Origin of the sequence: Planomonospora parontospora (genome assembly GCA_014647935.1) — a bacterium.
Taxonomy (GTDB): Bacteria; Actinomycetota; Actinomycetes; order Streptosporangiales; family Streptosporangiaceae; genus Planomonospora; species Planomonospora parontospora.
This window is the reverse complement of sequence record BMQD01000005.1, coordinates 56,534-109,993: the sequence shown is the minus strand read 5'-3', so window position 1 is coordinate 109,993 and position 53,460 is coordinate 56,534. Positions and strand designations below refer to the sequence as shown.

The 53,460-nt window shown below is 71.9% G+C and carries 64 protein-coding genes, 2 tRNA genes and 1 other RNA gene (2 of these 67 only partly in view); 34 read left to right on the top strand and 33 right to left on the bottom strand.

Annotation, left to right across the window (positions count from 1 at the left end; genetic code table 11):
• The 3 genes from IEZ07_RS09800 to dnaN all read left to right on the top strand — a co-directional run.
• A protein-coding gene (locus tag IEZ07_RS09800; RefSeq protein ID WP_239319940.1) for a sensor histidine kinase crosses the window boundary here: on the top strand, positions 1–427 show its final stretch. Its footprint begins 1,115 nt before the window's first position; only the last 427 of its 1,542 coding nucleotides appear in the window; its start codon lies off the left edge, out of view; it ends in the stop codon at positions 425–427.
• A 120-nt stretch (positions 428–547) separates the two neighbouring features.
• Complete coding sequence (locus tag IEZ07_RS09795) at positions 548–1,201, top strand: response regulator transcription factor (RefSeq protein WP_191894649.1); 654 nt, start codon at positions 548–550, stop codon at positions 1,199–1,201.
• A 177-nt stretch (positions 1,202–1,378) separates the two neighbouring features.
• Positions 1,379–2,485, top strand: coding sequence for a DNA polymerase III subunit beta (gene dnaN, locus IEZ07_RS09790; RefSeq protein ID WP_191894448.1), 1,107 nt, complete (start codon positions 1,379–1,381; stop codon positions 2,483–2,485).
• A 155-nt stretch (positions 2,486–2,640) separates the two neighbouring features.
• Here the strand turns inward: dnaN and IEZ07_RS09785 are convergent, their stop codons facing one another.
• From IEZ07_RS09785 to upp, 6 genes are all read right to left on the bottom strand, one after another.
• A complete protein-coding gene (locus IEZ07_RS09785; RefSeq protein WP_191894447.1) occupies positions 2,641–3,330 on the bottom strand; it encodes a FadR/GntR family transcriptional regulator in 690 nt (229 codons plus the stop codon).
• Positions 3,331–3,438: 108 nt separating this feature from the next.
• Entirely contained in the window at positions 3,439–4,797 is a 1,359-nt protein-coding gene (locus IEZ07_RS09780) for a helix-turn-helix domain-containing protein (protein WP_191894446.1), read from the bottom strand.
• 133 nt (positions 4,798–4,930) lie between these two features.
• Complete coding sequence (locus IEZ07_RS09775; protein ID WP_068900378.1) at positions 4,931–5,461, bottom strand: PH domain-containing protein; 531 nt, start codon at positions 5,459–5,461, stop codon at positions 4,931–4,933.
• Positions 5,458–5,616 carry a hypothetical protein gene (locus tag IEZ07_RS09770; protein WP_189238786.1) on the bottom strand — a complete coding sequence of 53 codons (159 nt, stop codon included), beginning with the start codon at positions 5,614–5,616 and terminating at the stop codon, positions 5,458–5,460. Before IEZ07_RS09770 ends, IEZ07_RS09775 begins: the two co-directional genes overlap by 4 nt.
• 127 nt (positions 5,617–5,743) lie before the next feature.
• Complete coding sequence (locus IEZ07_RS09765; protein WP_068900379.1) at positions 5,744–5,977, bottom strand: hypothetical protein; 234 nt, start codon at positions 5,975–5,977, stop codon at positions 5,744–5,746.
• A gap of 170 nt (positions 5,978–6,147) precedes the next feature.
• Entirely contained in the window at positions 6,148–6,786 is a 639-nt protein-coding gene (upp, locus tag IEZ07_RS09760; protein WP_191894445.1) for a uracil phosphoribosyltransferase, read from the bottom strand.
• Positions 6,787–6,948: 162 nt separating this feature from the next.
• Between upp and IEZ07_RS09755 the strand changes: the two genes are divergently transcribed.
• The 4 genes from IEZ07_RS09755 (at position 6,949) to IEZ07_RS09740 (ending at position 8,567) form a co-directional block, all read left to right on the top strand.
• Complete coding sequence (locus tag IEZ07_RS09755; protein ID WP_373868848.1) at positions 6,949–7,458, top strand: tRNA adenosine deaminase-associated protein; 510 nt, start codon at positions 6,949–6,951, stop codon at positions 7,456–7,458.
• A gap of 15 nt (positions 7,459–7,473) precedes the next feature.
• Positions 7,474–7,965, top strand: a complete 492-nt coding sequence (locus IEZ07_RS09750; RefSeq protein WP_068900383.1) for a tRNA adenosine deaminase-associated protein — start codon at positions 7,474–7,476, stop codon at positions 7,963–7,965.
• A 44-nt stretch (positions 7,966–8,009) separates the two neighbouring features.
• Complete coding sequence (gene tadA / locus IEZ07_RS09745) at positions 8,010–8,456, top strand: tRNA adenosine(34) deaminase TadA (protein WP_191894648.1); 447 nt, start codon at positions 8,010–8,012, stop codon at positions 8,454–8,456.
• A 21-nt stretch (positions 8,457–8,477) separates the two neighbouring features.
• A tRNA-Ser gene (locus tag IEZ07_RS09740) sits at positions 8,478–8,567 on the top strand.
• A 167-nt stretch (positions 8,568–8,734) separates the two neighbouring features.
• Here IEZ07_RS09740 and IEZ07_RS09735 read toward each other — a convergent pair.
• The 3 genes from IEZ07_RS09735 to IEZ07_RS09725 all read right to left on the bottom strand — a co-directional run bounded on the left by IEZ07_RS09735 (position 8,735) and on the right by IEZ07_RS09725 (position 10,252).
• Complete coding sequence (locus IEZ07_RS09735) at positions 8,735–9,037, bottom strand: type II toxin-antitoxin system VapB family antitoxin (protein WP_068900387.1); 303 nt, start codon at positions 9,035–9,037, stop codon at positions 8,735–8,737.
• Positions 9,038–9,138: 101 nt separating this feature from the next.
• Positions 9,139–9,996 (bottom strand): KPN_02809 family neutral zinc metallopeptidase, encoded by an 858-nt coding sequence (gene ypfJ / locus IEZ07_RS09730; protein ID WP_191894443.1) that lies wholly within the window; start codon positions 9,994–9,996, stop codon positions 9,139–9,141.
• Positions 9,997–10,166: 170 nt separating this feature from the next.
• Positions 10,167–10,252: transfer RNA gene (locus IEZ07_RS09725), tRNA-Ser, on the bottom strand.
• A 93-nt stretch (positions 10,253–10,345) separates the two neighbouring features.
• On the opposite strand from IEZ07_RS09725, the gene ffs reads away from it, so the two are divergent.
• The 7 genes from ffs to IEZ07_RS09690 all read left to right on the top strand — a co-directional run bounded on the left by ffs (position 10,346) and on the right by IEZ07_RS09690 (position 16,952).
• An RNA gene (ffs, locus tag IEZ07_RS09720) (signal recognition particle sRNA small type) lies at positions 10,346–10,444 on the top strand.
• Between the two features lie 30 nt (positions 10,445–10,474).
• Positions 10,475–12,850, top strand: coding sequence for a DNA polymerase III subunit gamma and tau (locus tag IEZ07_RS09715; protein WP_191894442.1), 2,376 nt, complete (start codon positions 10,475–10,477; stop codon positions 12,848–12,850).
• 183 nt (positions 12,851–13,033) lie between these two features.
• A complete protein-coding gene (locus IEZ07_RS09710) occupies positions 13,034–13,384 on the top strand; it encodes a YbaB/EbfC family nucleoid-associated protein (RefSeq protein WP_068900554.1) in 351 nt (116 codons plus the stop codon).
• Positions 13,385–13,387: 3 nt separating this feature from the next.
• Complete coding sequence (gene recR, locus IEZ07_RS09705; RefSeq protein ID WP_068900394.1) at positions 13,388–13,987, top strand: recombination mediator RecR; 600 nt, start codon at positions 13,388–13,390, stop codon at positions 13,985–13,987.
• Positions 13,980–14,519 carry a DUF5063 domain-containing protein gene (locus IEZ07_RS09700; RefSeq protein WP_068900396.1) on the top strand — a complete coding sequence of 180 codons (540 nt, stop codon included), beginning with the start codon at positions 13,980–13,982 and terminating at the stop codon, positions 14,517–14,519. The genes recR and IEZ07_RS09700 overlap by 8 nt, the downstream gene beginning before the upstream one ends.
• A gap of 91 nt (positions 14,520–14,610) precedes the next feature.
• A complete protein-coding gene (locus IEZ07_RS09695) occupies positions 14,611–15,885 on the top strand; it encodes an aspartate kinase (RefSeq protein ID WP_068900398.1) in 1,275 nt (424 codons plus the stop codon).
• Positions 15,882–16,952: an aspartate-semialdehyde dehydrogenase gene (locus IEZ07_RS09690; RefSeq protein WP_191894441.1), complete on the top strand. Its 1,071-nt coding sequence runs from the start codon at positions 15,882–15,884 to the stop codon at positions 16,950–16,952. The genes IEZ07_RS09695 and IEZ07_RS09690 overlap by 4 nt, the downstream gene beginning before the upstream one ends.
• Positions 16,953–17,064: 112 nt before the next feature.
• On the opposite strand, the gene IEZ07_RS09685 is transcribed toward IEZ07_RS09690, so the two are convergent.
• Entirely contained in the window at positions 17,065–17,499 is a 435-nt protein-coding gene (locus tag IEZ07_RS09685; protein WP_191894440.1) for a hypothetical protein, read from the bottom strand.
• 445 nt (positions 17,500–17,944) lie between these two features.
• Between IEZ07_RS09685 and IEZ07_RS09680 the strand changes: the two genes are divergently transcribed.
• From IEZ07_RS09680 to IEZ07_RS09660, 5 genes are all read left to right on the top strand, one after another.
• On the top strand, positions 17,945–18,364 hold the full coding sequence (locus IEZ07_RS09680; RefSeq protein WP_191894439.1) for a DUF6907 domain-containing protein: 420 nt from the start codon (positions 17,945–17,947) through the stop codon (positions 18,362–18,364).
• Between the two features lie 80 nt (positions 18,365–18,444).
• Positions 18,445–18,831 carry a hypothetical protein gene (locus IEZ07_RS09675; protein ID WP_191894438.1) on the top strand — a complete coding sequence of 129 codons (387 nt, stop codon included), beginning with the start codon at positions 18,445–18,447 and terminating at the stop codon, positions 18,829–18,831.
• On the top strand, positions 18,828–19,148 hold the full coding sequence (locus IEZ07_RS09670; protein WP_191894437.1) for a hypothetical protein: 321 nt from the start codon (positions 18,828–18,830) through the stop codon (positions 19,146–19,148). Before IEZ07_RS09675 ends, IEZ07_RS09670 begins: the two co-directional genes overlap by 4 nt.
• Entirely contained in the window at positions 19,145–20,107 is a 963-nt protein-coding gene (locus IEZ07_RS09665) for a DUF2637 domain-containing protein (protein ID WP_239319942.1), read from the top strand. The genes IEZ07_RS09670 and IEZ07_RS09665 overlap by 4 nt, the downstream gene beginning before the upstream one ends.
• Positions 20,108–20,169: 62 nt before the next feature.
• On the top strand, positions 20,170–20,475 hold the full coding sequence (locus IEZ07_RS09660; RefSeq protein WP_191894436.1) for an HNH endonuclease: 306 nt from the start codon (positions 20,170–20,172) through the stop codon (positions 20,473–20,475).
• Positions 20,476–20,982: 507 nt separating this feature from the next.
• Here IEZ07_RS09660 and IEZ07_RS09655 read toward each other — a convergent pair.
• On the bottom strand, positions 20,983–21,234 hold the full coding sequence (locus IEZ07_RS09655; RefSeq protein WP_191894435.1) for a GntR family transcriptional regulator: 252 nt from the start codon (positions 21,232–21,234) through the stop codon (positions 20,983–20,985).
• A gap of 174 nt (positions 21,235–21,408) precedes the next feature.
• Here IEZ07_RS09655 and IEZ07_RS09650 point away from each other — a divergent pair, with 174 nt between their 5' ends.
• The 4 genes from IEZ07_RS09650 (at position 21,409) to IEZ07_RS09640 (ending at position 23,268) form a co-directional block, all read left to right on the top strand.
• Entirely contained in the window at positions 21,409–21,600 is a 192-nt protein-coding gene (locus IEZ07_RS09650; protein ID WP_191894434.1) for a hypothetical protein, read from the top strand.
• Positions 21,601–21,727: 127 nt separating this feature from the next.
• Positions 21,728–21,853 carry a hypothetical protein gene (locus IEZ07_RS35555; RefSeq protein ID WP_275413814.1) on the top strand — a complete coding sequence of 42 codons (126 nt, stop codon included), beginning with the start codon at positions 21,728–21,730 and terminating at the stop codon, positions 21,851–21,853.
• Between the two features lie 328 nt (positions 21,854–22,181).
• Entirely contained in the window at positions 22,182–22,643 is a 462-nt protein-coding gene (locus IEZ07_RS09645; RefSeq protein WP_191894433.1) for a hypothetical protein, read from the top strand.
• Between the two features lie 316 nt (positions 22,644–22,959).
• Positions 22,960–23,268 carry a hypothetical protein gene (locus tag IEZ07_RS09640; RefSeq protein WP_191894432.1) on the top strand — a complete coding sequence of 103 codons (309 nt, stop codon included), beginning with the start codon at positions 22,960–22,962 and terminating at the stop codon, positions 23,266–23,268.
• A gap of 45 nt (positions 23,269–23,313) precedes the next feature.
• Here IEZ07_RS09640 and IEZ07_RS09635 read toward each other — a convergent pair whose 3' ends face one another.
• From IEZ07_RS09635 to IEZ07_RS09575, 14 genes are all read right to left on the bottom strand, one after another.
• Positions 23,314–24,030 (bottom strand): DUF8453 domain-containing protein, encoded by a 717-nt coding sequence (locus tag IEZ07_RS09635; protein WP_191894431.1) that lies wholly within the window; start codon positions 24,028–24,030, stop codon positions 23,314–23,316.
• 363 nt (positions 24,031–24,393) lie between these two features.
• Complete coding sequence (locus IEZ07_RS09630; RefSeq protein ID WP_191894430.1) at positions 24,394–24,657, bottom strand: hypothetical protein; 264 nt, start codon at positions 24,655–24,657, stop codon at positions 24,394–24,396.
• Entirely contained in the window at positions 24,654–25,445 is a 792-nt protein-coding gene (locus IEZ07_RS09625) for a hypothetical protein (protein ID WP_191894429.1), read from the bottom strand. Before IEZ07_RS09625 ends, IEZ07_RS09630 begins: the two co-directional genes overlap by 4 nt.
• 2 nt (positions 25,446–25,447) lie before the next feature.
• Complete coding sequence (locus tag IEZ07_RS09620) at positions 25,448–25,801, bottom strand: hypothetical protein (RefSeq protein WP_191894428.1); 354 nt, start codon at positions 25,799–25,801, stop codon at positions 25,448–25,450.
• Between the two features lie 18 nt (positions 25,802–25,819).
• On the bottom strand, positions 25,820–26,068 hold the full coding sequence (locus IEZ07_RS09615) for a hypothetical protein (RefSeq protein WP_191894427.1): 249 nt from the start codon (positions 26,066–26,068) through the stop codon (positions 25,820–25,822).
• Positions 26,065–26,895 (bottom strand): hypothetical protein, encoded by an 831-nt coding sequence (locus IEZ07_RS09610; RefSeq protein WP_191894426.1) that lies wholly within the window; start codon positions 26,893–26,895, stop codon positions 26,065–26,067. The genes IEZ07_RS09615 and IEZ07_RS09610 overlap by 4 nt, the downstream gene beginning before the upstream one ends.
• Positions 26,892–27,278, bottom strand: a complete 387-nt coding sequence (locus tag IEZ07_RS09605; RefSeq protein ID WP_191894425.1) for a helix-turn-helix domain-containing protein — start codon at positions 27,276–27,278, stop codon at positions 26,892–26,894. Before IEZ07_RS09605 ends, IEZ07_RS09610 begins: the two co-directional genes overlap by 4 nt.
• 170 nt (positions 27,279–27,448) lie before the next feature.
• The gene (locus IEZ07_RS09600) at positions 27,449–27,679 is read right to left on the bottom strand and encodes a hypothetical protein (protein WP_191894424.1); all 231 of its coding nucleotides are present in this window, start codon (positions 27,677–27,679) and stop codon (positions 27,449–27,451) included.
• Positions 27,657–28,391, bottom strand: a complete 735-nt coding sequence (locus tag IEZ07_RS09595; RefSeq protein ID WP_191894423.1) for a helix-turn-helix domain-containing protein — start codon at positions 28,389–28,391, stop codon at positions 27,657–27,659. The genes IEZ07_RS09600 and IEZ07_RS09595 overlap by 23 nt, the downstream gene beginning before the upstream one ends.
• A complete protein-coding gene (locus IEZ07_RS09590; protein ID WP_191894422.1) occupies positions 28,388–28,549 on the bottom strand; it encodes a hypothetical protein in 162 nt (53 codons plus the stop codon). Before IEZ07_RS09590 ends, IEZ07_RS09595 begins: the two co-directional genes overlap by 4 nt.
• A 182-nt stretch (positions 28,550–28,731) precedes the next feature.
• Positions 28,732–31,203 (bottom strand): phage/plasmid primase, P4 family, encoded by a 2,472-nt coding sequence (locus IEZ07_RS09585; protein ID WP_191894421.1) that lies wholly within the window; start codon positions 31,201–31,203, stop codon positions 28,732–28,734.
• Positions 31,200–31,496, bottom strand: a complete 297-nt coding sequence (locus tag IEZ07_RS09580; RefSeq protein ID WP_191894420.1) for a hypothetical protein — start codon at positions 31,494–31,496, stop codon at positions 31,200–31,202. Before IEZ07_RS09580 ends, IEZ07_RS09585 begins: the two co-directional genes overlap by 4 nt.
• Positions 31,486–31,611 carry a hypothetical protein gene (locus IEZ07_RS35550; protein WP_275413815.1) on the bottom strand — a complete coding sequence of 42 codons (126 nt, stop codon included), beginning with the start codon at positions 31,609–31,611 and terminating at the stop codon, positions 31,486–31,488. The genes IEZ07_RS09580 and IEZ07_RS35550 overlap by 11 nt, the downstream gene beginning before the upstream one ends.
• Before the next feature lie 26 nt (positions 31,612–31,637).
• Positions 31,638–31,874 carry a helix-turn-helix domain-containing protein gene (locus IEZ07_RS09575; RefSeq protein ID WP_191894419.1) on the bottom strand — a complete coding sequence of 79 codons (237 nt, stop codon included), beginning with the start codon at positions 31,872–31,874 and terminating at the stop codon, positions 31,638–31,640.
• Positions 31,875–31,974: 100 nt separating this feature from the next.
• Between IEZ07_RS09575 and IEZ07_RS09570 the strand changes: the two genes are divergently transcribed.
• The gene (locus IEZ07_RS09570; protein WP_191894418.1) at positions 31,975–32,622 is read left to right on the top strand and encodes a hypothetical protein; all 648 of its coding nucleotides are present in this window, start codon (positions 31,975–31,977) and stop codon (positions 32,620–32,622) included.
• Here the strand turns inward: IEZ07_RS09570 and IEZ07_RS09565 are convergent.
• Positions 32,613–34,043: a recombinase family protein gene (locus IEZ07_RS09565; RefSeq protein WP_191894417.1), complete on the bottom strand. Its 1,431-nt coding sequence runs from the start codon at positions 34,041–34,043 to the stop codon at positions 32,613–32,615. The genes IEZ07_RS09570 and IEZ07_RS09565 overlap by 10 nt on opposite strands.
• A gap of 23 nt (positions 34,044–34,066) precedes the next feature.
• Between IEZ07_RS09565 and IEZ07_RS09560 the strand changes: the two genes are divergently transcribed.
• The 3 genes from IEZ07_RS09560 to IEZ07_RS09550 all read left to right on the top strand — a co-directional run bounded on the left by IEZ07_RS09560 (position 34,067) and on the right by IEZ07_RS09550 (position 36,536).
• Positions 34,067–34,741: a TetR/AcrR family transcriptional regulator gene (locus tag IEZ07_RS09560; RefSeq protein WP_231647501.1), complete on the top strand. Its 675-nt coding sequence runs from the start codon at positions 34,067–34,069 to the stop codon at positions 34,739–34,741.
• Between the two features lie 208 nt (positions 34,742–34,949).
• Positions 34,950–35,918, top strand: coding sequence for an LLM class F420-dependent oxidoreductase (locus IEZ07_RS09555; protein WP_191894416.1), 969 nt, complete (start codon positions 34,950–34,952; stop codon positions 35,916–35,918).
• A 255-nt stretch (positions 35,919–36,173) separates the two neighbouring features.
• Positions 36,174–36,536 carry a YkvA family protein gene (locus IEZ07_RS09550; RefSeq protein WP_191894415.1) on the top strand — a complete coding sequence of 121 codons (363 nt, stop codon included), beginning with the start codon at positions 36,174–36,176 and terminating at the stop codon, positions 36,534–36,536.
• On the opposite strand, the gene IEZ07_RS09545 is transcribed toward IEZ07_RS09550, so the two are convergent.
• The 3 genes from IEZ07_RS09545 to IEZ07_RS09535 form a co-directional block, all read right to left on the bottom strand.
• Complete coding sequence (locus IEZ07_RS09545) at positions 36,533–37,729, bottom strand: amidohydrolase family protein (protein ID WP_191894414.1); 1,197 nt, start codon at positions 37,727–37,729, stop codon at positions 36,533–36,535. The genes IEZ07_RS09550 and IEZ07_RS09545 overlap by 4 nt on opposite strands.
• 66 nt (positions 37,730–37,795) lie before the next feature.
• Positions 37,796–38,581, bottom strand: a complete 786-nt coding sequence (locus IEZ07_RS09540; protein ID WP_239319945.1) for an SURF1 family cytochrome oxidase biogenesis protein — start codon at positions 38,579–38,581, stop codon at positions 37,796–37,798.
• A gap of 49 nt (positions 38,582–38,630) precedes the next feature.
• Positions 38,631–39,311: a winged helix-turn-helix transcriptional regulator gene (locus IEZ07_RS09535; protein ID WP_239319947.1), complete on the bottom strand. Its 681-nt coding sequence runs from the start codon at positions 39,309–39,311 to the stop codon at positions 38,631–38,633.
• Between the two features lie 271 nt (positions 39,312–39,582).
• On the opposite strand from IEZ07_RS09535, the gene IEZ07_RS09530 reads away from it, so the two are divergent.
• Both IEZ07_RS09530 and IEZ07_RS09525 read left to right on the top strand, forming a co-directional pair.
• Positions 39,583–40,137, top strand: coding sequence for a GNAT family N-acetyltransferase (locus tag IEZ07_RS09530; protein WP_191894412.1), 555 nt, complete (start codon positions 39,583–39,585; stop codon positions 40,135–40,137).
• A gap of 181 nt (positions 40,138–40,318) precedes the next feature.
• On the top strand, positions 40,319–40,915 hold the full coding sequence (locus tag IEZ07_RS09525; protein WP_068900409.1) for a TetR/AcrR family transcriptional regulator: 597 nt from the start codon (positions 40,319–40,321) through the stop codon (positions 40,913–40,915).
• Positions 40,916–41,008: 93 nt separating this feature from the next.
• Here the strand turns inward: IEZ07_RS09525 and IEZ07_RS09520 are convergent, their stop codons facing one another.
• Entirely contained in the window at positions 41,009–41,323 is a 315-nt protein-coding gene (locus IEZ07_RS09520) for a hypothetical protein (protein WP_239319948.1), read from the bottom strand.
• 139 nt (positions 41,324–41,462) lie between these two features.
• Here IEZ07_RS09520 and IEZ07_RS09515 point away from each other — a divergent pair, with 139 nt between their 5' ends.
• Positions 41,463–42,914, top strand: a complete 1,452-nt coding sequence (locus tag IEZ07_RS09515; protein ID WP_191894411.1) for a DUF7059 domain-containing protein — start codon at positions 41,463–41,465, stop codon at positions 42,912–42,914.
• A gap of 490 nt (positions 42,915–43,404) precedes the next feature.
• Here the strand turns inward: IEZ07_RS09515 and IEZ07_RS09510 are convergent, their stop codons facing one another.
• From IEZ07_RS09510 to IEZ07_RS09500, 3 genes are all read right to left on the bottom strand, one after another.
• Positions 43,405–46,488 carry an AfsR/SARP family transcriptional regulator gene (locus IEZ07_RS09510; protein WP_191894410.1) on the bottom strand — a complete coding sequence of 1,028 codons (3,084 nt, stop codon included), beginning with the start codon at positions 46,486–46,488 and terminating at the stop codon, positions 43,405–43,407.
• A gap of 438 nt (positions 46,489–46,926) precedes the next feature.
• The gene (locus tag IEZ07_RS09505; RefSeq protein ID WP_191894409.1) at positions 46,927–47,571 is read right to left on the bottom strand and encodes a GNAT family N-acetyltransferase; all 645 of its coding nucleotides are present in this window, start codon (positions 47,569–47,571) and stop codon (positions 46,927–46,929) included.
• Positions 47,572–47,767: 196 nt separating this feature from the next.
• Positions 47,768–49,027, bottom strand: coding sequence for a pyridoxal phosphate-dependent aminotransferase (locus IEZ07_RS09500; RefSeq protein WP_191894408.1), 1,260 nt, complete (start codon positions 49,025–49,027; stop codon positions 47,768–47,770).
• A gap of 96 nt (positions 49,028–49,123) precedes the next feature.
• On the opposite strand from IEZ07_RS09500, the gene IEZ07_RS09495 reads away from it, so the two are divergent.
• The 4 genes from IEZ07_RS09495 to IEZ07_RS09480 all read left to right on the top strand — a co-directional run.
• Entirely contained in the window at positions 49,124–50,059 is a 936-nt protein-coding gene (locus IEZ07_RS09495; RefSeq protein WP_191894407.1) for a LysR family transcriptional regulator, read from the top strand.
• 109 nt (positions 50,060–50,168) lie between these two features.
• Entirely contained in the window at positions 50,169–51,497 is a 1,329-nt protein-coding gene (locus tag IEZ07_RS09490) for an SWIM zinc finger family protein (protein WP_191894406.1), read from the top strand.
• Between the two features lie 299 nt (positions 51,498–51,796).
• The gene (gene rnhB, locus IEZ07_RS09485) at positions 51,797–52,465 is read left to right on the top strand and encodes a ribonuclease HII (protein ID WP_191894405.1); all 669 of its coding nucleotides are present in this window, start codon (positions 51,797–51,799) and stop codon (positions 52,463–52,465) included.
• A gap of 26 nt (positions 52,466–52,491) precedes the next feature.
• Positions 52,492–53,460, top strand: the 5' portion of a protein-coding gene (locus IEZ07_RS09480) for an LLM class flavin-dependent oxidoreductase (protein WP_191894644.1). The gene runs 117 nt beyond the window's last position; only the first 969 of its 1,086 coding nucleotides appear in the window; its start codon is at positions 52,492–52,494; its stop codon lies off the right edge, out of view.

The following is a 53,460-nucleotide window of genomic DNA, read 5'->3' as shown; positions in this document are numbered from 1 at the left end:
CAGCGGCCTGCGCGGCATCGAGCGGCGGCTGTCCGCCTTCGACGGGGTGCTCGCGCTCAGCAGCCCGCCGGGCGGGCCGACCACCGCGGTGATCGAGCTCCCGCACGCGCGGGGCGTTCGCGAGCAGCGGAACACGGAGAAGATGCCCTGGTGGAAGTGGCTCATCGTGGGGACCGGCTGGGGCCTGGCCTGGCTGCCGCTCTTCCCGCAGGGGCTGGTCACCCTGGTGATGAAGCTGGTCGATCCGGAGGAGCGGAGCTGGTTGCTCCCGCTCTACCTGCCCGACCCGTGGTCGTGGATGATGATCGTCTTCGACATCGCCCTGGGCACCGCCATGTACGCCGCGGCCGTCCTGCTCCCGATCCAGCACTCCCGCCGGCGGTGGATGGCCGAGGCCGCTCCGCACCGCCTATGTTCGGACCGATGAACCCGCACACCCCTCCCCAGCGTTCCCGGGCCCCGCACCTCCCGCAGGGGGACCGATGAACCCGCACACTCCTCCCCGCCGTTCCCGGGCCCCGCACCTCCCGCAGGGGGACCGGTGAACCTGCGCGCCGTCGTCGCCGAGGACCTCTACCTGCTCCGGGAGGGCCTGGTCCACCTGCTCCAGGCCCACGGCTTCGAGGTCGTGGCCGCCGTCGAGTCCGGCCCCGAGCTGCTGCGGGCGCTGACCGGCGAGCGGCCCGACGTGGCGGTGGTGGACGTACGGCTCCCGCCCACCTTCACCGACGAGGGCCTCCAGGCCGCGCTGGCCGCCCGCCGGGCGGTCCCCGGTCTGCCGGTCCTGGTGCTCTCCCAGCACGTCGAGCAGCTCTACGCCCGCGAGCTGCTCGCCGACGGCTCCGGCGGCATCGGCTACCTGCTGAAGGACCGGGTGTTCAACGCCGACCAGTTCGTCGACGCCGTGCGCCGGGTCGCGGCCGGGGGGACCGCGATGGACCCCGAGGTGATCGCCAAGCTGCTGGCCAGCACCGCCCGACACGAGCCGCTCGCCGCGCTGACCCCGCGCGAGCGCGAGGTGCTGGAGCTGATGGCAGAGGGCCGGTCCAACGCGGCGATCTCCCAGCGGCTGTTCCTCAGCGAGAGCGCGGTCGGCAAGCACACCGCGGGCATCTTCATCAAGCTCGGCCTCGCCCCGTCCGACGACGACAACCGCCGGGTCCTGGCCGTCCTGACCTACCTCAACGCGGCCCGCTCCTGACCCGGAGCCCGGTCCCGGCCCGGGCCGCACCGGAACGGGAACGGGCCGCGATGCCCCACCGCACGGTCGGAGGAGAGGCCGGAGGGCCCGGCGCGCCTCACGGGCGGGGCCGAATGTCGGTGGCAGCGGATAACGTCTGTCCGAGTACGGGCATCCGCACTCAGAAGGGATTCCGACGTGAAATTCCGGGTTGACCGTGACGTCCTGGCCGAAGCGGTGGCCTGGGCGGCCCGGGTGCTGCCGGCCCGTCCGGCGATCCCCGTCCTGTCCGGCCTGCTCCTGGAGGCCCGGCCGGAGCAGGAGGACCTCGTGCTCTCGGCCTTCGACTACGACGTCTCCGCCCGGGCCTCCGTGGAGGCCGAGGTGGCCGAGCCCGGCCGGGTGCTGATCCCGGGCCGGGTCCTCGCGGAGATCACGCGGAGCCTGCCGGGGAAGGCGGTCGAGGTCGTCGCCGACGGGTCGGAGGCGACGCTGACCTGCGGCAGTGCGGAGTTCAACCTGCGCACCATGCCGGTGGAGGACTTCCCGACGCTGCCCGCGATGCCCCCGGTGATCGGTGCGATCGGCGGCGGGGTCTTCGCGAGCGCGGTCGGCCAGGTCGCCCCCGCGGCCAGCCGCGACGAGACCCTGCCCATGCTGACCGGCGTCCGGGTCGACATCTCCGGCGAGCACGTGACGATGGCCGCCACCGACCGCTACCGCATCGCGGCCAGGGAGTTCGACTGGCGGCCGGAGCGGCCCGACGCCGCGGCCGCGGCCGTGGTCCCCGCCCGGGTGCTCGTCGAGGTGGCCAGGTCGCTGCGCGGCGGCGAGGTGGCGGTGGCGCTGGGTGACGGCATCGCCGGGTTCGAGAGCGTCGGGCGGAGCACCACGGTCCGGTTGCTCGACGAGCAGTTCATCGACTACCGCGCCCGGCTGGCCGGTGACTGGTCCATCCGGGCGGACGTCCGGGTGGCGCCGTTCGTCGAGGCCATCAAGCGGATCCGGCTGGTCGCCGAACCCACCACCGCGATCCGCCTCTCCTTCGGACAGGGACAGGTGACCATCCAGGCCGGCGGAGGCGAGGTCGGCCGGGGGACGGAGGTCCTCGACGCGGAGCTGTCCGGCGGGGACATCCAGATCGCCTTCCAGTCGCAGTTCCTGCTGGACGGCCTCTCCGGAATCGAGAGCGAGTTCGTCCGCCTCAACATGGAGTCACCGACGCGCCCGGCCCTCATCACCGAGGTCCCCGGCGACGCGGTGCCCGCCTTCCGCTACCTCGTCATGTCCCTGCGCCAGGCGTGAGCCTGCCTTCACGGCAGGTGTGAACGCATCTCCCCGGCCCGGGGCATGGGAGACCCCGTGGGGACGAGGAGGCCCCTATGGGGAAGGGCCCGTCCCTACCGGGGCGGGTCCTTCCCCGTGAGGGCTCTCCGTGTCGGCGGGGAGCGCTCCGGAGATCAGGCGGAGACTTCCTGGGAGTCGGTGAGCGCGATCAGGATGTGCTCCATGCACGCGTGTCCCGCGCGCTCGGCGGCGGTCACGTCACCGGCGGCGATGGCGCGGGCGATCGCGTCGTGCGGGATGTAACTGCTGTCGATCGACGTTCCCGCGGCCTTGATGCTGGCACGCAGGGCGGCCGAGAAGTCCTCGTAGAGGTCGACCAGGACGCGGTTGTGGGTGGCGTGGACGACGGCCATGTGGAAGGCGAGGTCGGCCTCGACGAATCCGTCGGGCTCGCCGAGCTCCCAGGCCCGCTCCCGCGCGGCCAGGGCCTCCTCGATGAGGGCGATGTCCTCGTCGGTGCGCCGGGTGGCGGCCAGCCGGGCGGCCTCGACCTCCAGGGCTCGCCGTACCTCCAGGATCTCCAGCTGCTCGGCGGCGCGCAGCCGCCGGAGCATGGCACCGGAGAGCTCGCTCGTGGCGCGCACGTAGGTGCCGTCGCCCTGACGGCACTCCAGCAGGCCCGCGTGGGTGAGCGCCCGTACGGCTTCCCGCACGGTGTTGCGTCCGACCCCGAGCTGCTCGGCGAGCACCGTCTCAGTGGGGATCTTCGCGTTCATCTGCCAGGAGTTCGACGTGATCTGCTCCTTGAGCTGGTCGATCACCTGGTCGACGAGCGACGCTCGGTGCGCCGTACGCAGACTCACAGTCCGCCTCCTATGGGGAACCAATCATCCTATGAGTCAATGACTGATCGACCCTAATTATTCCGGAGGCATAAATCCAAATCTGGAGCCCCAGGGGCAAGAGAAGTCTTACCGCACCAGGGCGGAGTCGACCGTCATGCCCACCAGCGCGCCACGCACGCCGACTGCCTCGAGTGCCTTACGATACGCGGCGGTCTGCGCGTCCCGTGCACCGGCCTGGCCGTACAGGTCGCCGAGCCGGCGCCAGACCCGGGCGGTCTCCCGGTCGGAGCCGACGGACGCCGGGCCGAGGCCGTCGAGCAGGGTCTGCGCGTTCCGCAGACTGGTGAGGGCGTTCCCCGCGCCGCGTGCGAGCGCGATCTCGGCGAGCAGCAGGTGCGCGGTGGCGCCGATGCCGTCCGGGCGCTCTCCGAGGACGTCGAGGGCCGAACCGGCCAGGCGGACCGCGCCGGCGGAGTCGCCGGTCCGCAGTTGCACGTGGGCGAGCACGATCAGGCTCTTGGCGCGTTCGCCGACGAGGGAGGGGAAGGAGGCGAAGACCTCACCGGCCGCGCTCGCGAGCTCGGGGATCCCGCTCATGGGCTCTTCGTCGCGGGACGCCGCCAGACGGGACCACTCCATCGCGATGAGGGCGAGCCTGAGCGCCATCCGGGACGGCCGGCCGGTCGCGATCGCGTCGTCGGCGAGGCGGACGGCCAGCGCCGAGTCCTCTCCTTCGGCCGCGGTCGCGCTCGCCTGCCACAGGGAGTGGACCTCCGCTTCGCGGTTGACCGCGGAGGGCACCCCGTTGTCCATGATGACCTGCCGGACGTAGGCCAGGCCCGGGGAGTCGGTCCCCCGCGAGGAGTCGGTCTCCATCAGGGCGGCGGCCAGGTCGACCGCGATCTCACCCTGCGTCAGAGCCAGCCGGTTCACCTGGACCAGGGCGTCGTGCGCCAGGTCGTGGGCGCGCAGGGTGTCACCGGCGTGCAGGTAGCACCTGCTCAGGGCGACGGTCAGCGGCAGATCCGCCAGGCGCTCGGGATGGGCGGCGGCCTCGCGGCGGAGCCGCTCGAAGGCTTCGACGGCGGGACCGACCCGGCCCTGCGACTCCAGGGCGCGGGCGCGGCCGAACCGGGCGAGGGCGGAGATGACGGCGTTCTCCTCGCCCGCGGCCTTGACGATCTCACCGAAGCGGTCCACCGCCAGGGCCGGGTCGCCGTGGTGGAGCTCCAGCTCCGCGTGGCGCAGGCCGAGCTCGGTGTCGATGCGCTGACGCGGCTCGACGCCGTGCAGGAGGAACTCGGTGGTGCATCCCAGGCGTTCGGCGAGCAGGCGTGCGACCACGGGGGTCGGCGTGCGCTTGCCTGACTCGATGAGGGACACGTAGCTGTCGGACAAGTCCGGCCCGGCGAGCTGGGCCTGGGACATGCGCCTGCTCAGCCGCAGTCCGCGGACACGGTCACCGATGGTTCCCTGACTCGGCATCTGATCTCTCAGGGCGGGGGATGGTCAATGTTGCAGCCATGATTGCACGAAGCAGTCGAATCGGGTAACCCCCGCGCAGAATCCCTGGTCGAACTCGTTCCAATTCCGCTACGTCACAGTGGACATACGGGGATTAATCATCCGAGTCGTTACCGCCGGGGAAGAGCATCTGACAGACCTCGAGGTAGAGGGTCTCGGGATAGGGGATGTACGGGATCGTCGAGAGCGCCTGGTCCTGACCGGCCGACTCGAGGATGAACTCGCCGTAGCCCATCATGCGCCCGAGCAGGGAGCGCTGGAAGCTCATGTCCGTCACCTTGCCGAGCGGCATCATGTCGACCCGGCGCGTGATCAGCCCCGTGGTGAGCAGCATCCGCTTGGAGGTCACGACGAAGTAGTCGACCGACCACTCCGCCACCTTCCACACGAAGCGGATGAGCAGCAGGAGCCATGCCCACCAGACGACGACGAGCCCGCCCCCGGCGCCCTGGTCGCCGAGCCACTTGCTGAGCAGGCCGGCGATGATCAGGCCGCCGAAGACCTCGGCGACGGGACGGAGCAGCACGGCCGGGTGACGCCGCACCATGATGACCTGGTGTTCGTGGGGGAGCAGGTAGCGGTTGACCGACGAGGGAGCGGAGTCCCCGTGAGTCACCAGCCTCATGAGAGATGGGAGACGAACTGGGCCAGGGAATCGGCCGCGGTGTACATCGAGTCGATGGCTCCCCTGACCGTGTGCGCCGCATCATCCGGCCGGGTGAACAGGAAGAACACCACGAAGATGATGGCGCTCCATTTCAGAACCTTCTTGCCCTGCACTTAGGCCTCCAGTTACCACTCACCCACTGCACCCGACGTATACATTACCCACGCATTACGTGGGGTAAAGCGTGTGAGCCGATTCGGTCTTCCGCCGTCGGCGGACCTCACCGGCCCGGGGCGGGTCTCATCGGTCGCGCCCGCTCGCGGCCAGCGCCAGCACCTGCAGGTGTTTGCGGGCGATCCGCTCCACCAGCCAGGGATGGGCGTGGCCTGTGATCTCCAGCGCACCGTAGCGGGCCGCGTCCACGCAGCGGGTCACGGTGGCCGCCGGATGGATCGCGGAGAACTCCTCCCGCAGCGCGGCGCTCAGGTCCGCGTAGGGGTCCGGTTCGGCGGCGGGGATGATGCCCTCGTTCACTGTTCTCCCTGTTTGCGTCCGCGATCGCCGGGCCGGGCGTGCCGAAGAGATGCCTTGTTGAAACTCTCCGTACCCATGTAATCACGGAAGGTAACGGAAGGTGTCGGCGACACCCTCCGTTCGGCGGGAACAGATCCCGGGAGCCGGCGGAAACAGAGCCCGGGAGGTCGTCAGACCACGCCGTAGAGGCGGTCTCCGGCGTCCCCCAGGCCGGGGACGATGTAGCCGTGCTCGTTGAGCCGCTCGTCGAGGGCGGCGGTGACCAGGCGGATCGGCCTTCCGCTGCCGGCGAAGGCCGCGTCCATGTAGGCGATGCCCTCCGGGGCGGCCAGCAGGCAGATCGCGGTCACGTCGTCGGCCCCGCGCTCGAAGAGGAACTCGATCGCCGCGGCCAGGGTGCCGCCGGTGGCCAGCATCGGGTCGACCACGTAGACCTGGCGGCCCGACAGGTCGTCGGGAAGGCGGGTGGCGTAGGTCTCGGCCTGGAGCGTCGACTCGTTGCGGATCATCCCGAGGAAGCCGACCTCGGCCGTCGGCAGGAGCCTGGTCATCCCGTCCAGCATGCCGAGACCGGCGCGCAGGATCGGGACCACCAGAGGGTGCGGGTGGGCCAGGCGCACGCCCTTCGCCGGGGCGACGGGGGTCTTCACGGTGACCTCGCTGACCCGGACGTGCCGGGTCGCCTCGTACGCGAGCAGCGTGACGAGCTCGTCGGCGAGGCGCCGGAAGGTGGGCGAGTCCGTGTCGGCGTCCCGTAGGACGGTCAGCTTGTGGGCCACGAGCGGGTGGTCGACGACCAGGGTCTCCATGGAGGTCAACGGTAGCCGGGACGACAGGCGGGTTGATAACGGACGATGTGTGACACGAGTTTTGGGAGGGGATTTTGATCACGATTTGGCCGGAGTGGCATACGGTGGTGCTCCACTTCTGAAAGCATTGACATCCGTACAGGTCGCTCGGTGGGGATGACGATGACAGACGAAGATGCGCTCGACTTCGCCATCGTGGTCTATCGCGAGGATGACCGCTGGGAGGCGGAGATGCTTCCCGTGGCGCTCACCTCCGACCTCCACGGGCTGATCCACGCCTTGCGCCAGCAGCCGAGCCTGAGCGGCGCGATTGGCCTGGTCGCCGTGGGGGATGAGTTCTTCGTGGCGCTACGGGTGTTCGGCGAGCGGGCGGAGGTGTTCCTCTCGGACATCGCCGCGTCGCTGGACTTCCCGCTCGCGGAGCAGGTGCTGGACTATCTCGACGTCCCGGTGCCCGACGAGGACGAGCTCGACGCGATCCTGCAGGACGAGGAGACGGCGCTCCCCGCGGGTGACCTGTCCATCTTCGCCGACCTGGGGCTCGACGAGATGGAGCTCGGCATCCTCTCCGGTGACATCGACCTGCTCCCCGAGGACGTGCTGTCCAGCATCGCCGCGCGGCTCGGCTTCTCCGAGCCGTTCGAACGCGCCATCGACTCGATGTTCGGCTGAGCTCAGGAGATCGCCATGGCCTCCAGACCGTCCGGCAGCAGGCTCTTCTCGGCGGCATTCGTGCGCACCGCGAACGGCTGGCGGGGTGCAGAGGCCGACCTCGGCGAAGCCGAGATCGTCGACGATCTCGGCGACGTCGTCCAGGAGAGCCTCGGCCTCGACGGCGAGGAGCTGGCCCTGCTCTGCGTCGAGGCCGAGGACGAGTGGTTCGCGATCGTCCGCTACCGGGGCGACACCGAGCCCCGCGCCTTCCTGTCCGACGCGCAGGCCGCGCGCGCCGACACGCTCGGCGAGCTCTTCGGCGAACTGGCCGGGGTCGCCCCGGAGGGCGACACGCCCGAGCTGGGCGTGCGGCCGGCGGGCGACTTCGAGCTCCTGAGCGACCTGGGCATGAGCCCGGACGAGCTCATCGAGCTCAGCATGGAGGAGGGCGCCCTCCCGGCGGACACGCTCTCGGTGATCGCCGAGCGGCTGGCCTTCGCGGACGAGCTCGACCGCCTGCGGTGAGGGCTGCCGCGGCGGGCTCCCCGGAGACCGGCCACACCCCCGCGATGCGGTTGGCCCTGGCGCAGGCCGTACGGGCGGGTGAGCGCGGTGAGGTGCCGGTCGGCGCGGTCGTCCTCGGCCCCGGCGGCGAGGTGCTGTCGCAGGCGGGCAACGACCGTGAGTCCCTGGCGGACCCGACCGCGCACGCCGAGGTGCTGGCCCTGCGGGAGGCGGCGCGCGGACGGGGCGGGTGGCGGCTGACCGGCTGCACGCTCGTGGTCACGCTCGAACCCTGCACGATGTGCGCGGGGGCCGCGGTGCTGGCGCGGGTGGACCGTGTCGTCTACGGCGCGGTGGACGCCAAGGGCGGTGCGGCGGGCTCGCTCTGGGACGTGCTCAGGGACCGCCGGCTCAACCACCGGCCGGAGGTCGTCATGGGCGTGCTGGCCGACGAGTGCGCCGGGGTGCTCGCCGGGTTCTTCGCCGCGCGCAGGCCGAGCGAGCAACGATGATTATCCGGTAAGCTGCTCGGCGGTGGTGTCGCCTAGTGGCCGAGGGCGCACGCCTCGAAAGCGTGTGATGGGGCAACTCATCCGTGGGTTCAAATCCCACCACCACCGCCACGGACGAGGGCCTCCCACCTGGAGACAGGTGGGAGGCCCTCGTCGTTTCGGGGCTGCGTTGTTTCGGAGCTGCGTCGTTTCAGGCCCCCGTCGATCCCTCGTCGATTCACGCCCCCGTCTTCCGGACCGTGCGGGCGCGGGCCCGGAGCGGAGGGCCGAGCGGGGGCTCAGGCGTCCGGCGGCAGGTCGAGGACCCTGGCGTGCAGGACCGGGCGCTGGTGCAGGGCCGAGCGCAGGGCGCGGTGCAGGCCGTCCTCCAGATAGAGCTCACCGCGCCACTGGACCACGTGCGGGAACAGGTCGCCGTAGAAGGTGGAGTCCTTGGCGAGCAGGGAGTGCAGGTCGAGCACCGCTTTCGTGGTGATCAGAGTGTCGAGCCGGACCTGCCGCGGCGGTATCTGCGCCCACTCGCGGTTCGAGAGGCCGTGTTCGGGGTAGGGCCGTCCATCGCCGACCAGCTTGAAGATCACCCCATGTAGTTTAAGAGACAATCCGGTCGTTTGCCCGGCGGTCGGGTCACGGTGCCGGTCAGGGCCCGCCCCGGCCACGGTCGGGCCCGCCCGGGGTCCGTTCAGATGGCGCCGGAGAAGGTGTCGCAGCGCTTGGGGTCGCCGGTCTCGTAACCGGTGCTGAACCACTTGACCCGCTGCGCCGAGGTGCCGTGGGTGAAGCCCTCCGGGTCGACCCGGCCCTGGGTGCGCTCCTGGATGCTGTCGTCCCCCACCGCGGAGGCGGCGCTCAGCGCCTCCTCGATGTCGGCCCGCGTGAACGGCTGGGCGAACAGCCCGGTCTCGTAGGCGTTCTTCGCCCAGGCGCCCGCGTAGCAGTCCGCCTGGAGCTCCACCCGGACCGCCCCGCTCTCCGGTCCCTGCCGGTCGTTCTGCGAACGGCTCAGGACCCCGGTCAGGTTCTGCACGTGGTGGCCGTACTCGTGCCCGATCACGTACGCCTGGGCGAACGGCCCGCCCTTGGCGCCGAAGCGGCTCTGCAACTGGTCGAAGAAGCTCAGGTCGAGGTAGACCCGCCGGTCGGCGGGGCAGTAGAACGGCCCGACGGAGGAGTCGGCGGCGCCGCACCCGGTGTCCACCGCGCCGGAGAAGAGCACGGTCTTGGCCTCTTCGTAGCCGCCCATGGCGGTGGGCCAGTACTCCTGGATGCTGTTGACCACGCCGATCACCCGGCACTCCTCGTTCTGGTCGGCGTCCTGGCCGGTCCTGCACTGCGCCGCGAGGTTCGAGCCGGAGTCGACCGGCGCGGGGGCCGCCCCGCCGCCGGTGAGGCCCCCGAGGTCCACGCCGAACACCAGTGCGGCGATGAGCGCGATGATCCCGGCGACGCCTCCGCCCACCGCGAGTCCACCGCCGGGGACGCGGCGGCCGCCGCTCTCGACCTGCGAGCTGTCCAGCCGGACATCGTCCTTGAAATCCATCGCCGACGTCCCTTCGATCCGTTCGGGACGCCTCCACTGCCCGCGAAGCGGCCGGGGAAACGGCCGGAGTCGCTGCCGGTGGCGGGCCGGTGGGGTCGGCCGGGGGACGGGAACGGGGTGGGAACGCCGGAGGGGCCGGACCGCGTGTGCGGTCCGGCCCCTCTGAGCGGCGGAGGATAGGAGATTCGAACTCCTGAGGGGTTGCCCCCAACACGATTTCCAATCGTGCGCCCTAGGCCAACTAGGCGAATCCTCCGCCGGAAAGCTTAGCGGACTTTCGGGCGTGGGGTGACCGTGCGCCCGTACGACATTCGCGGACCCGAGCACTGCCGCAGGGGGATAGACTGTGTCCGGACCCCTCGCGCGGCGTCATCCTGTGAACCTCCCCAGGGCCGGAAGGCAGCAAGGATAAGCGGGCTCTGGCGGGTGTGCGAGGGGTTCCTTCGTTGCAGGACCCCTCGCAGGCGGGAGCTCCTTGATGAGTCTGGCGCTCTACCGCAAGTACCGGCCCGGGACCTTCGCCGAGGTCAAAGGCCAGGAACACGTCACAGAGCCGCTCCGGCAGGCGCTGCGGAGCGGCCGGATCAACCACGCCTACCTTTTCAGCGGCCCCCGCGGGTGCGGCAAGACCTCCAGCGCCCGGATCCTGGCCCGCTCGCTGAACTGCGAGAAGGGGCCGACCCCCGATCCGTGCGGCGAGTGCGAGTCCTGCGTGGCGCTCGCCCCCACCGGCCCCGGCCACCTCGACGTCATCGAGATCGACGCGGCCTCGCACGGCGGCGTGGACGACGCCCGCGACCTGAGGGAGCGGGCCTTCTTCGCGCCGGTGTCGGCGCGGTTCAAGATCTACATCATCGACGAGGCGCACATGGTGACCCGGGAGGGGTTCAACGCGCTGCTCAAGCTCGTCGAGGAGCCCCCGCCCCACCTGAAGTTCGTCTTCGCGACCACCGAGCCGGAGAAGGTCATCGGGACGATCAAGTCCCGGACCCACCACTATCCCTTCCGGCTGATCCCGCCCGCCGCGCTGCGCGCGCTCATGGAGGAGATCCTCACCTCCGAGGACGTCCCGTTCGAGCCCGCCGCGCTGCCGCTGGTCGTGCGGGCGGGCGCCGGCTCGGCCCGCGACTCCCTGTCGATCCTCGACCAGCTGTTCGCCGGGTCGGACGAGGCGGGCATCACCTACGCCCGGGCGGTCTCCCTGCTGGGTTACACCGACGGGGGCCTGCTCGACGACATGGTCGCGGCGTTCGCGGCGCGGGACGGCGCGCGGGTCTTCCAGGCGGTGAACCAGGTGATCGAGGGCGGTCACGACCCCCGCCGGTTCGCCATGGACCTGCTGGAGCGCTTCCGCGACCTCGTGGTCCTTGCCAACGTGCCCGAGGCGGCCGGCAGCGGCCTGCTCGACCGTCCCGACGACGAGCTGGAGCGGCTCCGGGAGCAGGCCGCGTCGATGGGGCCCGCCGACCTGACCCGGGCGGCGGAGGTCTTCAACGCCGGGCTGGTCGAGATGCGCGGGGCGGCCTCGCCCCGGTTGCTGCTGGAGCTGATGTGCGCCAGGGTGCTGCTCCCCGGGGCCGCCCAGGACGAGGCCGCGCTGCTGACCCGGCTGGAGCGGCTGGAGCGGGGCGTCGGCTCCCCCGGGGCGCACGCGTTCACCGTTCCCGGGCCCACGGCCGGATACGCGCCCCCCGCCGCCGGACACGTCCCGGCCGCCGGGTACGCGCTCCCCGCCGCGACCGCGCCGTACACCCCGCCCACCGTCGCGCCGCAGACCGTCACGGCCCCCGCCGTCGCACCGCAGCACGCCGTCGCGTCCGGTCCTGCCGCGGCTCCGCAGGCCGGTACGGCCTCCGCTCCGCAGGCCGCCGCCCAGGACTCCGCCCCGGAGTCCGCCGACGACTGGCCGGTCACGGTCAAGCCAGGTTCCCCCGAAGTCCCGGCCGGGCCGCCGTCTCCGCAGGAGCGGACGCCCTCCGTGCCTGCGCAGCCCTCCGCGGCCTCGGCGCCCCTCGCGGGTCCCGCCGCCGGTTCCGAGGTGGCGGCCGTGCAGCAGGCATGGCCGCAGGTGCTCGGCGCGCTGAAGCAGCGCAGCATCGTCGTCTGGGCGAACGTCAACACCAACGCCCAGGTCGTCGGCGTCGAGGGGAAGGTCCTCACCCTGGGCTTCACCCAGGTCGGCGCGATGAAGAACTTCGTCGGCGGCGGGAAGGACACGGTCGTCGCGGCGGCCCTGCAGGACGTGCTGGGCGGCGCCTGGAAGGTCGAGGCCGTCGTGGGCGGCGCCGGCGGGGCCGCCCCGTTCGGCGGCAACCACCCGCCGGCCGCCCCGCCGCAGCCTCCCGCGCAGCCCCCCGCGCCGCGTCCGGCGCCGGAGGCCCCCGGCGTCGGAGGCCCGGACCGGAACGCCCGGACGGATCAGGGCGGCCCGGCCGGCCCGGGCGGTTCTGCCGGGACCGCCCAGGCCGTCGCCGTCGCCCCTGCCCCCGCCCGACGGGAGACGGCCGCCACGGACGAGTCGTGGCCCGACGCGCCCCTGCCGGAGGACCCCGGTTCGCCGCCCGCCCCGGGCCCCGGCCTCGCCGCCGCCCGTTCGGCCGCCAGGGCCGCCGCCCAGAGCGGCGTCAGGGCGGGCGGCCAGGCCGGTGCCCGCACGCCCGCCCAGCCGGGCTCGCGCCCGGCCGGCGGCTCGTCCGGCTGGCCGGACGCGGTCCCGGGCCGCACGCCCGGCTTCGAGACCGACGACGTCGACCCGCTGAACGACGCGGACGCCGACGTCGACGCGCTCACCGGCATGGCGCTCATCCAGCGCGAGCTCGGCGGGCAGATCATCGAGGAGATCGACCACAGCTGACCGGCGGTGCGCCGTACCGGTCCCAGCCGGGGTCCGGCCACGGTCGGCCGACCGCGCGCCGTACCGGTCCCGGCGGAGGTTTAGCGTGCGCACTCGGGGAACACGTGCGACCGCCAGTGCACTACCTGGCTCCGACCCCGTAGGCTCGTGACGACTGACGTCATGGACGAGGAGCGCACGACGGTGAACCCAGGGGATGTCAACCTCCAGCAGCTGCTGGAGCAGGCACAGCTCATGCAGCAGCAGCTGGTGAGCGCCCAGCAGGAGCTGAACGACGCGGAGATCGAGGGCTCGGCGGGCGGCGGCCTGGTCGTGGCCACGGTCAACGGCGGCGGTGAGCTGCTGGAACTGAAGATCAGCCCCGAGGCGGTGGATCCCGGTGACCCCCAGGAGACCGCCGACACCATCGCCGACCTGGTGATCGCGGCGATCCGGGACGCGGTCCGCGCGGCCAACGACCTGCAGCAGGAGAAGCTCGGCCCGCTCGCCCAGGGGCTGGGCGGCGGCGGTCTCGGCCAGCTGCCCGGGTTCTAGGCCATGTACGAAGGGGTCGTCCAGAACCTGATCGACGAGCTGGGCATGCTGCCCGGCGTCGGTCCGAAGAGCGCGCAGCGGATCGCGTTCCACCTGCTGGCCGCCGAGCCGGCCGACGTGAAACGGCTCGCGCACGCGCTGCTGGAGGTCAAGGAGAAGGTCCGCTTCTGCCGGGTCTGCGGGAACGTGGCGGCGGAGGAGGAGTGCCGGATCTGCCGTGACGCCCGGCGCGACCCCCATGTGATCTGCGTCGTCGAGGAGTCCAAGGACGTCGTGGCGATCGAGAAGACCCGGGAGTTCCGCGGCCGCTACCACGTGCTCGGCGGGGCGATCAGCCCGATCGACGGGGTCGGCCCCGACGACCTGCGCATCCGGGAGCTGATGACGCGCCTGGCCGACGGCCGGGTGACGGAGCTGATCATCGCCACCGACCCCAACCTGGAGGGGGAGGCGACGGCGACCTACCTCGCCCGGCTGGTGAAGCCGATGGGCCTGAAAGTGACACGACTGGCCAGCGGTCTGCCTGTGGGCGGTGACCTCGAGTACGCCGACGAGGTCACCCTGGGCCGCGCGTTCGAAGGACGGAGGCTGCTGGATGTCTGAGATCTCCAATGAGTGGAGTGCGTTCGCGGACCGGATCGCGGTGCACGCGCAGAACTACCTCGACGGCCTGACCCGGCTGGCGGGCGGTGAGGGCGGGGACGCCGTCCTGCCGCTGCTGCTGGTCGAGGTCGCCCAGGTCAGTTCGGCCGGCGCGCAGCTCGGCGCGAGCCAGGACGTGATCCTGTCGGAGAACTGGGAGCCGCACCTGAGCGCGGACCCCGACGTCGACCCCCTGCGCACCGCGCTCGCCGAGCGGCTGGGCCCGGTGGACGACTACGCCGAGGTCTTCGACCCCTACAAGGACACCGCGGTCACGCCGTACCGCCTCTCGGACGACCTGACGGCGGTGGCGGCCGACCTCATCCACGGCCTGCGGCACTACCGGGCGGGGCGTCCGCTGGAGGCGCTGTGGTGGTGGCAGTACTCCTACTTCAACACCTGGGGGAACCACGCGGGAGCGGCGATGCGGGCGCTCCAGGCGCTCGTCGCGCACACCCGCCTCGACGTGGCCGAAGAGCGCACAACGGTGTGATCGTCCACATAGTGGTCTAAACCAGAAGAACCCTGGTGCCGCGACAGTAGACTGAGAGCTCCACAGCCCTAGATTGCTTCGGAGACATCTCGTGGCGCTCGTTGTTCAGAAGTACGGTGGTTCGTCCGTCGCCGACGCGTCCTGCATCAAGCGGGTCGCGCAGCGGATCGTCGCGACGAAAAAAGCCGGCAACGACGTCGTGGTGGTCGTCTCCGCGATGGGCGACACGACCGACGAGCTGCTCGACCTCGCGCAGCAGGTCTCGCCGCTGCCGCCGGGCCGCGAGCTCGACATGCTGCTGACCTCCGGTGAGCGCATCTCGATGGCCCTGCTGGCGATGGCGATCGCCAACCTGGGCCACGAGGCGCGCTCGTTCACCGGCTCCCAGGCCGGGGTCATCACGGACTCGACCCACGGCAAGGCGCGGATCATCGACGTGACGCCCAGCCGGATCCGGGAGGCCCTCGACGAGGGCCAGATCGCGATCGTGGCTGGCTTCCAGGGCGTCTCGCAGAACACCAAGGACATCACCACGCTGGGCCGGGGCGGCTCCGACACGACCGCGGTCGCGCTGGCCGCCGCCCTGGACGCCGACGTGTGTGAGATCTACACCGACGTGGACGGCGTCTTCACCGCCGACCCCCGCATCGTGCCGGCCGCCCGCAAGATCCCCAGGATCTCCTACGAGGAGATGATGGAGATGGCGGCCTGCGGGGCGAAGATCCTGCACCTGCGCTGCGTCGAGTACGCCCGCAGGTTCAGCCTGCCGATCCACGTCAGAAGCTCGTTCAGCACCAAGGAAGGCACGTGGGTCGTCTCCGACCCCGACAGCGAAGGAAACGAGATGGAGCAGCCGATCATCTCCGGCGTCGCGCACGACCGGAGCGAGGCCAAGATCACCGTTGTCGGGGTGCCCGACAAGGTCGGCGAGGCTGCCACGATCTTCAAAACGCTGGCGGACGCTGAGATCAACATCGACATGATCGTGCAGAACGTGTCGGCGGCGGCGACGGGCCGGACGGACATCTCCTTCACGCTGCCCACGACCGACGGCTCCGCGGCGCTGACCGCGCTGAAGAAGGTCCAGGAGCGGATCGGCTTCGAGTCGCTGCAGTTCGACGACCAGATCGGGAAGGTCTCGCTGATCGGGGCGGGCATGCGCTCGCACCCGGGCGTCACCGCGACGTTCTTCGCCGCCCTCGCCGACGCGGGGGTGAACATCGAGATGATCTCCACTTCGGAGATCCGCATCTCGGTGATCGTCGGGCAGGACGAGGTGGACGCGGCGGTCGCCGCCGCGCACCGCGCGTTCGACCTCGACGCCGACCAGGTTGAAGCAGTGATCTACGGAGGTACCGGACGATGAGCCGCAAGCCCACCCTCGCCCTGATCGGCGCGACCGGTGCCGTCGGCACCGTGATGCGCGACATCATCTCCTCCCGCGAGGACGTCTACGGCGAGATCAGGCTCGTCGCCTCCGCCCGCTCCGCGGGCAAGGTCCTGCAGGTCCGCGGTGAGAACGTGGTCGTCCAGGCGCTGGCCCCCGAGGTCTTCGACGGCGTGGACATCGCGATCTTCGACGTCCCCGACGAGGTCTCCGCCGAGTGGGTGCCGATCGCGGCCGGCCGCGGCGCGGTCGTCATCGACAAGTCCGGCACCTTCCGGATGGACCCCGAGGTCCCGCTGGTGGTGCCCGAGGTCAACCCGGAGGCCGCGCGCAACCGGCCGCGGAACATCATCTCCACCCCGAACTGCACCACGCTGTCGATGATGGCCGCGATGGGCGCACTGCACGAGCAGTACGGCCTGCGCGAGCTGGTGGTCGCCTCCTACCAGGCGGTCTCCGGCGCGGGCGTGGCCGGTTCGGCGCGGCTCTACGACGAGGTCGAGGCCCTGGCCGGCGACCGCACGGTGGGCCAGACCGCGGGCGACGTGCGCAAGGCCCTGCAGAACAAGCTGGGCGACGGCGAGTCGCCGTTCCCGGCGCCGGTGGCGTTCAACGTCGTGCCGTGGGCGGGCTCGCTCAAGGAGGGCGGCTGGGCCTCCGAGGAGCTCAAGCTCCGCAACGAGTCCCGCAAGATCCTTGGCATCGACGACCTGAAGGTCTCGGCGACCTGCGTCCGCGTCCCGGTGATCACCACGCACTCGCTGGCCGTGCACGCGACCTTCGAGCGCGAGATCACCGTCGCCGACGCCCACCGGATCCTGGAGGCCGCCCCCACGGTGGTCGTCATGGACGACCCGGCCAACGGCGTCTACCCGACCCCGGCCGACGTCGTCGGCACCGACCCCACCTACGTGGGCCGGATCCGCCAGGCGCTGGACTTCCCGAACACGCTCGACCTGTTCGTCTGCGGCGACAACCTGCGCAAGGGCGCGGCCCTGAACGCGGCGGAGATCGCCGAGCTGGTCGCGGCCGAGTTCACCGGCTGACGCCTTCCGCACGGCCCGTGACGGGCCCCTTCCGCCGCGCGGCGGAAGGGGCCCGTTCACGTCGGGCCCGTTCACGTCGGGCCCGGAGCGAGCGGAGCCGACCGCCCGCGGGTCAGCGGAAGAGGATGTCCCAGTGCGACGGCGTGCGGGCGTAGAGGGACTCCGGGGAGCCGTAGAGGAGCGCCCCATCGGAGCGCAGGCCGCGGAACGGCTGGGTGCGGGTGATGTGCCGGTCGACGCAGGCGTTGGGAGCCACGTCCAGTTTGTAGCCGTTCCCGTGGCTGTAGCGGCCGACGACGTGGCCGACCTCGGTGCCGCCGGTGAGGGTGACCGGGCAGCCGCTGCGGCGCTTGAGCCGGATCGCCCCCCTCAGCGTCCTGGTCCTGATCGCCTCCAGTGAGGTGCAGTGCCGCATCCGGCGGTCGGTGCACCCGCCGGACGAGTACAGCCCCAGACCGGCCCGCTGCACCCGCCTGGCCGCCTGCGTGTGGCCGAGCCACACCGGCCGCACCCGGCGGGGCCGGGACGCCGGGGCCGCCAGGCGCATCGGAACCCCCGGCGCGGCTGCGGACACCGGCGCGCCCGGCGCCGGGACCGGGCCACCGGCAGGGACGGCGGTGACGCCGGCCGCTGCGATGAACGTTGTCTGTACGGCGAACAGGGCGCCGGCGGCAAGCCGGACAGCCCTCCGTTCGCAGGGACGTGTCCCCATACACCTTTTCCTTGTCGCGGATTCGCCCTTCCGCCGAGAAGATCAGTCCCACGCCCGGAACCGGATGACGCCCGGGACGCTCCGATCTTTGCCCTGTGATGTCGATCACCGTGAGGCGCCATGACTCACAGGGGATCGGGCCGTACAGTGACGAGCGTGGCCGAGCCGATAGGCAATCTGTAACCCATCGGATTGGCCAGGAAAAAGAGACGGGCCCGCCGGGTGTGCGACCACCTGACGAGCCCTTGATCTCTCCCTGCACAACCAGGAAGAAGACCCAATGCACCACCTTACGAGCGTCACCGCTGTCCCGGCCATCCCTACGACGCCTTCGGTCGTCGAGCCGGTCATCGTCCGTTCCGCCACCGCCGTGCCCGGCCTCCGGCCCCCTGCTCCCGCTGCTGCGGTCGAGCCGCCGGCCGCCGCCTGCCCGGCCTGGTGCGCCAACCCGCACGGCAACGGCATCGACGTCGAGCACGAGAGCGCCCACGCCCTCCTCGCCGCCCCCGCCGGCGGCCGCGTCGAGGTCATCGGCCAGCTCCTCCAGGAGCCCGGCCAGGACCCGCGGCTCGTCCTCGCGATCTGCGACGGCGTCGAGGCCGACGGGGTCGCCACGCTCACCCTCGACGACGCCGAGCAGGCCGTCGCCCGCCTCCAGGCCCTCATCTCGGCCGCCCGCCTGGGCGCCGAGTCCCGATAGCGAAAGCGGCCCCGGCCGGTGCGCGAACACCGTGCCGGGGCCTGGACCCCCATCCCCTGAACCAACCAGGAGAAGAGATCGTGTCCGAGAACGTACCCGACCAGGCGCCCGCCCGGCACCCGGCCTGCCACGTCCCGTGGTGCCGCAACGACCACACCGCCACCCCCACCCTCGGCGTCGCCGACGTCGTCCACAACGCGCTCGTCGGCGACATGCTGCTCGACCGGTGCACCGTCGAGGTCAGCTACATCCAGGCCGAGAAGGCCGGCGTCCTTCAGGAGCCGGTCCTGAGCGTCCTGTACGGCCCGGACTGGGGCATGCACAAGACGCTGAACATCCCGCTGGCGGCGGCCGGGGCGCTCGGTGACATCATCGCCTTGCTCACCGTGCAGACGTTCGCCGAGTTCGGTGCGGCGCTCGCCCGCGGGTCGAAGGGCCCCGGCGAGGCGAAGGCGGTGACGTGGTGATCCGCTCGACTCAGCCGTGCCCGTCGTGGTGCCAGCTCGCCGGCACCCGGCACACCGCGGGGCACTTCGCGATGCTCGCCGCGGCCGGTGAGACGGCCCGCGTGGAGGTTTTTCAGCCGGAGAAGGACGGCGTCCACGAGGAGCCCGAGGTCCGTCTCTGCTTCCAGGTCAACGGGCGGAACCGCCTGGTCGAGATGGACCCGACCATGGCGGGGGACATCGCCGACCTGATCGTCGGCCTCGACTTCCAGGCCCTCCGGGACATCGCGGCCGCACTCCGCCTGCCGCGCCAGCTCACCCCGAAGGAGGACGCGTGATCCGCGCCGCCACCACGCTCGTGGTCGTCGTCCTGGCCGCGGTCGCCGCGGTCGTCTCCTACCGGCACGCCTTCGAGGTCGTCACCGCCTATGGCGAGGCCGGGTTCACCGCCTACCTCTCGCCGCTCACGGTCGACGGCGCCATCTTCGCGTCGTCGATGGTGATGCTCGACGCGGCCCGGCGCGGTCTCCCTGTGCCGTCTCTGGCGCGGTGGACGCTCGCCCTCGGGATTCTCGCCACCCTGGCGGCGAACGTCGCTCACGGGTGGGCTCACGGGCCCGTCGGGGCGATCGTCGCCGCGTGGCCCGCGGTCGCCCTCGTCCTGTCCTACGAACTCCTCATGGGGCTGATCCGCCGCGGTGCCGCACCGGCCGGGAAGAAGGCCGTCGACGAGCCGCTCGTCGAGGCCCTCCAGCCGATCGAGCGTCCGGCCCTCCGGGACATACCCGGGCCGGTGCCGGCCGATCCGGTGGAGGAGGCGTGGCGGGACGTCGTGCCGCTCTTCGCAGGGATGCGCCCGGCCGCGGGTACGGTGCCCGCTGTTCTCGTCGCTGAGCCGGAGCCCGAAGGAGAGCCAGCCGTCTCCGTCTCCCCGTCGCTCGAGAACACGCCATCTGAGGGCGTACTCGTCTCGGTGCTCGGTGATGGGACCACGAAGAGGTGGCGGGATCTCCTCCAGGCCCCTGGGGAGACGCACCCGGCCTCGGGTACAGGGACCGCTCCGGCCGCTGCCGGGTATGCGGCCTACATACTCGCCGAACCCGTAGCCCCGCCTGCGCAGACGCCGATCCTCGCACCCGTCCCCGACGAGCTGTTCCCGGTGGCCGCGGCCAGGTACGCCGAGCAGCTCGCCGAGGGCCAGGTCCCGGCGCTCACCCGCATCAAGAAGGAGCTGCGGGTGGGGCAGCCGCGCGCCGCCCGGATCCGGACCTACCTCGGCCAGCTCGCCCAGGCCTGACCGCCCGGCCCGTCCCGGGCGTCGTCCCGGGGCGGGCCTCCTCTTGGAAGGAGGACCCGCTGATGAGCAAGAAGCGCAAGAGGTGGCGGTCGGGGCACACCCGGGGCGAGAGCGGCCGGGAGCTCCGCCGGCGCTTGGCCGCCCGGGACGGCTCCCGCTGCTTCTACTGCTGGATCCCGTTCGACGACCCCGCCGACGGGACGCTCGACCATTACGTGCCGCTGTGCATGTGGCGGACCAGTAAGCCGTGGAACTTCGTGCTCGCGTGTCAGCCGTGCAACAACGCGAAGGCGGACCGGTTGCCGTGGCCGCTGGTGTGGCTCCTGCTGGCCGGGGCCCGCCCGGAGGCCGGCCAGCTGGCCGCCTGAACCCCGGGTCGACCGGAGGGTCTACCTGGGGTCGACCTCCGAAACAGGGTCTACCCCGGGTCGACCGGTCCTGACCTGCACGGTCGACCCGGTCGACCCTCCCCGGGCACCGCGGAAAACGGCCCTCGGAAGGGTCTAGAGCGGGTCTAGCTCTCGGCCAGGGCCTAGCCAGCCTCTAGCCGTCATGACCTGCGAGCTAGACCCTCTAGACCCTTCCGGAGCCCCTCCGGAACAACCCTGAAGGCCACGGAGATGGGCCGGGTCAGTCCCTCAGGAAGTTGTCGCTCTCGGCCGCGAAGGCCTCGCCGTCGTGAGCTTCCGCGCTGTGGGCCTCGTCCCACTGCTTCATCAGCGGCTGCTGGACGGCGTTCCAGTCCCCCGCGGGAATGACGATGGACGCATCGGCGCACTCGGCGCACTTATGAATGATCTCGCTTATGCAACTAAGCGTGACAGAACCGGAGCGAATAGTTGTAACCCGACGCGAGAGCTACGCCAGCACATCGTTCACCCTTTGGGCCAGGACTCCCGCGGCGCGACGAACGTTCCTCGGCCCTGCACGGTCACCGTCCACCCTTCCTCCCCGAGCGCCTGCATGGCCCGCCGGACGGTGCCGCGGGCGACGCCGTGCTCCTGCTGAAGCTGCGACTCCGACGGCAGGACCTGGCGGGGCTCCAGGTCTCCGGAGCGGATGCGCTCGCGGAGGATCGCGGCGAGCTGCTCCCAGAGCGGGGTGGGGTCGAGCTGGTCCACGGTCATGCTCAACACGTTAAGGACAGCCCTTATGACCTGCGCATACGGTCCGTATTGAACAGACTGTACGAGTTGAACGAGTAGAACGTACAGTGATCGGGCAGCCTGTAAAACGTGACGGGCCCGCCCCGACGGTGAAGGTCGAGACGGGCCCTTGATCGGACATCGGAGGTCCGAACCATGAACCACCCTATGGTCGGTCCCGCCCTCTCACCAGACGAAGCCCGCGCTCAGCTCGCCGACGCCTTCCCCGGCTGGTCCATCTGGAGCAGCGACGGAGGGCACTGGTACGCGGCCCGCCTCGGCCGGACCGTCACCGCGGCCACGCCCGTCCTCCTGGCCGTCGCCCTCGCCGAGCAGGCCGAACTATGACCTGCCGACACTGCGGGAAGCCGGTCTCCCGCGCGCTGACGATGAACGGCTGGCGATACGTCGCCCTCGAGGTCCGCCTCCCCGACCCGGGCCGCTACGCCTGCCCCAACGGCCAACCCCACCAGCCATGACGTTCACCGACATCGACGAGATCCTCGCCGCCCGGCCCGGCCCGACCACGGACCAGCTCCTCGACCGCGTGCTGGCCGAGCACGGCTACCCGCGCCCGCCGGAGCTGGAGCAGCGGGCATAGCCCCGTCCGGCCGCCGACCCGCTCCCGTACCTCGGCGGCCGGGCTCCGGCCGGAGCACACTCCCTGCATCACTGGGGACCGGCCGGCGTGGGTGGCCTCGCTCACACGCTGTGGAGGGACGAGCGAGGCCACCCACACACCAGGAGCCCCAACTACCTCGCGCTGTACTGGCAACCCCCTATAGACCAGGGGCGTCTACCGGCTGTTACTTCCCCCTTACTCAGGAGTGCGCATGGCTCCCCACCCAGGACCAGCCCAGTACGGCCCGCCTGGCTACCCGCCCCCACCTCCGCCGAGGAAAAGCAGGGGGCCGGCGTTCTGGCTCCTCGTGATCGGCCTGCCGATCGTGCTCCTGGGCGGCTGCGTCGCCGCCATCGCGAACGTGGCCGAGGACGCCGGGAAGAAGAAGACCACGGCGAGTTCCCCGAAGCAGGCTGATCAGCCCGCGCAAGAGCCCGCGGCCACGGAGAGCGAGCCCGCTCCGCAGGCAGAAGCGACGCCGTCCCCATCGGACTTCGAGATCGAGGTGAAGGTCCTGAAGAAGGCATGCTTCGGGTCGGCGGGCTGCAACGTCACCTACCGGATCAACCCGGGCTACTCGGGGCCCGACCTCGGTGATGACCAGAAGTTCGACGTGGTCTACGAGGTGCGAGGTGGCACCGACGGTGCGCAGGTCAACACGTTCACCATGGAGGGCGAGAGGGCGTCGTTCGACGCCGAGGAGTTCTTGTCGACGCCGTCGTCCGGGACGAAGCTCACCGCGAAGGTGAAGGAGATCCTCGGATCCTGAGCGTCACGGATGATCTGAGAGGGTGAGCCGTAGGCCCTGCACTTCTTGGATAGGGAGATGCGGGGCCGTTCTCGTTCACGACCAGGATCCGTGTGATCTGTGATCGCCAAGGTCAGGTAGGTCATGGTCGGGGTCGGAATCCGTGAATGGACACGTGTCGATCCGTGCGCCCTCACGGGTCACGACACGGATCCCACGCGAGCTGGGACCACCGAACCCGAACCATTTGGGAAGCTGCCTCACCCCGCCCGCGGGGGGCATCCCCTTACGCTCCGGGCTCTTACGGAACCCCGCCGGCGAGGAGCAGCGTGGAGACATGGCGACTTCCCCAGAGCGGATATCCGCTCAGCGCAGCATCGCCGCCCACAGGTCGTGGGCGCAGACCGCTGTCCGGTCCGAGCGGACCGCCGCAGCCACCGCGGCGTCCCCCGTCTACCTCGACTACTGGATCAAGAAGATCGAGGCCGAGGGGAAGGTGCGCGGCAAGGCTCACATTCGGGCCGCCGCGGAGTCCGCGCGCACGGCGTGGCGGAAGCAGAACGCGCTCAAGTCGGCGGAGTCCCGCCGGCGGAAGTCCGCCGAGAAGCAGGCGCGGATCGCCAAGCTGAGGTCGTCAGGGCGTTGAGCGTGCCGTACGGCTCCCGCTGAGTGCCAACGGGAGCCATGAGTCTCAGCCGCGCGGCCCCGGCAGCAGTTTCCTGATGCCACTGAGCTCATCTTTGACCTTCTCCAGCATCTTCACGCCGTCGTGGATGTTCCTCACTCCGAGCTGCTCGGTGCCCTCATAGATCCGGAGGTCGATCTTGTAGACCATCGTTTCGACCGGTCGATCACCCGGCCCATCACAGTCCACGGTCACCGTGTACTCCTTGGGCAGATCGGAGTTCAGGCGCTTGAACCCGAGGTCGAAGAGAAGCTCAATGCGGCGGCCGGGCGGCATGGAGGGGATCCCGTTCTTGAACAGGAACGACTCGGCCAGGACGAACCTGCCGAACCCGTCGGTGTCCATGAACCGTTCGATCTCCGGAGAGAACTTGATCCGGACGTTCCTGGCCACGGTGGGGCCGGTGTTCTCGATCACGATCAGGAGCACGCTGTTCACGAAGGCCGACGGCTGGATGTCGACGACGATGTACGGCTCCTGCTGCTCGCGGCGCACCTGCTGCTCCAGCTCGAGCTGGCGGAGAGCGACGTCCAGCTGGTCCTTGCCAAGGGCGACCTGTTCCTTCGCCGCGTCGGCGGCCCTCTGTGCGTCTGCTGCCTGGCTCTGGGCCATATTGGCCTGGATCCTCGCAGCTAGCCAGGCCAATATGGCGATGACGACGGAAATGGTCGCGATCGGGACGGCGATGATGTCGGTCCACTCGGGACCGCTTGCTGGGGACATAGCCACTCCTTACGTTCGATGACGGATGAGTCACCGAACGCAAGGTGGAACGCTTGCACCCTATTTCCATCTATCTGCAAAGTGACACCAAATAACTACTCTTGGTCACTTCGGGAGGAGGTAGGTGCTACACCTTGTAGCTCATCAGTGCCATGGAGCGATGAGGCGAAGCGCCCATATGGACCGGTCAGAAGCTATAAGCCCTGCTTACGGCTCCCCCGGCGCTCGGCGGGAGCCGTACCGTGTCAGGTCTGCTCGCCGAGCTCCTCGTTGGATACTCCGGACCGACAGGCGGTGATGAGGCCGACCGCGGTAGCGAGCGCATCCGCCCGGCCCTCGGCGCCGAACGACTGATCGGCCGGGTCACTGGATCGCCTTGCACGGGTCCCGGTAGGCCAAGTCCTGGTTGAGCGGGTAGGCGTTGCCGAACCCGGACAGGCGCCCGCGCGCGATGTCCTGGACGGTGGTGTTGTCGTGGGCCGCCTTCGCCTCCAGCGCGGCAACCTCGAAGGCCGGCAGCTTCACGGTGAACTCGACGAGCGGGCACGTGCACGGGATGGCCTGGGCCTGGCCGTCCCCTGGGCGGGGGAAGGCGACTCCGTGGTTGAGCGGGTTGCTGATGGTCATGAGGCATTCCTCTCTGCCGCCTTCTGGCGGCGTACGGCGTGGACGGGGACACCGAGACGGCGGGCGAGGCGCTCTTCGCGCTCCCGCTCCCGCTCGGCCTCCTCCTGCGCGGCCTTCTGCCGCAGTTCGAGCAGCCGGGTCACCTCCGGCGGCCGCTGGGGCATGCGCAGCGCCTTCGCCTCCCACAGCAGGCCGTCGTGGTTGCCGTTCAGCTGCGCGTTGAGACGGCGGATCTCGGTGACCACGTCCGTCTTGCCGGTGGCGCCCGCCCAGGCGTCGAGGAGCTGGTTGTCGCCGTTCTCACCGGCCGCGGTGAGCAGCGCGCGGAGCGTCGGCTCGTCGTCGAAGCGGACCGCGTCGGCGAGCATCGCCTTGCGCTGGTCGAAGTCCGCGGCGCGTGCCTGCTCCAGGGCGGCACGGAACGCCGTGTTGAGCACGGCCCGGTCGGCGGCGGAGGCATCGGAGGGGATACCGGGGCCGGTCGGGATCTCCTGCTGCAGTAGGGCGAGCCGGGCCCGGCGGCGGCCGTACAGGTTCTCCACGAGCGCCTGCATGCGGGCTTCTTGCTCGGCGTGGACCTGGGCGAGCTTCTCGGTCTTCTCCAGGTCGCTGAGGGTGTGGTCGTCGCGGATCGCTTCGATCTGGGCCGGGTAGGTGTCGGCGGCCGCGAGCCCGGCCGCGATGGCCGGATCCTGGCGGATCGGGGGGAGCGGGGTCGTGCTGTCGACGGCGGGGAGGTCGAAGCCGTCGGCAGCGAGGTCGTACGACTGGGGCGCGTCGCCGTCCATGCTCATCTCCTTCGTCTGGCCGCCTCCAAGGCGGCGACGTCGGCCGCAGCCCAGTAGCCACGGCGGGTCTGCTTCAGGCCGGCGGCGCGGGCTACTCGGCGTGCATGGCGGTCAGTGCAGCCGAGCAGACCCGCGAGCCGGTCCGTGTGGACCTCTCCTGAGGATGCGCTGATGTCCGGAACCTGGGTTGTGGAATGTCCGGAAGCTTCGAGGGTGTGGGTGAGCGCGGCGGCCCGCAGCTCCTCGAGGAGTTCGGCGACGCCCGGGGCGAGGTGGCCACCATCGGCACGGTGCCGAGCGAGCGCGCCCCGCAGGGTGCGCCACACGGTGCCGCACAGCGGGGCGGGGATGGTCACCCCCTCGCCTTCCACGAGCTACTCGTTCGCGGTGGCGTCAGCGGCTGGCCGGCCGAGCAGTTGGTCGAGCTGGCCCGTGTCGTAGGCGCGCGATACGGCTTCCAGACTCGCCGACGCCAACCAGGCCGCATCTGCCTGCCCCTCAGGGGGGAGGGGGGCCGGGACAGACCGACCGAGCAACTCGTTCAACTCGCCCGCGTCGAGCGCCCTCGTGATCTCCTCAGCCGTGGCCGCTTCCAGCCACTCCTCATCACGCTGCACGCTCACGCGCCCCCCGCCTCCTTCCGGGAGAGCTCCCGCTCGATTCCGCGCGCCTCAGCCGCGTTCGGCTCCCGGTCCAGCGCGAGCACGCTCCCGCCCGAGGTGAGGAAGAACCGCAGGTTCGGATCCGCCTCCCCGGCCGGAGCGTCTACCTGGGCGAGCCTGGCGTAACCGGCCAGCGCGGCCACCTGATCCCGGCTGGCCGGGTCAACGGTCACCGTCCGGCCGCCCAGGTGCAGTTTCACCGCGGTGCCGGCGCGATGCAGAGCCGCGCGGATCATGTGGCCGAACCACTCGTCGGCGTCCACCCGGTTCATGCGGCGCTGCCCGGCGATGATCTGCCCGGCGTCGGTGTGGCCGAGGTGGGCATGCTCGGCCGGCGGGGTGATCGGGCTCGCGTGCCTGGGCACCTCGTGGCCGAGCATCAGCTTTCGCCACGTCTGCAGGCGGGTGTTGCGCTCGGCGACTGCGGCCAGGAACGCGGCGTTGGCGTCCTCGGCCTCCTTCGCCAGCTTCGCCAGGTGGGCGCCGCCGTCGGTCGCGTACGCCTCGATCTCGGCGCGCAGCTCGTCGAGGGCCTTCAGCCGGGCGGCCCGGCGGGCTCGCTCCGCCTTCCTCGCGGTGGCCTGCGCACGGAGGCGGGCGAACCGGCCGAGCTCCCGCTGTGAGGTGATCTGCTCGACGGTGATGTCCTCGTCGCCGTCGATGACGCGCTTCTCCAGCGCGTCGACGAGCTGCTCGGCCTCGGCGGCCTCCTGCTCGGCCTGCTGGACGTCCTGCTCGTTGACCTGGCCGACGTCATCGGCCTCGATCAGCTCCTGAATGGTCTTCATGCCGCTCCCCGCTGGTCGTCTACCTGGATCAGCCATTGGCGGCCGGCCCGGCGGGCCCGCAGTACGCCCGACGCGCACAGACGCCGGACGTACTGCGGGGAGCACCCCATCCGAACGGCCACCTCATGAACCGTCGATTCCACGATGCCGGTGGCCGGAGCGGGGGTTTCGTCGGCGAAACCGGCGCGGTCGTGGCGCTCGGCGGCCTCGTGCAGGGCGTGGAGGACGCGGCGGGCGGTGGGGCCGATCTCGCCGCCGTCGGCGCGCACGCGTGCGGTCAGGCCGATGGTGAGGAGGCGGAGGACGGGGGCGGCGACCGCGGGCGGGATGACGACGCTGCCGTCGTCTCGGAGGAGGTGGCCGAGTTCGGGCGGGGGCGCCACGGGCTTACTCGTTCACCGTGGGCGACTGCATGACCATGCATGACCGCCTTGCTTGTCCACTCGTGTCCGCTTCTCGCGGGAAGATGGACAGCCTTCGTGAATCGCCGCAGGTCAGAGCGTTTTTATACCTAACAGAGCTTGGATTCTGTCTGGTATAAGCCGAAAGCGCGTCACACAACGTCATCACCCTCGCCCTCCTCCTCCGGGATGCCGAGCCGCTTCCGCACGCCCCCGCTCCACATCTCCCACTCCCGACGGGTCCGCGGCTTACCCCGCCCCTGGGCGAGCCTCCGCTCCCGCTCCTCCTTCTGCAGCTCCCGCAGCAGCTTCCGCATCTTCGCGATGTCCGGCTTGCCGTCCGTGGTCACGTCCAGCGGGTCACGCTTCGAGGTGTCGCTCAAGATGGCTCCTCTCCAGAGGGTGGTACGGCCAGGACAAGGACCTCGCTAGGTTGTCCGCGCGCCGGTCGAGGCGTAGACCTTCCTCGCGCATCGCCTCCGCCTTCGCGGCCTCGGCCTCCAGATGGTCGAGCTGGGCCGCGGTGAGGAGGCCCGCCGGCGGGACGGGCATCGCGTTCACGACCGCGAAGGCGAGCTGTCGGGCGCGGATCCGCGCCCGCCCCATCTCCCGAGACAGCGCGGCCCGGAGCAGGCGCACCTCCCGCTCCGCCCGAGCCCGGCGACGAGCCCTCCGTCGGAGCCCCGCCGCAGTGTCCGGGCGCAGCGACTCCCCGGCCGCGGCCCGGAGCAGCTCGGCGAGCGGGCCCGGGTGCTCGTGGTCGAGGCCGAAGGCGAGCGCGTCGAGCACGGCCGGACGCGGCCGGCGCTCCCCTGCCTCAAGGCGGGTGATGGTCGAGCGGGCCACCGTCGACCGGGCAGCGAGGGCCCGAGTCGACAGGCCGCGCTCGGCCCGCAGGGACCGCAGCAGCGCGCCGAGCGTCGCGGCCAGGCGGTCGCGCTCGATCGGATCCGGTTTCGACCGGTCGAAGCTGCACGCGTGCGAACCGTGGTCGTCTAACGCGCCCGCGCGCACGATCGCGCGCGAGGAGAACGACCGGTCATTCTCGCTGGGCGTGTTCGCCGACCTTGTGGGTTGGCGGAGGAGGTCGTTCACCGGGTGCTCCGGCGGCGCTGGTGGGCGCGGAAGGTGGGGCAGGTCTGGGTGTGGTGGATGCGGATGTAGGTGATGCGGCCGACTCGTCTGGTGGTGTGGGTGGCGGTGCAGTCGGGGCAGGCGCTGGGCGAGGACATCGAGAGCGGGTGACGGTTCACGGGAGTCCTTCCGATGGTGTTTCTGCAGGTCAGGCGGCTGTGTAGGGTTGCGCCGATGTTTCTGCAGGTCAGAGGGGGTGTGTAGGGTTGTGCAGGGTTCTCCGAAAGTCGCTACGCGCGCACGTATGGAGGATTTACGGGGAACCCTGCACAACCCTGCACTTTCGCAGGTCAGCGCGTTTTCACTCCTCGTCGGAGGAGAGCAACAGGCCTCGATACAGGTGGCCCGCCGCGGTGCGCTTCCCTTTCTCGTATCCGCGCTTGCCCATCGACTCGGCGAACGCCTTCTCCGTGCCGGGGTCCTCGCCGCCCTCGTAGCACCACTTCGTCCAGGCGGTGAACAACTCGCGGGCCTTCACCTGCCCGTGCGGGTTGGCGATGGTCCGCTCTTCGAGGAAGCGGGCCAGGGCATCGCTGTCGGCCTGATAGGCCTCCGTGCGCGCCCTGACGGCCTGGGGCGGGTTCAGGCCCTGCTCCTGGTAGTCGAGCCATCCCTGATAGACCCAGCCGAGGATGGCCGGCGCGGCGGCTCGCAGCCGGTCGGGGAGCGTCCCGTCGCGCTCGTGCTCGGGGATGACGACGTCGAACGGCACGACGAGGAGGCGGCGCCAGACGGCGGGGTCGTCGCCGGAGACCGCGGGCAGGTGGTTCGTCAGCATGATCAGGGTGTGGGACGGGTCGAACGTGATGGGGTTCTTGTGCATCAGGTTCGCCTCGATGGGGTCGCCGCCGACGAGCCGCTTCATGGTGGCTTCGGCGAAGCGGCGGCCCTTCTCCGTCTCGGAGCAGAAGACCAGGCGGGCCCCGCGGAGCCGCATCTTGAAGGCGCCGTGCCGCTCGTGCTTGGACTCCATGAGCATGGCAGGGTCGATCTCGATGGCGTAGTCGCCGAAGGCGGTCATGAGCGCGTCGCGCAGGGTGCCCTTGCCGTTGGCGCCGGTGCCGGTCCAGATCGGCATGACGTGCTCGGTGACCTTGCCGAGCATGGCGTAGCCGACGAGCCGCTGGACGAAGGCGCGGACTTCCTGTTCGGGCAGGATGCGCGTCAGGAAGGTGTCCCAGTCCGGGTTGGTCTCGCCGGTGAGCGGGGCGCCGGCGGTCTTCGTGATCAGATCGGCGCGGTTGTTGGCGGTGACCTGGCCGGTGCGCAGGTCGATGGTGCCGCCGGGGGTGTTGAACAGGTACGGGTCGGCGTCCAGCTCCTTGGAGGAGGTGGTGATGGGTGGCAGCGCGGCGGCGAACTTCAGCATGCCTTCGGCCCCGGAGGCGGACTCGGATTTGCGGATGTCCTTGAGTAGGTCGTCGCGGTCTTGCCCGGTGAGGTCGAGGGCTTCGCGCAGGGCGTTCTTGGTCGTGGCCACGGCTGCTTGCAGGTCGGTGCGCTGGTCGTCGATGGCCCACCGGGTGCCGTCCCAGCGGTGCCAGCCGATGCCGTGCACGTAGCGCAGGCGCTCGGAGTGCTCGGCGACGAACCGTTCGGCCATCCGGAGGTGGCCGCGGTGCTGCTCGCGGCCGGCCGCGCTCTTCTCCTCGGCGGGGCGCAGCTCGTGGACGGTGGCGAGGTTGCCGACGATGCCGCCGGGCGCGATGAGGTCGCGCGGGTCGTTGCGGGTCGGCTGGCTGCCGTACCCGCGGCCGCGCAGGTCCTTCCCGGCGGCGCTGAGGGCGGCCGGGTGGGTGCCGCCGTGGTGGAGGAGCGCGTAGGCGCCGAACTTGTCGTACGGGCGTTCCGCGTCGAACTCGGTCGAGGTGGTGAAGACGTAGAGGTTGTCGGCCCCGTTGCGGCCGGTGGTCGCGGAGATGCCGATGTTCTTGCCGGGGCGGCGCCAGTAGGTGATGCCGCCGCTCGTGTAGACCTTCGTCCAGCCGCACGGGGCGAGGATCTCGTCCCAGGTGGCGCGTTCGTTGTAGTCGTCGCCCGGCCGGAGTTCACCGTCCTCGCGCACTGGCGCGGGCTGGGAGAAGAGGGTGCTCGACGGGGCCGCGGTGGTCGGGGCAGGGTCACCCGGCGGGGGCATGTGGTCGAAGGCCTGGGCGAGCTGGTGGAGGGCGTCGCGTTCGGCCTCGGTGATGGTGGTGATGGTGGAGAAGCCGCCGGCCACGAGCACCCAGGGGTTGCCGTTCGGGTGGGTGCGGCCGGCCGAGGGCGCGACGATGACGAACCCGCCCTCGCCGCGTGTCTCGGCCAGGACCTTGACCCGTTCCTTCGGGTTCTGGGCGAGTTCCTCGGCAGTGGCGGGTCGTCGGGCGAGCTTCGTGTTCCCGGCCACCTCGCCGTCGACCCGGTAGAGGATGTGGAGGCCGCCGGACGGGGTGGTCTCCAGGTAGCCGCCGGTCACCTTCCTCCAGAGGTCGCCATGGCCGGATGCCTCGGCCAGCGCGGTGAAGTCGCGGGTGACGCCCTCGTGGACGGCGCGGCCCTCGAACTCTAGGAGTTCGAGGTTGCCGGAGATGCGGCCGGTGATGACGCCGAACCCGTCGTAGGTGCCGTTGCTGAACCAGGCGTCGAGCTCCTCCGGGGTGGGCTTGGTGGCCTGGTAGCGTCGCCAGCTCGGCCCGTCGGGCCAGGGCTGTTTGGTGCCGTTCGTGGCCGCGGGGATGACGCACAGGCCGTTGGCGTGCGCGTCGAGGGCGGCGTTGAGCAGGGTGGTCACGCCACCTCCTCGACCACGATCCGGTAGGACCGGACCTGGCCGTGCGCGCAGTGGGAGATGCGGGTGGTCTCGCGGGTCGCGGGCCCGTTGGGGGCGCCGTGGCGGTGCTGCTGTCCGCAGAACGGGCACTCGTCAACGATGAGTGACCAGCCGCCGCGGCGGGGGGAGAGACGGCCGAAGGCCAGCGGGGTAACCTTCGGGGTGGAGTTGTTGGCGCTGATGGCGACATTGGTGTCAGGGCGGGTCTGGGAGGTGGTGCTCCCGGGCTCGCCCTTCTTCGTGTTAGGCGGCATGGGGGTCTCCGATGGAGCTCTCGGGGGTGGAAGCCTCGGCGAGGCCGAGGAGCGTCACCAGACGGCGAGCCAGCTCGGGGCTGGGCAGACCGATGACGTCGATGAGCGGCCGCATGGGATAAGCGGGTGGCGGGGTGTTCTTCACGCGACGTCCGCCGTCTCGGGCACGTCTTCGATGTCGAACAGGTCGCGGACACGAGCGCCCAGGCGGCGGGCCACTTTGACCTTCATGATCGGGGCCAGGTTGCTCTTCCCGCGCTCGACCCTGCTGACGGTGGCGACGCTGAGCCCGCAGAGACCGGAGACATCCTCCAGGGTCAGGCTGTTCTGCGTCCTCCACTGCCGAAGCTTGCTGGTCGTAGAGATACGGGGGGACATGAATCCTCCTTACCGATTTGCACTATGCATTTCAGTCAGGAAGCACCCTACCGCGTTGCTCGCTGATGTCAACGCAGGGAGCAACTGCTACCGTGAGCGGGTGGCAAAAGACAGAGGAACAGCAAGCGCAAGCGCAGAGGCCGAGGTCAGCGCTCCTGCGGTCGGCCAAGTCGTGGGCCGGAACCTCGCTCAGCTACGAGCACAGTGGGGGCAGACGCAGCAGGAAGCCGCGAATGTCCTGCGTGCAGATGGACTCGCTTGGACGGCCGCGAACATCGCTTCCATCGAGAGCGGCCGACGGGAAAGCATGGACATCGCCGCCCTGACGCTGCTCGCCGGGTCCTATGAGGTGCCCTTGTCGAGGCTCTTCGCAGGCGAGGGGAACATGCGGCTCAGCGCTGACGCCGTCGTGGACCTGAGCGACTACCGAGAGTGGCTCGATGGCCAATCCCGTCTGAGCATTACTTTGTCCGGGAGTGCGGTTCGTAGATGGGCCAACTCTCTGCCCGGGGAGACTGTCTCATTCCAGGCTGACGCCGAGCTGGCCGCTCGCCTGGGGCTGCGTCCAGAAGATGTTTACACCGCTGCGGAGAAGCTCTGGGGACGGAACCTCCACCAGGAACGTGACCGGCGAATGGCGGAGATGGGGGAGATGACGCCCACCCAGCGCCGCACCCGCCGCGGGCACATCACGCGGCAGCTGGCGAAGGAGCTGGCGCCGCATCTGCCTCCGTCTTCTCACTCATGATCAATGGGCTGTAGGCGAGACGGGTCGAAGGTTCGCACACCGCCGACGTGAGGCATCACCCGGTACCCAGGAAGCAAGGCGAGGACGATCTCCCGCCGCTCGGCCGGCGTCTTCTTCGCCCACTTCGCCCGCACGTTCCCCGACAGGAGGCCGCGAAGCACGAGCGGCGCGGACGCTGTCAGGAACGCCTTTGTCTCCTTCAGACGGTCCTCGATGATCTTTCGGGCCTCGGTGTACTCCGCGAGCGTGATCCGCTTCTGCGCCCACATCCGGGCCAGCTCCTTCAGCTGCGCCTCGTCCTCCGAGGCATCCTTCCGGGCCTCATCCGCTGTGCTGCTGGACGTGGCGGAGCGGATACGCTCCAGAACACCCGGCATCTCCAGATACTCGAGGATCTGCCGTTCCACCTCGGCTTCGGTGAGCTCGGCGTTGATCGAGATCTTCCCGCACCCTCCCCGGGAGGTGTTGCACCAGTACCGATGCGCGCTGCCATCGCCGACCGGCGAGCCGGTGAGTCGGTGGCCGCATGCGGAGCAGAACAGCGCGCCGGTCAGCCACCGCGTGAGCTTGTTCGAGTTCCCGCGGGCCCGGCCTGCGATGGCTGCGCATACGGCTTCCCACGTCTCCATCGGGAGGATGGCCGGCCACGCGGCCTTGCCGACGACCTGGGCGCGGTGGGTGCGCAGCCCGGCGATGCGTGGTCCGGTGAGCAGGGAGGTGACCGCGCTGCTTTTCCACTTCTCGGCCCGGGCCGGGCGGATGCCTCGGCTGTTGAGGTCGGTGGCGATGCGGTGCGGGCTCCAGCCGCTGATGATGCGGTCGGCCATCTCGCGGACGATGGCGGCTTCTTCCTCCTGGATGGTCGTACCGTCGGGCTCGTAGCCGTACGGCCGGTAGCCGCCTCCCGACCACTTTCCTTGCTCGGCCAGCTCCTCCAGTGCTCGCACCACCCGGCGGGAGGTGTCCCGGCTGGACTTGTTTGCGATGGCGACCATGATGCGGGCCTGAGCGATTCCCGCGTCGGTGTTGAGGTCGAGGCTTCCGGTCACCGCGGCGGTCGGCACCCGGCGGGACTCGACTACGTCGATGAGGTCTTCGAGGTCGCGGGGGTCGCGGGCCACCCGGTCGAGGTCGTAGGCGAGAAGACCGTCGGCTTCGCCGGACGCGAGCATTTCCAGCACGCGACGGAACCCGGGGCGTACGGTGCGAAGGGCGGTTGTTCCATCGGGGAGGCGGATCTTGCGACGTTTGAAGGCGCTGGTGTCGTTTTCGACGACCACGTGCGTCTCAGCCGGGCCGATGGTCCAGCCGAGTCGGCCGCCCAGTTTGCGGGTGTCGACGCCCTGGCGCTCAACGCCGGCGGCTTCACCTGTGTCGTCGTCGGAGATTCGCAGCAGCGCAACCGCTCTTGTGGGGGCCATGTTCGATAGGTTACCTTGAAGACGTGGCCGAGCCGACCCGGAGGACCAGGGGATCCGACAGGACCCGCGAAGCGATCGTGGAGACGGCCCTGCGGCTGTTCCGCGAGCGGGGCTACGAGGCGACCACCATGCGGGCCATCGCGGCCGAGGCCGGGGTCTCCGTGGGGAACGCCTACTACTACTTCTCGTCCAAGGAGGCGCTGGTCCAGGCCTACTACGACCGGGCGCAGGCCGAGCACGAGGCGGCGTGCGAGCGGGTGCTGGCCACCGAGCGGTCCCTGGCCGGGCGCCTGGACGGGGTGCTCCGCGAGTGGGTGCGGGTCTCCGAGCCGTACCACGAGTTCGCGGTGAAGTTCTTCAAGCACGCGGCCGAGCCGAGCAACCCGCTCAGCCCGTTCAGCGCCGACTCCTCGCCCGCGCGGGAGGCGTCGATCGCGATCTACCGCCGGGTCGTCGAGGGCTCGGCCGACCGGATGGACGCCGAGATCAGGGCGGAGCTGCCGGAGCTGCTCTGGCTGCTGTCCATGGGCGTGGTGCTGTTCTGGGTGCACGACGACTCGGAGGGCTGCCGGCGGACCCACCGGTTCATCGACCTGACCGTGCCGCTGGTCGACCGGCTGGTCGGCCTGTCCTACCTGCCGGGCCTGCGGGGCGTGGCGAAGGACTTCATCGCCGGGGTGCACGAGCTGCGCTCCTGACGGCCCGTTCCCGTAACATACCGTCCGGTTGGTACGGTCAGATCGTTGACATCCCCCGGGTCCCGTACGGCAAGCTGGAACAGAATTTCGTTCTAGGCGGTGACGTCGGCCGCCACGGCGGCGGTCGCACCGGCGGGCGGCGGCAGGGGCGGGGACCGCGGCACGGGCCGCGGGACGGAGTCCGGGCAGGGAGCATGGGAGGCACATGATGGCGACGGGCGCACGCTGGGGGATGACGGTCCCCTTCTACGACCGCTCACTGGCGGGCTCGAAGGAACTGGTGGCCGAGCTCCCCGGACTCGGCTACACCGACATGTGGTCGGCCGAGGTCAACGGCGTCGACGGCTTCACCCCGCTCGCGCTGGCCAACGAGTGGGCCCCGGGCCTGCGCCTCGGCAGCGCGATCGTCCCCGCCTCCACCCGGGGTCCCGGCCTGCTGGCCATGTCGGCCGCCACGCTCGCCGACCTCGCCCCGGACCGGTTCGTGCTGGGCATCGGGGCCTCCTCCCCGGCCATCGTCGAGCGCTGGAACGCCGGGGAGTTCACCAGGCCCTTCTCCAGGACCCGCGACACGCTGCGCTTCCTGAAGAAGGCCCTGGCGGGCGAGAAGGTCACCGAGAAGTACGAGACGTTCGAGGTCAAGGGCTTCAAGCTGGAGCGCGCGCCCAAGGTGGCCCCGAAGATCGTGCTGGCCGCGCTGCGGCCCCGGATGCTCCGCCTGGCCGCCGAGGAGGCCGACGGCGCGATCACCAACTGGCTCTCGCCGGAGGACGTCCGGAAGGTCCGCGCGGAGATCGGCCCGGAGACCGAGCTGGTCGCCCGCTTGTTCGTGTGCGTCAGCGAGGACGCCGACAAGGTGCGGGAGCTCGGCCGGTGGATGCTCGCCAGCTACCTGACCGTCCCGGTCTACGCGGCCTTCCACGACTGGCTGGGCCGCGGCGACGTGCTGCGGCCGATGCACGAGGCCTGGGCCGCGGGAGACCGGCAGGCGGCGCTCAAGGCCATCCCCGACGAGGTCGTGGACGCGCTCATCGTGCACGGCGACGCGGCCACCTGCCGGGCCAGGATCCGCCGGTACGTCGAGAACGGCCTCGACACGCCGGTGCTCGCGCCCATTCCCGGCGGTGAGGTGCCGATCGCGCAGGCCGTACGGGATCTGGCGCCGAACGCGGAGTGAGCGCGGGGCCGTGCGGACGACCCGGCGCCGGGCGGAGCCGGAGCGGCGCAGGGCCGCTGCGGGGAGCGGGCGCGGGGCCGTCGTGCGGGACGGGCACGGGGCCTCGGGAACCGGAGGCGAGGTCGTCGTGCGGACGGGGCCGCTGCGGGGAGCGGGCGCGGGGCCTCGGGAACCGGAGGCCGGGATCACGCGTTATATCGCAAGACCGCGGGGTAGTCCGGGGTCCGGCGGACGTGTCCTGCGAGGAGGTTCCCCATGGCGAAGGCAGCACGGGCGGCACAGGCGTGGCGGGTGTACCGGGACGTGTCGAAGCCCGGGTCGCCCGGGCTCGGCGCGCGGCTGCGGGCGATGCCGCGGCTCGTCGGCTCGGTCATGCGCGGCCGGTACCCCGGCATGAGCCGGGGGAAGCTGACCATGATGGGCCTCGGAGTGCTCTACATGGTCTCGCCCATCGACTTCGTCCCGGATTTCCTGGCGCTGGTCGGGGTGGCCGACGACTTCGGCGTCTTCCTCTGGCTGATGGGCTCGCTGCTCGGGGAGAGCGGACGCTACGTCGAGTGGGAGCGCCGCTATCTCGCGGGCCCTCCCGCCGGCGGGCCCGCCGGGTCCGTGCGCTAGATCTGCTCCATCCTGAGCCACGCCCGGGACGGGAGCGGGTGCCCGAACAGGCGGGCGGCGTTGCCGTAGGCCACTCGGGCGATGTCGGCGGGCGGGAGGCTGCCCAGGTTGCGGGCGAGCGCCTGCTGGGTGTCGGGCCAGGTCGAGTCGGAGTGCGGATAGCCGCTCTCCAGCAGGACGTGCTCCAGGCCGACCGCCAGGCGCACGCCCGACAGCGCGTGGTCGTCGAGCGTGCCGAAGAAGAAGTTGCGGCGCAGGACCTCGCTGGGCTTCAGCCCGCCCTCCCAGGCCGCCTCCCCGGCGACCGGGTGGTCCAGCGCGTAGTCGGCCCGCTCGGCGAGCATCGGCAGCCAGCCCACGCCCCCCTCCACGATCAGGATCCGCAGCGCGGGGAAGCGCAGCGGCACACCCGACCAGAGCCAGTCGGCGCAGGCGAACATGGCGCTGGCCGGCATGAGCGTGGTGATCGCCTCGACGGGGGTGTCGGGCGAGGGCACCGGGGTCCAGGAGCCCGCGCCGGTGTGCAGGCAGACCACGGTGCCGGTCTCCTCGCAGGCGCGGAAGAACGGGTCCCAGTGCTCGCCGTGGATCGACGGCAGACGCAGCCGGGTGGGGAACTCGGGGAACAGCACGGCCTTGAACCCGCGCGAGGCGTTGTCCCGGACCTCCTTGGCCGCGAGCTCGGGGTCGGTCAGCCAGGGCAGCTGCAGGGCGATGATCCGCTCGGGGTAGGCGCCGGCCCAGACGTCGACGTGCCAGTCGTTCCAGGCCCGCAGGACCGCCAGGCCCAGCTCCTGGTCGCGGGTGCGGGAGAAGACCATGCCCGACTGGCCGGCGAGCATGCCGGGGAAGCAGAGCGCCGCCCAGATGCCCGCGCGGTCCATGTCCTCGATCCGCGCCTCGATGTCGTGGCAGCCCGGGCGCATGTGCTCGAAGCGGACCGGGTCGAGCGTCCGCTGCTCGCGCGGCAGGCCCGCGCCGACGTCGAGGCCGGCGCACGGGTAGGTGGCCCCGCCGTACCGCCAGACCTGGTGGCCCGACTCGGTCTCCACGACCTTGGGCGCGACCTCGGCGTATTTCTCCGGGAGTCGGCCCTCGAACATGTCGGGCGGCTCGATCAGGTGGTCGTCGACCGAAATGATCACATGGTCCCGCCGCCTGGGCTCGGGGTCGGGCAGTAGCGGCGCAGTCACGCGGTCAACGGTACGGCGTTGGCGTCACGCTGGACAAGCGATGGGGTCTCGTGTTGATCCCGAAGGTCAAGCGTTTACCTTTTCTGTGCTTTCCTGGTCGGCCTGGGCCTTCAGGTCGGCGGCCTCGCGGCGGATCAGCAGGACCCAGCCGCCGATGGCGACCCCGATGAACAGCCACCACTGCACGCCGTACGCCAGGTTGAGACCGCCCCCCTCGCCGACCTCCGGCTCGGGCACCGGCGCGGGCGCGGCGGCGGCCTCCGGGGACTGCCGGACCAGCTCCACGAAGCCGCCGAGCAGGCGGTACGGCAGGCCCTCGCCGATCACGGCGGGGTTGATCAGCATCACCTGCCCGGCGGGGAGCCCCCGCAGGTCGCGGATGCCGGAGGACTCCTCGGTCTCGGCGGGGCGGAGCCGCCCGGTGACGGTGACCGGGCCGGAGGAGGGGGCGGGCACCTCCGGGAGGGCGTCGGCGGTGGCGCCGGCCCGGACCCATCCCCGGTTCACCAGCACCGCCTCGCCGTCGCCGGTGACCAGCGGGGTGATCACGTAGAAGCCGACGGCCCCGTCCTGGACGCGGCGGCGGGCCAGCAGCTGGTGGGCGGGGTCGAACGTGCCGGTCGCCGTCACGGTGCGGTACTTGTCCTGCTCGCGCACGGCGCCGCCCGCGGTGGTGAGCGTCGCGACGGGGACCGGGGGCGCCTCCAGGTTGGCCGTGGTCCGGTCGCTGCCGGCGGACCGCTCCTCGTAGCGCCCGAACTGCCACTGGCCCAGGAGGACGAAGGCGGGGATGACCAGCAGCACCACGATGTGGAGCGCGATCCACCGGCGGGTCAGAAGGAAGCGGTACACGCCACCAAGGGTAGGCACCGCACCGACCGCCCCGTCCGCCGAGTGGCCCTCAGGGGGTGTCGCCGCCGCGCGGAGGGGCTCCGGTGGTCCCCGCGTCCGGCGTCGCGGGTCCGGTGGCCGAGGGCCCGTCACCGCGCGGCCCGTCACCATGCGGCCCGTCACCGCGCGGCCGGTCACCATGCGGCCCGTCACCACGAGGTTGGTCGCCGGCGGTGTCGGTGTCCGGCGTCGCGCGGGCCGCGACGGCCGGTGCGACGTTCAGCGCGCCGGGGCCCGGCAGCGGGGTGACCTCCCGGGGCCCGGCGACCTCGTGGCCCTCGGCGCACCGGAAGCGCTGCTCGACGAGGGCGCCGCAGCCGCGATGGGTGAGGAGCACCGGCGGGCCGCCGGAACCCGACCGGTAGCGGTCGCCCCAGTGCATCAGCGCGACCATGATCGGGTAGAGGTCGCGGCCCATCTCGGTCAGGCGGTACTCGTCGCGCTGGCGCTGGCCGGGCTCGCGGTAGGGGACCTTGCGGAGCAGCCCCTCCTCCACCAGCCGGGCGAGGCGGGCGCTCAGCACCTGCCGGGGAGCCCCGGTGGCGGCCTGCATGTCGGCGAAGCGGCGCACCCCGCTGAAGGCCTCGCGGAGCACCAGGAAGGTCCATTTCTCGCCCACGATGGCCAGGGTTCGTTCGATCGAGCAGTTGTCCACCCGGAAGGGCGCGTCGCCGAAGGTCGGCTCACTCATACGAGAAGCGTAAGCGGCCACGGAACCACCTCCAACGAGGCTAAGTCTAGTTGACAGACTCAGGAGATCCCGGGATTCTGAGTCCATGATTCGAACTCAGCTCGTACGCCCGCGCCGTGATCCGGTGCCGGCCGTACGGCCCGCCGTGCAGGCTGCCGCGCAGCCGGTCGTGCAGCGCGTCGTACAGCCGGTCGCGCAGAGGGAAGGTGCGGGGAGCGGGGGGCCCGGGTCCGGGGTGTCCGGAGCGGCCGCCGGAATTCGGTGGCCGGGGGTGGGGATCGAGGCCCGGTGGCCCGGTACGGAGGCCGAGGTCCGGGCGCCGGGGGTGGAAGCCGGGATCCGGCCGGTTCGGGCGGACGACGAGGAGCGGATCCGCCAGTTCCTCTCCGGGTTGTCGCTGCACACGCAGACCCTGCGGTTCTTCACCGGCCTGGGCCGCCCGGCCGCGAGCCTGGTCCGCGCCCTGCTGGCGGTGGACGAGCGGCGCGACGTGCTGCTGGCGGTCCACCGGGACGACGTGGTGGGGCACGCGATGAGCTTCGGCGACGGCGCCGCCGCGGTGGAGATCGCCGTGGTGGTGACCGACGACTGGCAGGGCCTCGGACTCGGCTCCCGGCTCGTCCGCGGGCTGCTGCGCCGGGCCGAGGCGAAGGGCGCGCGGACGGTGGGGATGGACGTCATGGGGGAGAACCGCAGGGTGCTCGCCATGATCGGCAGGGAGTGGCCGGACGCGGTCATGCGGGCCTCCTCCGGGACGGTGGAGGTGACGGTGGCGCTGCGCCGGGAGGCGGACCGGAGTCCATCGGTGCTCGGGCCGGTGCTGTGAGGGCCGGTGCTGTGAGGGCCGTCGGTGCTCGGGCCGGTGGTGTGAAGGGCCTGTACCGTGCAAGGGAGCGGTGGGATCGGGCCGGGACGCCGGGGCTGCACCGGGTGCGGTAAGATCGCGGGGTCCGGGGTGACGGGCGGGCATTTGCGGAACAAGGTTCTGTTGCCGCACCATTGACCTCGTGAAGAATGCCAAGAACGGACGTGACGGCCGCACCCGGATCGTCGAGGGAGCCCTGCGGCGGTTCAGCCAGGACGGTGTCTCGGCGACCACGCTGGCCAGTCTCCGTCAGGAGAGCGGCGTCAGCGTCGGCAGCTTCTACCACCACTTCGCGAGCAAGGAACACGTCTTCGGCATGCTCTACGCCGAGACCCTGAACATGTACCAGGACGCCTTCCTCGCCGAGCTGCGCAGCCACGAAGGGGCGCGCGAGGGTGTCGAGGCCATCGTGGCGCTGCACATGTCCTGGTGCGGCGAACACCGCGAGCGGGCCAACCTGCTGATCAGCGAGCGTCCGCCGAAGCGGGACGAGCCGGGCGGGCCGGAGGTCGCCGAGTCGCGCCGGGCCTTCTTCCGCAACGTCGCCGACTGGTGGCGGCCGCATATGAAGGCGGGCGTGCTCCAGCCGGTCCCTCCCACCATGTGCTACGTGCTCTGGCTCGGCCCGGCGGTGGAGATGTGCCGCCTGTGGTTCGCGGGGGCGCACCGGCCCACGGAGGAGGAGATCGCCGCCATGTGCGGGGCCGCCTGGCAGAGTCTGCGCAAGCATCCCTCCTGACGGCCGCGCCCGGCCGGTGGGGAGCGTGCCGCGCGACCGGAAGAACGGGCGGGACAGGACGGTGCGGGGCGGCGCGGGGCCGGAGGGGCCGTGCTAGCGGGCGCCCACCAGGCCGCGCCGTCCGGTGGGGACCCGCCAGACCTTCTCGTCCAGCGAGATGTCCAGGCGCAGGTCCTGGCGGCGCCGCTGGAGACCGGGCACCCGGACGCGGTCGCTCACGTCGAACCTGCCGCGCCGGGGGTAGCCGAACCCGAGCTCTCCGGGAAGGACGCGCAGCTCGTCCTGGTTCCCGCAGTGCGGGCAGGTCCAGGCGACCATGTCCCGCCCGCGGTTGTAGTCGTGGCAGGCGCGGAAGTACTCGTCGGGGCGGAAACGGGACTCACAGGCCAGGCAGGGGATCAGCATCATGGATCCTTCTGGAGGTCGTGTGTGCGGGTCTCAAGGATTACCGCCAAGTGCTTGAGGCACGCTTACAGATCGCTTACCACTTTGCGTAACGATTTGGTCACTCTGGGTTCCATATGGTGAGTGATGGGACGATGGAACCGTGAAAGATCCGCTCGACCGGTTCCGCGAACTGCTGCTCGCGACCGGCTACACCATCGACGGCGTGCGCGAACGTCTCGGCGACGTCGCCGCCACCGCCCTCGCCCGCGAGGAGCTCGTCCCCGCCCTCCGCGCCACCCGCGACGGCGACCCGCTCGGCACGCTGATCCGGCTGTGGTGGCTCGGCGTCCCGGTGGAGGCCGCCGGCCTGCCCGCGGGCCTGCCCCTGGTCGAGCTGGCGGCCGCGGGCCTGCTGGCCGCGGACGGCCCCCGGATCGTGCCGCGCGTCCACCTGCAGCCGTGGGAGACCGGCGGCTACCTGGTCTCCGACCGGAAGGTCAGGCCCGGGGACCCCGCGCTCCGCCCCGACCACGTCGTCGGGGCCGGCGGGGCCTCGGCGAACCTCGCCCAGCTGGTCTCGCGCCGCCCGGTGGAGCGCGCCCTCGACCTGGGCACCGGATGCGGCGTCCAGGTGCTGCACCTGGCCGGCCGGGCCGAGCGGATCACGGCCACCGACGTCAACCCGCGCGCGCTGGAGCTGGCCCGGCTGAGCTGGGCGCTGTCCGGGATCGAGGGCGTGGACGCCCGGGAGGGCTCGCTCTTCGATCCGGTGGAGGGCGAGCGGTTCGACCTGGTCGTCTCGAACCCGCCCTTCGTGGTCTCCCCCGGCGGGCGGTTCACCTACCGCGAGTCCGGCTTCGAGGCCGACGGCTTCTGCCGCGACCTGGTACGGCGGGCGCCCCGCTTCCTCGCCCCCGGCGGCACCTGTCAGCTCCTGGCCAACTGGCTGCACGTCGAGGGAGAGGACTGGCGCGACCGGGTCGGCGGCTGGCTGGCCGGGACGGGGTGCGACGGCTGGGCGGTCCAGCGGGACGTCCAGGACCCGGCCGAGTACGTCGAGCTGTGGCTGCGCGACGCCGCAGAGCAGGGCACCTCCCGCTACCGCGAGCTCTACGACGACTGGCTCGGCTGGTTCGAGGCGATGCGCGTCACGGGCATCGGCTTCGGCTGGATCACCCTGCACGACTCAGGCAGCCTCGACCCGGTGGTCCGGGTGGAGGAGTACGGCCACCGGGTGGAGCTCCCGGTGGGCGGTTACCTGGAGGAGGTGCTCGGTTCGATCACCGCGGCGCACCGGACGACGGATGCGGAGCTGCTCGCGGCCCGCCTGGTGGTGGACGCGGGGGTGCTGGAGGAGCGGACCGGGGCTCCCGGGGCGGAGGACCCCGCCACGATCGTGCTCCGGCAGACGCGGGGACTGCGGCGCAGCGCACGGGTGGGAACGGTGGAGGCGGCCCTCGCCGGAGTCTGCGACGGTGACTATCCACTGGCCCCTCTCCTCGCCGCGATCGCGGACCTGACCGGGGACGACTCCGGTGACCTGCCGGAGGAGACCATGGAGAGGGTCCGGTCCCTGATCGCCGAAGGGTTTTTCCACATATCCACAGGGTGACGATCCACAGGCTGTGGATATCCCGCGATCGATCGTTGATCGGACGTTGAACGGGGCGGGGGAGGCTCTGGACGCGGGCACGGATCCGGGGGATGAAGGACCCGTGTCCGAGTCCGGCCGGTCGTCGTGAGAGGCGGCCGGTCACCGTTCGGCGCACCGGTTGATCCCGGACCCCTGCGCGCCGAACGGCGACCTGACGGCCGGCCGGACCACGACCCCGTCGACGTCGGCCCGGCCGCGAGGGGGCTCCGGCGTCTGGACCGAGGAGCGAAGGAGCCCGCGAGGGGGCTCCGGCGTCTGGACCGAGGAGCGAAGGAGCCCGCGAGGGGGCTCCGGCGTCTGGACCGAGGAGCGAAGGAGCGCAGCGGATGAGCGACGAGGGAAGACGGCGGTTACCGGCCCCCGAGCCGCGACGCGCAGCGTCGCAATCAGCACAGGGCGGAGCCCGTCCGTGATCAATCACGTGTGGATGACGCGTCTCGACGACGCCCTATACGACGGGCTCGGACCCGTCGTCGACCCGGTCGCGGTCGAGCAGGGTGCGCAGGTCCCCGGCCTCGGGGGCGCCCAGACGGGAGAAGAGGTCGTGGGCGCGGACGAGGCAGGCGCGGCTGCGCCGGGCCTCGCCGAGTCCGGAGAGCGCCCGGCCCAGCACCCATAGGGCCTGGGCCTCGCCGTAGGGGTGGCCGATCTCGCGGCTGACGGCGAGGGCCTGCTCGGCGTGGCGGGTCGCGTCGGCGAAGCGCCCGGCGGCGATGAGCGTCTCGGCCAGCCGCGAGCAGACCCGCTGCTCCCACACCCGCTGGTTGCCCGCCCGGAAGAAGGCCAGGCACTCGGCGTGGTGGTGGACCGCCTCGTTGAGGCGCCCGACCCGGGACAGCACGATGCCCAGGTGGTAGCGGGCCCGCGCGGTGCCGGCGGCGGAACCGATCTCGCTGAAGACCGCCAGCCCCTGCTCGGCGGCGGCGATCGCCTCCTCGGGCTGGCCGAGGAACAGGTGGTCGCGGGCGGAGTAGCTGAGCGTCAGGGCCTCGCCGCCCGGGGCGTCGTTCTCCCGGAACTCCTTGCGGGCCGCGTCGAACCAGGACAGGGCCTCGGTGTGGCGGCGCTGCCGCCCGACCACCACGGCCAGCGCGTTGAGCGCCTCCCCGGTGACGATCCGGTCGCCGCCCGCCGACAGCTCCAGCACGGCCCGGAACTCCTGCTCGGCCTCCGTCAACCGGTTCGCGCCGAACAGCAGCCTGCCGCGCACGTAGCGGCAGCGCAGCTCCGCGGAGGGCGCGTCCAGGCGCCGGGCGGCGGCGAGCACCTCGCGGATCCGCAGGCCGAACTCGCGGACGTGGCTGCCGGACTCCAGCAGCGGTTCCATGGCGAGCAGCAGGTCGGCGGCGGGCAGCAGGCCGGCGGCGTCCCGCGTGTCCGCGGCGGCCTGGGAGATGGACGCGAACAGGCCCTCGGCCTCGACCGAGAGCCAGGTCACGGCCTCGTCGGCGGAGGTGAACGCGTGCCCGCTCCCGGAGACGGCCAACCGGTCGGCCACCGTGCTGCCCTCGTAGGCGAGCCGGTGCGCCGACCGCGCGGAGGCCAGGTAGAAGCAGAGCAGCCGGCGCAGAGCCTCAGGACCGGACCCGGCGTCCGGCCGGGCGGCGGAGCCGGAGGCGCGCTCGGCGGCCCGGCGGGCGAAGAGCTTGAGCAGGTCGTGGAAGCGGTAGCGGCCGGGGGCGGGGGCCTCCAGCAGGCTGGCGTCCACCAGGGACTCCAGCAGGTCCTCGGCTTCCATCGGGTCCAGGTCCAGTACGGCCGAGGCGGCGGAGACCGAGATGTCCGGCCCGCCGGGCAGGGAGAGCAGCCGGAACGCCCTGGCCTGGGCGGAGGTGAGCTGGCCGTACCCGAGGGCGAAGGTCGACTCCACCGCGAGGTCGCCCACCCGCATCTCGTCCAGGCGGCGGCGCTCGTCGGCGAGCCGGGGGACCAGGGAGGCGACCGTCCAGGTGGGACGGGCGGCCAGCCGGGCCGCCACGATCCGCACGGCCAGCGGGAGGAAGCCGCACGCGGCGACCACGTCCATCGCGGCGGCCCGCTCGGAGTCCACCCGCTCGGTCCCGGCGACCGCGCGCAGCAGCCCCAGCGCCTCCTCCGGTTCCATCACGTCCAGGTCGACCAGGCGCGCCGCGGGCAGGTCGGCGAGCTTGTGGCGGCTGGTCACGATCGTCGCGCAGCCGGAGGACCCCGGGAGCAGGTGGCCGACCTGGGCGGCGTCGCGGGCGTTGTCGAGCAGGACCAGCATCCGGCGGTCGGCCAGCAGCGAGCGGAACAGCGCCGAGCGCTCCGCCAGGCCGTCCGGGATGACGTCGGCGGGCAGTCCCAGGCCGCGCAGGAAGGCGGCCAGCGCGGACTCCGGCGCGGTCGGCTCGTCGCCGTACCCGCGCAGGTCGGCGTAGAGCTGCCCGTCGGGGAAGCGGTCGTGCATGGCGTGGGCGACGTGCACCGCCAGGGCGGTCTTGCCCACGCCGCCGATGCCCGAGATGGCCGCGACCGGGACCCCCTCCGAGCCGTCCGCGCCGTCCTGCGCGGAGAGCAGGACGCGGAGCCGGTCGATGATCTGGCGGCGGCCGGTGAAGTCGCTCACCGCCGCGGGCAGCTGCGCCGGGCGGGGCAGCTCCGGAGGCTCGTACCCCTCGCCGGGCACGGGCACGGGCACGGGTGCGGGCCCGTGAGCGGGCGCGGGCGCGGAGTGCCGTTCCGGGGCGGCGGAAGAGGCGGCACGAGGGGCGGCGGCGGGAGGGGCGGCGAGGGCCGGGTCGCCGGAGAGGATGCGCCGGTGCAGGGCGGTCAGCTCGGGCCCGGGATCGATGCCCAGCTCGTCGACGAGCGCCCGGCGGGTGTCGGTGAAGACCGCCAGCGCGTCCGCCTGCCGCCCGCACCGGTAGTAGGCGAGCATGAGCTGGGCGCGCAGCCGTTCGCGGAGCGGGTGGTCGCCGGTGAGCGCGATCAGGTCGGAGACGACCTCGGCGTGCCGGCCGAGCTCCAGGTCGAGGTCCATCAGGGTTTCCAGCGCGCTCATCCGGCACTCCACCAGCCGGTCACGCTGGTGCTCGACGTAGGGGCCGACGGCTCCGGCCAGCGGTTCGCCGGTGCACAGCGCCAGCGCCGCGCGCAGGATCCCGGCCGCCCCGCCGGGGTCCCCGGCACGGCGGGCCGCCTCCGCCTCCTGGATCCCGGCCTCGAAGCGGTTCAGGTCGAACCAGGCCCCGGCCAGTCGTAGCGCGTAGCCCCGGCCGACCGAGGTGAGCAGCGTCGGCGGGGTGCGGGGGGAGCGGTCCGGTTCGAGCACGGCGCGCAGCCGGGAGACGTAGGTGCGCAGCGCGCCGAGGGCGCGGGGAGGGGCCTCCTCCCCCCAGACGCCGTCGATCATCTCGGCGGGTGTCACGGCCCGCCCCTCGCGGACCAGCAGCATCGCCAGAATGGAACGTTGCAACGGGGTGCCCAGGTCCAGCTCGGCGCCATCGCGCCAGGCCTGGACGGGGCCGAGTACGGCGAAGCGCAGGCCGTTGTCGCCGTCCTGTGCAGCCATGTCCGGTATCTCCACCCTAATGGGAAGTTTTATGACCAAATAATAGATCCTTTGTCCCTCGCCCCATAGCTCGCCTGGACGACCGGCCAGTCGGAGCGTTGATCGGCCGTTGATCGGGCGTTGAACCCCGGGCGGGACGCTGGTGTCGCAGCCGAGCACGGCCCCTACGGGGGCGGCCGTGCCCGGTTGACGGGGGTGGTGGCGGCAGGGGGTGCCGCCGATGGAAAAGGCCCGCCCGGAATGAATTCCGAGCGGGCCTTTCTCCATCAGATCTAGCGAGGGGACTGCCGGGTTCGCCCGGCAGGGGAGTCGCTTCCCTGTTACGGTTTTTTGCTTGAAACGGGCAGGGCTTGTCCGTCGCCTACCTCGACAGAGGAAAGCGAGAAGCCGCTCCCTTCAGGGAGCGGAGGAGTCACTATTTCGAAGTTGCGGTGACGTTCACGCGGCCTCGACGAGTCCGAGCCGCTCGTGCAGGCGTTCTCGCACGAGCGGCCATTCGGAACTCAGGATCGAGTAGAACGCGGTATCTCGGACCGTGTCGTCGGCGCCTCGGCTCTCCGCCCGCCGTACACCGTCGAGGTGTGCGCCGAGGGCTTCGATGGCGGCCCGGGAGCGTGCGTTCCGCACGTCCGCCTTGAGGGTGACACGGTGGACCTGCCAGGTCTCGAAGGCGAGCGAGAGCATCAGGTACTTGCTCTCCCGGTTGACGCCGGTCCCCTGGGCCGAGGCGGCCAGCCAGGTGTAACCGATGTCCGCCACGGACGGGACCTCGCCCACCGCTCCACGCGCGCCCGGCGGCCAGGGCATGGGGCCCTGCCAGTACTCCAGGTTCATGAGACGGGTGGCACCGACGATTCGGTCGGTGTGCAGCCACCGGATGGCGAAGGGCATCGTGCGGCCCTCCGCCTGCTCAGCCAGAGCGGCCTCCACGTAGGAGGCCATCTCGTCCCGGCCATGGGGGACGCGGGTGAACCCGTACGTCGTACGGTCTTCACCCGCCGCGGCGACGAGGTCGTCGACGGCCGCGAGGCTGAGCGGCTCCAGGCGCACGAGGCGCCCGGACAGGGTGACAAAAGCGGGCATGAGCACATGATGAGGGCTCTCTGCGACGCTCAATGCCAAATGGCGCGGGACATCTTCGTGAGCGTCCGGGAAAGCGCCTGACCGATCGCGAGGGACGGATGAAACCGCAGCTCAGAAGGGTGTCCTCCGGCACGCGGTCCGCGCGCTCCGGCGGGCCTTCTCCAAACTGAGACGTACGGCCCGGCGGCGGTCCTCCTCAGCGGGCGGAGCGCGGGGCGACCAGGCCGTCGAGGGCCTCGCCGAGGTGGGCGAGGGAGGCCGCGATCCAGGGCAGCGCGAGGGGGTCCGGGGTGCTCAGCGCGGCCAGCCGCTGCTCGGTGGTCTCGCCGTACAGGAGGCTGGTCGCCATCCGGACCCGGAGCGCCGCCGGATCGTCGCCGAAGGCGTGCCCCGGGAGCACGCCGACACCGTGCGCGTCGAGCAGGAGCGCGGCCAGCCCGGCGGAGGTGGAGACGTCCCGGCCGGCCCCGGCGGGGTCCAGGCGGCCGGTGAAGTCCGGGTAGAGGTAGAAGCCCCCCTGTGGAGCGGCGGTCCGCACGCCCGCCGCGGTGAGCCGGACGTGCACCGCCCGCGCGACCGCGGCGTGCAGCCGCCTGCTGCGGCCGATCCGCTCGACGAGCTCGGGGGGCTCGGTGTAGGCGTAGGCGGCGGCCTGCTGGACGGGGGCGGCCGGGCTGGACCAGATCTCACTGGCCACCGCGAGCAGCCGGTCGCGCAGCCGGGCGGAGGGCAGCCGGGCCACGCCGATCCGCCAGCCGCCCAGGGCCAGGCTCTTGCTGAGCCCGCTGGTGACGACGGTGCGTTCGGGAGCCGCCTCGGCGGGGCTGAGGAAGCCGGCGTCCGGGTCGTGGACGAGGTCGCGGTAGATCTCGTCGGAGACGATCACCAGGTCGAGCTCGCGGGCGACCTCGGCGAGCTGCTTGACCGTGTCCGCCCCCGCGAGCGTCCCGCTGGGGTTGTCGGGGAGCGTGACCAGCAGCGAGCGCACGTCCCGGCCCGCGGCGCGGGCCCGCAGGACGGCGGGGACCACCCGCTCCGGGTCCGGCGCGCCGCCCCCGCCGGGAAGCGCCGGGACGGGCAGGGAGCGCGCCCCGGCCAGCTCGGCCTGGGCGGCGTAGCTGACCCAGCTCGGCACGGGCAGCACGACGTCGCCGCCGATCGCGAGCAGCAGGCCGTACAGCAGGGGCTTGCTGCCGGGGCCGCAGACGACGAGCCCGGGGTCGGTGGGCAGGCGCCGGCGGGTCCAGTATCCGGCCGCCGCCTCGCGCAGCGCGGCGGCTCCCGCGACCGGTCCGTACCCGTTCTGCCCGGCCGCGGCGGAGAGCCGCTCCTGCAGTGCGGGGTGGACCGGCAGGCCCGCCTCGCCGAAGGCGAGGTTCAACACGCGGTGGCCCGCGCGCCGTCGCCGGTCGATTTCCTCATTTGCCGCCAAAGTGGCGGAAACGGTGATGTTCATGATGATTCCCCCCTGTGGTGCGGAACGTTCCCAGCGTGGTGGGATGGAGGCATCACGACAAGCTTCGATTCATGTGGGTGGCCGTAAGGAGATCCGATGCTCGACCTGCGCCGCCTGGCCTTGATCTGCGAGTTCGCCCGGAAGGGGAGCATCGCCGCGACCGCCGCCTCCCTCGGGTACAGCCCGTCGGCGGTCTCCCAGCAACTGGCCGCGCTGGAGCGCGAGTCCGGCGCCACGCTGATCGACCGGACCGCCCGCAGCGCCGAGCTGACCGACGCGGGCCGCCGCCTCGTCGAGCACGCCGAGCGCATCCTGGCCATGGTGGAGGCCGCCGAGTCCGATCTGTCCGCCCAGGCGGGCACCCCGTCGGGCCGGGTCACCGTCACCGCCTTCCCCACCGCAGCCGTGGCCTTCGCGCCCGCCCTGGCCCGGCTGCTGCGCCGCCACACCGCGCTGACCCTCCGGATGGTGCAGGGCCGCTCGGGGCGGGGCGCCCGCGAGGTCCAGTCGGGCACGGCCGACATCGCCGTGGTGGACGACTGGTACGGCCGGATGCGCGAGTCGGAGACCATGCGGGTCTTCCCGCTGCTGCGCGACCCGCTGGTGCTCGTGGTGCCGCGCACGCACCGCCTCGCCTCACCGGACGAGCCGGTCGACCTGGCGGAGCTGCGCGACGAGCCGTGGATGGCCACCCCGGACGGCGAGCCCTCCCGGATGGCCGTCGACCGCATGATGGCCGAGGTCGGCGGGGCCGGTCCGGTGCCGTGGGAGTTCGAAGGGCTGAGCACCGTCCTCAGCCTGGTCGCCAAGGGCGTCGGCATCGCCGCGGTGCCCGCCCTGGCCCTGGCGGCGGGCGTGCGCGGCATCGCCGTCCGAGAGATCCCCGGCACTCCGGCCGGCCGCGACGTGCACGCGGTCGTCCGCGCCTCCAGCGTGCACCGCCCCGCCGTCGCGGTGACCCTGCGGGCCGTCCACACCGCCGCCCGCTACCTCGCGGCCGATCTCACCGCCCTCGAGCCCGAGGTGAGGTGACCGCGGATCCGAGGGCGGGCGAGGCCGGGTCCGTGACCGTGGATCCGAGGGCGGGCGAGGCCGGATCCGCCACGCCGGTTTGTCGGTGGGGCGATCTAACGTCCAGGCCATGACTTCAGCGACGCAGGCGTACACGTACGCCGCGCCCTCCTCCCTCGTCGACGGTCGCCTCGGACTGGCGACCTCCGGCGGGCGGGCCCTGTCCGGCCCGGCCGTGGCCCCCCGGTTCTTCAGCGGTGTGGTGACCCAGGCGGCCCCCGCCGCGGCGGCGCTGCTCGGCGTCGCCGACGTGGCGCTGGCCCGCTACCACCAGCCGCAGGCGCGGCCCGGCTGGGTGCGCGACCCGGTGGTGACGTGCAACGGGGACCGGTTGCGGTTCGAGTCGTTCTCGGCCTGCGGCGGCGTGTACGCCCGGCTCGATCTGCTGAGCGGCGCGCTCGACGGCGAGGTGTTCGACCGGGGCACCACCAACGTCGACGTGAACGCGCCGCTCCGGGAGGCGCTGGCGCGCATCGGCCCGCGTGACCCGCTGCACCTGGGGGTCGGGCTCGACGAGCTGGTCGTGACCACGATGGACGGCGCGGTGGTGGAGAAGAAGGTGCCGCTGCCCGAGCGCTGGCTGCGCGGCTTCGCCGAGGTCCAGGTCATCGCCTCGGGCATGGACCGGCGCGGTGAGCTGGCAGGCATGGCGGCGGTCCGGTTCCTGCGCGGGCTGCCCAGGAAGGGCACGGTGTGGGTGGCACAGGCGGGGCGGGACCTGAAGGTCTCCGACCGCCAGGTCCCGGGCTCGGTCCGGCTCGCCGGCCCCAACCGGCTCGGCACCCTCCTGCCGCTGCTGCGCTTCGCGAAGTCCCTCCGGGTGTACGGCCCGGCCGACGACGCCTCCAGCGCCTGGGAGCTGGAGCTGCCGGGCATGCGCTACACGCTCACCCTCTCACCGGAGCGCTGGCGGGGCTTCTCCGGAGAGGGCGCGGTGCTCGACGACCTGGCCACCGACGAGGCCGAGGACGACGCCGACGTGGTGGGCATGCTGCTCAACTTCGAGCCCGAGGTCGAGATCGGCCTGCTGGCCGACCGCGCGGGCATCCCCGCCGACCGGGTGCGGGCCGCGCTGACGCGGCTCGGCGTCGCCGGCCGGGTCGGTTACGACCTGTCGGAGGCCGCCCACTTCCACCGCGAGCTGCCCTATGACAAGGACAACGTGATCCTGCTCAACCCGCGGCTGGCCAAGGCGCGCAAGCTCGTCGACGCGGGCGCCGTGCACCTCGAAGGCGAGCTGGCCACCGTCCGCACCACGGGCGGCGCGCGCCGGGTCTCGCTGACCGACGGCTCCTGCACCTGCGAGTGGTGGTGGGACCATCGCGGCTCCCGCGGGCCGTGCAAACACGTGCTGGCCGCCCGGATCGTCGCCCGCGCCGCCGTGGAGGCGTCCCGCTGACCCCCGCGCTGCTGCCCCGCCCCAATCGTGTCTCCCCGCCCCACGACTTCCTGCTGCACCGCTACGCGGAGATCGCCGAGGCCCTCCGGTTCACGCCCAGCTCACCGGAACCGCGCCATGACCTCTGGCGATCTCCGTGCCGAGGCCGGGACTGCCGCGCCCGGCCACGACGCCGAGCGGGGGAGACCACCGCCCGGGACGCGGCGGATGAGTCCGTCGTCCCGGTTCGGGCGCTCTCCACGTTCGGACGGTCGAGCCAGGCCGTCCCCGCGGCGAAAGCGCGAGGTTAGGCTTCTCCTGTGCCTCCCTCCTACGCGCTCGAGAACCTGCTGTCCGACGGCGGGTCGAAGCTGGTGGCCGGGATCGACGAGGTCGGCCGGGGGGCGTGGGCCGGTCCGGTGGCGGTCTGCGCGGTGGTCACGGACCTGTCCGAGCCGCCCGCCGGGCTCACCGACTCCAAGCTGCTCAGCCGGGCCCGCCGCGAGGCCATGGTCGCCGAGATCACCGGCTGGGCCGCCGGGATCGGGTACGGCGAGGCGTCCCACGAGGAGATCGACGCCTTCGGCATGACCGAGGCGCTGCGCCGGGCCGCCCGCCGGGCCCTCGCCGAGCTGCCGGTCCGGCCCGACGCGGTGATCCTGGACGGCAAGCACGACTACCTGGGCCCGCCCTGGCAGGTCCGGTGCGAGATCAAGGGCGACCTGTCCTGCGTCTCCGTCGCCGCCGCCTCGGTGATCGCCAAGGTCCGCCGCGACGCCTACATGGCCTCCCTCGGCCTCGACGCGTACGGCTTCGCGAGCAACGCCGGCTACCCCTCCCCGGTCCACCAGAAGGCCCTCGCCGAGCACGGCCCGACCGAGCACCACCGGCTGTCCTGGTCCTACCTCGACAAGCTGCCCCGCTGGCGCCACCTCAGGAGGCACCGCGACGCCGCGGCGGGCGCGGGCCAGCTCGGGCTCTTCGGGTAGCCGGGGCGATGGGGACGGCCGGGGCGATGCGGCTCGGCGTCTTCCTGGTCGCGGCGGGCTTCCCCGGCCGCCCGCCGGGCGAGGTGCTGCGGGACACGGTCGAGGCGGTCGTCGCCGCCGAGGAGGCCGGGTTCGACGACGCGTGGATCGCCGAGCACCACTTCATGTCGTACGGCGTGTGCCCGTCGGCGGCGACGCTGGCCGGGGTGGCGCTGGGCCGTACGACCCGGATCCGGGTGGGGACGGCGGTGAGCGTGCTGTCCACCCGGCACCCCGTCGACCTGGCCGAGCAGGCGGCCGTCCTCGACCAGGTCTCGGGCGGGCGTTTCCTGCTGGGCGTGGGCCGGGGCGGGCCGTGGGTGGACCTGGAGGTGTTCGGCACCGGGCTGGACCGGTTCGAGCGGGGCTTCGCCGAGTCGCTCGACCTGCTCTGCGCGGCGCTGGAACGGGGCGAGGTCGCGGCCGACGGGGAGTTCTTCAGGTTCCGCCGGGTGCCGGTGGTCCCGGCGGCGCGGCTGCGGCCGGTGGTGGCCTGCACCTCGCCGGGGACCGCGGCGCTGGCCGCCGCGCGGGGGCTGCCGATGCTGCTCGGCATGCACGTCGGCGACGAGGAGAAGGCGGCCATGATCCGGGCCTACGACGCCGCGGATCCGGGACGGGCGGACGCGTCGGCGGCCGATCAGGCGGGGTCCGGTCAGGCGGGGTCCGGTCAGGTGGGGCTCGATCAGGAGGACGCCCCGGTGTGCGGTCCGGCGGGGCGGCGGGACCCCGGGCACGTCGCCGCCGCCGTGGGGTACGTGGCCGACTCGACGGCGCGGGCCGTACGGGAGCTGAGGGAGAGCATGCCGCACTGGCTGGAGCCGGGGCTGGCGGGATACGTGCCGGTGGACGGGCGGCCTCGACCGCGCCGGGACGTCCCGGCCTACGTGGACTTCCTGTGCGGGACGCACCCGGTCGGCTCGGCGGACCACTGCGTCGCGTCGATCCAGCGGACC

Excerpts from the sequence above, each read along its gene's own strand:
- IEZ07_RS09555 (WP_191894416.1), top strand. The coding sequence starts at position 34,950 with ATGGCGACGGGCGCACGCTGGGGGATGACGGTCCCCTTCTACGACCGC.
- IEZ07_RS09775 (WP_068900378.1), bottom strand. The coding sequence starts at position 5,461 with ATGAGGCTGGTGACTCACGGGGACTCCGCTCCCTCGTCGGTCAACCGC.
- IEZ07_RS09660 (WP_191894436.1), top strand. The coding sequence starts at position 20,170 with ATGAGCAAGAAGCGCAAGAGGTGGCGGTCGGGGCACACCCGGGGCGAG.
- IEZ07_RS09630 (WP_191894430.1), bottom strand. The coding sequence starts at position 24,657 with ATGACCATCAGCAACCCGCTCAACCACGGAGTCGCCTTCCCCCGCCCA.
- recR (WP_068900394.1), top strand. The coding sequence starts at position 13,388 with ATGTACGAAGGGGTCGTCCAGAACCTGATCGACGAGCTGGGCATGCTG.
- IEZ07_RS09635 (WP_191894431.1), bottom strand. The coding sequence starts at position 24,030 with ATGTCCCCAGCAAGCGGTCCCGAGTGGACCGACATCATCGCCGTCCCG.
- IEZ07_RS09490 (WP_191894406.1), top strand. The coding sequence starts at position 50,169 with ATGACTTCAGCGACGCAGGCGTACACGTACGCCGCGCCCTCCTCCCTC.
- upp (WP_191894445.1), bottom strand. The coding sequence starts at position 6,786 with ATGGAGACCCTGGTCGTCGACCACCCGCTCGTGGCCCACAAGCTGACC.
- IEZ07_RS09565 (WP_191894417.1), bottom strand. The coding sequence starts at position 34,043 with ATGGCCCCCACAAGAGCGGTTGCGCTGCTGCGAATCTCCGACGACGAC.
- IEZ07_RS09625 (WP_191894429.1), bottom strand. The coding sequence starts at position 25,445 with ATGGACGGCGACGCGCCCCAGTCGTACGACCTCGCTGCCGACGGCTTC.
- ypfJ (WP_191894443.1), bottom strand. The coding sequence starts at position 9,996 with ATGGATTTCAAGGACGATGTCCGGCTGGACAGCTCGCAGGTCGAGAGC.
- IEZ07_RS09505 (WP_191894409.1), bottom strand. The coding sequence starts at position 47,571 with ATGCCCGCTTTTGTCACCCTGTCCGGGCGCCTCGTGCGCCTGGAGCCG.
- IEZ07_RS09580 (WP_191894420.1), bottom strand. The coding sequence starts at position 31,496 with ATGCCGCCTAACACGAAGAAGGGCGAGCCCGGGAGCACCACCTCCCAG.
- IEZ07_RS09700 (WP_068900396.1), top strand. The coding sequence starts at position 13,980 with ATGTCTGAGATCTCCAATGAGTGGAGTGCGTTCGCGGACCGGATCGCG.
- IEZ07_RS09755 (WP_373868848.1), top strand. The coding sequence starts at position 6,949 with ATGACAGACGAAGATGCGCTCGACTTCGCCATCGTGGTCTATCGCGAG.
- IEZ07_RS09610 (WP_191894426.1), bottom strand. The coding sequence starts at position 26,895 with ATGAAGACCATTCAGGAGCTGATCGAGGCCGATGACGTCGGCCAGGTC.
- IEZ07_RS09550 (WP_191894415.1), top strand. The coding sequence starts at position 36,174 with ATGGCGAAGGCAGCACGGGCGGCACAGGCGTGGCGGGTGTACCGGGAC.
- IEZ07_RS35555 (WP_275413814.1), top strand. The coding sequence starts at position 21,728 with ATGACGTTCACCGACATCGACGAGATCCTCGCCGCCCGGCCCGGCCCG.
- IEZ07_RS09535 (WP_239319947.1), bottom strand. The coding sequence starts at position 39,311 with ATGAGTGAGCCGACCTTCGGCGACGCGCCCTTCCGGGTGGACAACTGC.
- IEZ07_RS09655 (WP_191894435.1), bottom strand. The coding sequence starts at position 21,234 with ATGACCGTGGACCAGCTCGACCCCACCCCGCTCTGGGAGCAGCTCGCC.
- IEZ07_RS09650 (WP_191894434.1), top strand. The coding sequence starts at position 21,409 with ATGAACCACCCTATGGTCGGTCCCGCCCTCTCACCAGACGAAGCCCGC.
- IEZ07_RS09750 (WP_068900383.1), top strand. The coding sequence starts at position 7,474 with ATGGCCTCCAGACCGTCCGGCAGCAGGCTCTTCTCGGCGGCATTCGTG.
- IEZ07_RS09500 (WP_191894408.1), bottom strand. The coding sequence starts at position 49,027 with ATGAACATCACCGTTTCCGCCACTTTGGCGGCAAATGAGGAAATCGAC.
- IEZ07_RS09715 (WP_191894442.1), top strand. The coding sequence starts at position 10,475 with ATGAGTCTGGCGCTCTACCGCAAGTACCGGCCCGGGACCTTCGCCGAG.
- IEZ07_RS09685 (WP_191894440.1), bottom strand. The coding sequence starts at position 17,499 with ATGCGCCTGGCGGCCCCGGCGTCCCGGCCCCGCCGGGTGCGGCCGGTG.
- IEZ07_RS09640 (WP_191894432.1), top strand. The coding sequence starts at position 22,960 with ATGGCGACTTCCCCAGAGCGGATATCCGCTCAGCGCAGCATCGCCGCC.
- IEZ07_RS09495 (WP_191894407.1), top strand. The coding sequence starts at position 49,124 with ATGCTCGACCTGCGCCGCCTGGCCTTGATCTGCGAGTTCGCCCGGAAG.
- IEZ07_RS09575 (WP_191894419.1), bottom strand. The coding sequence starts at position 31,874 with ATGTCCCCCCGTATCTCTACGACCAGCAAGCTTCGGCAGTGGAGGACG.
- IEZ07_RS35550 (WP_275413815.1), bottom strand. The coding sequence starts at position 31,611 with ATGCGGCCGCTCATCGACGTCATCGGTCTGCCCAGCCCCGAGCTGGCT.
- IEZ07_RS09780 (WP_191894446.1), bottom strand. The coding sequence starts at position 4,797 with ATGCCGAGTCAGGGAACCATCGGTGACCGTGTCCGCGGACTGCGGCTG.
- IEZ07_RS09680 (WP_191894439.1), top strand. The coding sequence starts at position 17,945 with ATGCACCACCTTACGAGCGTCACCGCTGTCCCGGCCATCCCTACGACG.
- tadA (WP_191894648.1), top strand. The coding sequence starts at position 8,010 with ATGCGGTTGGCCCTGGCGCAGGCCGTACGGGCGGGTGAGCGCGGTGAG.
- IEZ07_RS09520 (WP_239319948.1), bottom strand. The coding sequence starts at position 41,323 with ATGATGCTGATCCCCTGCCTGGCCTGTGAGTCCCGTTTCCGCCCCGAC.
- IEZ07_RS09690 (WP_191894441.1), top strand. The coding sequence starts at position 15,882 with ATGAGCCGCAAGCCCACCCTCGCCCTGATCGGCGCGACCGGTGCCGTC.
- IEZ07_RS09510 (WP_191894410.1), bottom strand. The coding sequence starts at position 46,488 with ATGGCTGCACAGGACGGCGACAACGGCCTGCGCTTCGCCGTACTCGGC.